The sequence below is a fragment of the Bacillus sp. EB600 genome (genome assembly GCF_024494385.1).
Lineage (GTDB): Bacteria > Bacillota > Bacilli > Bacillales > Cytobacillaceae > JAEVLT01.
Genome location: NZ_JAEVLT010000024.1, coordinates 1 through 55858, shown reverse-complemented (window position 1 = coordinate 55858; position 55858 = coordinate 1). Strand labels below are relative to the sequence as shown.

The following is a 55858-nucleotide window of genomic DNA, read 5'->3' as shown; positions in this document are numbered from 1 at the left end:
GGGAGGTAAGAGGTAATTCCGTTAAAACCACAATCAAGGAGGAAAACTTAAAATGGCTAAAAAAGGTAAGAAGTATCTAGAAGCTGTAAAGCTTATTGATCGTACAAAGGCTTATCCAGTTGCTGAAGCAATTGAGTTAGTGAAAAAAACGAACACTGCTAAATTTGATGCAACGATTGAAGTTGCATTCCGTCTTGGGGTTGACCCTAAGAAAGCTGACCAACAAATCCGTGGTGCTGTCGTTCTTCCAAATGGAACTGGTAAAACTCAACGCGTACTCGTTTTCGCGAAGGGTGAAAAGGTGAAGGAAGCAGAAGCTGCTGGAGCTGATTTTGTAGGCGATACAGAATACATCAACAAAATCCAACAAGGCTGGTTTGACTTCGACGTTATCGTTGCTACTCCTGATATGATGGGTGAAGTTGGTAAACTAGGACGTGTATTAGGACCTAAAGGTTTAATGCCAAACCCTAAAACAGGTACAGTTACATTTGATGTAACTAGAGCTGTTAATGAAATCAAAGCAGGTAAAGTAGAATACCGTGTTGATAAAGCTGGGAATATCAGTGTGCCAATCGGTAAAGCTTCGTTTGAAGATCAGAAGCTTGTTGAAAACTTCAACACTATTTTCGAAACAATGGTTAAAGTAAAACCTTCAGCTGCAAAAGGAACTTACATGAAGAATGTCACAGTTGCTTCAACAATGGGACCTGGCGTGAAGATTGACCCTTCAACCGCTGCAGTAAAATAATGGATTGTTGACAAACAAAGATATATCTTATAGAATATATTTTGTTGTTTAAATAAATACTCATTTGTACCGTAGACAGCAGGTGCTTTAAAGTGCTTAATTCCCTGCCGAGGTAATGCGATAGAATTGCTTTAATGTTTGACACTATTGTATGCCGCCTCCATGTCTGTTCGGATATGGAGGTTTTTAATTGTTAGGTATGAATGTAGAGAATCTACAGGAGGTGTAAGAATGAGCAGTGCAATCGAACAAAAGAAACTAATCGTAGAAGAAATTGCTGATAAATTTAAAGCAAGCAAATCTACAATCGTAGTTGACTATCGTGGACTAACTGTTGCTGAAGTTACTGAACTTCGTAAACAGCTTCGTGAAGCAGGTATTGATTTTAAGGTTTACAAAAATTCAATGACCCGCCGTGCTGCAGAGGCTGCAGAACTTAAGGGTTTAAATGAAGCTTTAACTGGTCCAAACGCCATTGCATTCAGTAATGAGGATGTTGTAGCGCCAGCTAAAATCTTAAATGATTTTGCAAAAAAACACGAGGCACTTGAATTAAAAGCAGGTGTAATCGAAGGTAACATCGCATCCGTTGAAGAGGTTAAAGCTCTTGCTGAACTACCTTCACGCGAAGGCTTACTTTCTATGCTACTCAGCGTACTGCAAGCACCAATTCGCAATCTTGCTCTTGCTGCAAAAGCTGTTGCAGACCAAAAAGAAGAACAAGGCGCGTAAGTTAACGGAAAATCGAAGCACCTGGTTATTGACATATGGCCTGGAGCTGGGCGATTAAATCGCAATTTAGAATAAACCGAACCATAATTAAGGAGGAAATTAACCATGACTAAAGAACAAATCATTGAAGCAGTTAAAAATATGACTGTTTTAGAACTTAACGATCTAGTAAAAGCAATCGAAGAAGAATTCGGCGTAACTGCTGCTGCTCCTGTAGCAATGGGTGGCGTAGCTGTTGCTGCTGTTGAAGAGCAAACTGAGTTTGACGTAGTCCTAGCTAGCGCTGGCGACCAAAAAATTAAAGTTATCAAGGTTGTTCGTGAACTTACAGGCCTTGGACTTAAAGAAGCAAAAGATCTTGTAGACAACGCTCCAAAAGCTATTAAAGAAGGCGTTTCTAAAGAAGATGCTGAAGCAGCTAAAGCTAAACTTGAAGAAGTTGGAGCTAACGTTGAAGTTAAGTAATTTCTATACAAAAAGGCTCGCTGCTTAAGCGGGCTTTTTTTTGGCTATACTAATTTAGCTATGATGATTATTGCAAGATGAAACCTTGCTTACCCAAATATGTTAATCCTCAATTTTCCTTCATATTCTACTCACTTCCGGAGGTGAATCTATGTCAGAACACTATTATTCCCGTACACAAAAGGTGGAAAGTGATCCAAAGTATTGGGACTTCACTCTAAAAAGTTTCCATTTTCGATTTAAAACAGATAATGGTGTTTTTTCCAAAAGAGAAGTTGATTTTGGTTCGCGATTATTGATAGAAGCCTTTCAACTACCTGAGCTGGAGGGACCGCTTTTAGATGTAGGCTGCGGCTACGGGCCGATTGGTCTTTCCGTTGCGAAAATGGATCAACATCGCTCTGTACATTTGATAGATGTGAATGAACGTGCAATTCAGCTGGCGAAGGAAAATGCCGAACAAAATCATGTTTCAAATGTAAAGATTTACGAGAGTGACCGACTTTTAAATATAGCGGACAAAGACTTCGCGGCGATCCTAACAAATCCTCCTATTAGAGCGGGAAAGAAGGTAGTTCACGAGATTTTTGAACAAAGCTATGAACATCTTAAACAAAATGGTGAATTATGGGTTGTAATTCAAAAGAAGCAGGGCGCACCCTCTGCACTTGAAAAACTTAAAGAAATGTTTTCTAAAGTGGAAACGGTTGATAAGGAAAAAGGCTATTTTATCATAAAATCAGTGAAATAATTTGACTCAATGTTTTCGCTGTGTTATTATTATAAAATGCCAAGATATTAATTTCCGAATTATTCCTTTATAGCTATAATAAAGGTATAAAATAGGTATAATAAGGAAAAGATGACAAAATAATAGTCAGAATGTGAAAATGTGGTTTTTGAGTTAAAAAACCCTTTTTCTTTTTGTCCTATGAAGGGGATAAATATTCCTTCCAAAGGACGCAATAGATTTACTTAATACGCTTGATTTGAGGGGTGAATCAGTTGACAGGTCAACTTGTTCAGTATGGACGACACCGCCAACGCAGGAGTTACGCACGAATCAGTGAAGTTTTAGAATTACCAAATCTAATTGAAATTCAAACCTCTTCATATCAATGGTTTCTTGATGAAGGTTTGCGTGAGATGTTCCAGGACATTTCACCAATTGAGGACTTTACTGGTAACCTATCTCTAGAATTTATTGATTACAGCCTTGGCGAACCAAAGTATTCAGTTGAGGAATCAAAAGAACGGGACGTTACATATTCCGCACCGTTAAGAGTAAAAGTGCGTCTTGTGAACAAAGAAACCGGTGAAGTAAAAGACCAGGACGTCTTTATGGGTGATTTCCCACTTATGACGGAAACAGGTACGTTTGTCATTAATGGTGCAGAACGTGTTATTGTTTCTCAGTTAGTACGTTCCCCAAGTGTTTATTTCAGTGGAAAACTAGATAAGAACGGAAAAAGAGGATTTACTGCTACTGTGATTCCGAACCGCGGCGCTTGGCTTGAATATGAAACAGACGCCAAAGACGTCGTATATGTCAGAATCGATCGTACTCGGAAACTGCCCGTTACGGTTCTTTTGCGTTCTCTTGGTTTCGGATCTGATCAAGAAATCATAGAACTGATTGGGGATAACGAGTATCTTCGGAACACGCTGGAAAAGGATAACACCGAAAGTGTAGAAAAAGCGCTACTTGAAATCTATGAGCGTCTGCGCCCGGGTGAACCGCCAACGGTTGATAATGCGAAAAGTTTATTGGTTTCCAGATTTTTTGACCCAAAACGCTATGATTTAGCTAGTGTTGGTCGATACAAGATCAATAAAAAGCTTCATATAAAAAATCGCTTATTTAATCAGCGTCTGGCTGAATCGCTTGTTGATCCTGAAACAGGGGAGATTATTGCTGAAAAAGGAACAATCCTTGATCGTCGTAATTTGGATCGAATTTTACCTGCACTTGAAAAAAATATTAATTTTGCTAGTTACCATCCAGCTGGAGGCGTCGTAGATGAAGATATTGTTTTACAAAATATAAAAATCTACGCTCCAAATGATGAGAATGAAAAAGTCATTAATGTAATCGGGAACGCATATGTTCCTGAGCCAATAAAAAATATAACCCATGCTGATATTATTGCATCAATCAGTTATTTCTTTGACTTACTACATGGTGTTGGTGATACAGATGATATCGACCATTTGGGAAACAGACGTTTGCGTTCTGTAGGTGAATTGCTGCAAAATCAATTCCGGATCGGTTTATCACGGATGGAACGTGTTGTTCGTGAAAGAATGTCGATTCAAGACACAGCAACCATTACACCACAGCAATTAATTAATATCCGTCCTGTTATTGCTTCAATCAAAGAATTCTTTGGTAGCTCGCAGTTATCCCAATTTATGGATCAGACAAATCCGCTTGCCGAGTTAACTCACAAGCGTCGTTTATCTGCATTAGGACCGGGTGGATTAACACGTGAACGCGCTGGAATGGAAGTGCGTGACGTTCACTATTCACACTACGGCCGGATGTGTCCAATTGAAACACCAGAAGGTCCGAACATTGGGTTGATAAATTCATTATCATCTTATGCAAAAGTTAACCGTTTCGGTTTTATTGAGACTCCTTATCGTCGGATCGATCCTGAAACTGGTAAAGTGACAGAACGGATCGATTATTTAACTGCTGATGAGGAAGATAACTATGTTGTTGCACAAGCAAACTCCCGTCTTGATGAGGACGGTTCATTCCTTGACGAAGATGTAGTTGCCCGTTTCCGTGGCGAAAACACTGTTGTAAGACGTGAACGCATTGACTATATGGATGTTTCGCCAAAGCAAGTCGTTTCGGCTGCAACAGCTTGTATTCCGTTCCTTGAAAATGATGACTCAAACCGTGCGTTGATGGGTGCAAACATGCAACGACAAGCAGTTCCATTAATGGAACCAGAAGCACCACGCGTTGGTACGGGTATGGAATATGTATCGGCAAAAGACTCTGGCGCTGCTGTTATTTGTAAACGTCCGGGTATTGTTGAACATGTTGAAGCTCGTGAGGTTTGGGTGCGTCAGATTATTGAAGTCGATGGTCAAGAAGTAAAAGGTGATCTCGACAAATATAAAATGTTAAAATTTGTTCGTTCAAACCAGGGGACCTGTTATAATCAGCGTCCAATCGTAAGTGTTGGCGACAGAGTTGTTAAAGGTGAAGTCCTTGGTGACGGACCTTCAATGGAAAAAGGTGAGCTTGCACTAGGACGTAATGTGTTGGTTGCCTTTATGACATGGAATGGTTACAACTACGAGGATGCTATTATCATGAGTGAACGTCTTGTAAAAGATGATGTATATACATCGATCCATATTGAAGAATATGAATCAGAATCTCGTGATACAAAGCTCGGACCTGAAGAAATTACACGAGATATTCCAAACGTGGGTGAAGATGCTCTTCGTAATCTTGATGAGCGTGGAATTATCCGGATTGGTGCGGAAGTAAAAGACGGGGATCTGCTTGTTGGTAAAGTGACCCCTAAAGGTGTAACAGAGCTCACAGCTGAAGAGCGTCTCCTTCATGCTATCTTTGGTGAAAAGGCCAGAGAAGTACGTAATACATCGCTTCGTGTTCCTCATGGCGGCGGCGGGATTGTCCATGATGTTAAAGTATTTAACCGTGAAGACGGTGATGAACTGCCACCGGGCGTAAATCAATTAGTCCGCGTTTATATTGTTCAAAAACGTAAAATTCATCAAGGCGATAAAATGGCAGGACGGCATGGTAATAAAGGGGTAATTTCCCGGATCTTACCTGAAGAGGATATGCCATTTCTTCCAGACGGCACACCAGTCGATATTATGTTAAACCCACTAGGTGTACCATCACGGATGAACATTGGCCAGGTATTGGAACTCCACCTTGGTATGGCTGCAAGAGCACTTGGTATTCATGTTGCAACACCAGTATTTGATGGAGCGCGTGAAGAAGATGTTTGGGCTACGATTGAAGAAGCTGGCATGGCGCGTGATGCGAAAACGATTCTTTATGACGGCCGCACTGGTGAACCGTTTGATAATCGTATTTCTGTCGGTGTTATGTACATGATTAAACTAGCACACATGGTTGATGATAAGCTTCATGCTCGTTCAACTGGACCTTACTCACTTGTTACACAGCAGCCACTCGGCGGTAAAGCTCAATTTGGTGGTCAACGATTCGGTGAGATGGAGGTTTGGGCACTTGAAGCATATGGAGCTGCCTATACTCTTCAAGAAATCTTGACTGTTAAATCAGATGACGTTGTTGGTCGTGTTAAAACATATGAAGCAATTGTAAAAGGTGAAAATGTTCCGGAACCAGGTGTTCCTGAATCATTCAAGGTTTTAATTAAAGAACTCCAAAGTCTTGGGTTGGATGTGAAGATCTTGTCCGGCGATGAAGAAGAAATCGAAATGCGTGACTTGGATGATGAAGAAGAGTTGCAGCAAGTCGACACATTAAACATTGCTCCAGAATCACATAACCTTGAATCAGAAAAGGTTGGTACAAAAGAGTAAATTTTAGCTGCTGCGCACAGCCCCTCGGGGACTAAGCCAAATCAATCAGAAGGCTAAGAATTCCTCCTGCTGATTTCGACTTACACCAGGGGTTGGCCGTGCGCTTGCGCTTTTTCAACAGATAAGAAAGTATAAACGCTAGACGCGCTTTTCGTATTAAGGGTAAAACCTGAGATCAAAAGGGAGGTAGGCCCCTTGCTGGATGTTAATAATTTTGAGTATATGAAAATCGGCCTTGCATCACCAGATAAAATCCGTTCATGGTCATTCGGTGAAGTGAAAAAACCGGAAACCATTAACTATCGTACATTAAAGCCTGAAAAGGATGGCTTATTCTGTGAAAGAATTTTTGGTCCAACTAAGGATTGGGAATGCCATTGCGGAAAGTATAAACGTGTTCGTTATAAAGGTGTAGTCTGTGACCGATGCGGTGTAGAAGTAACGCGGGCGAAGGTTCGTCGTGAACGCATGGGCCATATTGAATTAGCGGCACCTGTATCACATATTTGGTACTTTAAAGGAATTCCGAGCCGAATGGGACTGGTTTTAGACATGTCTCCTCGTGCATTGGAAGAAATTATTTACTTTGCATCCTATGTTGTAACCGAATCTGGAGACACTGCTTTGGAAAAGAAGCAGCTTTTATCTGAAAAAGAATATCGTGCATATCGTGATAAATACGGTAGTAAATTTCAAGCATCAATGGGTGCTGAAGCAATTAAAAAGCTGCTTTCTGATATCGACTTAGATAAAGAAGCTGATTTCTTAAAAGAAGAACTGAAAACTGCCCAAGGTCAGCGCCGTACACGTGCCATTAAACGACTTGAGGTTATAGAAGCATTCCGTAGTTCAGGAAATGAACCTTCGTGGATGATTCTAGATGTTCTTCCTGTTATTCCACCTGAACTTCGTCCGATGGTTCAATTAGATGGCGGCAGATTCGCAACATCTGATTTGAACGATCTTTATCGTCGTGTTATTAATCGTAATAATCGTTTAAAACGTTTATTAGACCTTGGTGCTCCAAGCATAATCGTCCAAAACGAAAAGCGGATGCTACAGGAAGCAGTCGATGCTTTGATTGATAATGGCCGCCGCGGTCGTCCTGTAACAGGTCCTGGTAACCGACCATTAAAGTCACTTTCCCATATGTTAAAAGGGAAACAAGGCCGTTTCCGTCAAAACTTGCTTGGAAAACGTGTTGACTATTCCGGACGTTCTGTTATCGTTGTTGGACCGAACCTAAAGATGTATCAGTGCGGACTGCCTAAAGAAATGGCAATTGAACTGTTCAAACCATTTGTGATGAAGGAATTAGTCGAAAAGGGCTTAGCACATAACATTAAATCTGCAAAGCGGAAAATTGAACGGCTTTCACCTGAGGTTTGGGATGTCCTTGAAGATGTTATTAAAGAACATCCGGTTCTCTTAAACCGTGCCCCTACACTTCACAGATTGGGAATTCAGGCATTTGAACCTACAATTGTAGAGGGACGTGCAATTCGTCTTCATCCACTTGTATGTACAGCATATAATGCTGACTTTGATGGAGACCAAATGGCTGTTCACGTACCGCTTTCATCAGAAGCACAGGCTGAAGCCCGTTTACTTATGCTTGCAGCACAAAATATTTTGAACCCTAAAGATGGTAAACCGGTTGTTACACCTTCACAGGATATGGTGCTTGGTAACTATTACCTAACCCTAGAAAGAGAAGGCGCAGTCGGTGAAGGTATGATCTTTAAAGATATAAATGAAGCTATGATTGCCTATCATAATGGCTATGTCCACTTCCACAGTAGGGTTGCTGTCCATGCGGGTTCATTAAAAAACGAGACCTTTACTGAAGAACAAAATAGCAAATTGTTGATTACAACAGTTGGTAAGCTTATTTTTAATGAAATTTTGCCAAAGTCATTTCCGTATATCAACGAACCAACTAGAGATAATTTAGAAGTGAAAACACCTGAGAAGTACTTTGTTGAAAAAGGGGAAGACGTTGTAGCTCGAATTAAAGGAATGCCACTCGTCGATCCATTTAAAAAGAAAATTCTTGGGAATATCATTGCAGAAGTTTTCAAACGTTTCAAAATTACGGAAACGTCTAAAATGCTTGACCGTATGAAGGATCTTGGATTTGCCTATTCAACAAAAGCTGGTATTACAGTTGGGGTAGCAGATATCGTCGTTTTGGGTGAAAAACAGGAAATTCTTCATGAGGCTCAACATAAAGTGGACAATGTCATGAAACAATTCAGACGTGGTTTAATTACCGAAGATGAACGCTATGATCGTGTTATATCGATATGGAGTCAGGCGAAAGATACGATTCAAGGTAAGTTGATGAACTCGTTGAATAAATCGAACCCAATCTTTATGATGAGTGATTCAGGTGCCCGTGGTAATGCATCAAACTTTACTCAACTTGCTGGTATGCGCGGATTGATGGCTAACCCGGCAGGACGGATTATTGAGTTGCCGATCAAATCAAGTTTCCGTGAAGGATTAACCGTGTTAGAATACTTTATTTCGACTCACGGTGCTCGTAAAGGTCTTGCTGATACAGCCTTGAAGACAGCGGACTCTGGTTATTTAACACGCCGGCTTGTTGATGTGGCACAGGATGTTATTATTCGGGAAGAAGATTGCGGAACCGATCGTGGCTTGTTAATTAGAGCTTTAAAAGAGGGAAATGAAGTTATCGAGGCCTTAGATGAACGTTTAATTGGCCGATATGCTCGCAGAGCGATTAAACACCCTGAGACAAAAGAAGTAATTGTACCTGAGAATGGGTTAATTACTGAGGATTTAGCTGAGTATATTGTTGGATTAGGAATTGAAGAAGTAAATATTCGCTCAGCGTTTACTTGTAATACACGCCATGGTGTATGTAAGAAATGCTATGGTCGTAACTTGGCAACTGGTCAGGAAGTTGAAGTGGGTGAAGCAGTTGGTATTATTGCTGCTCAATCTATTGGAGAACCTGGTACACAGTTAACCATGCGTACGTTCCATACAGGCGGTGTTGCGGGAGACGATATTACTCAAGGTTTACCGCGTATTCAAGAAATTTTCGAAGCCCGTAATCCAAAAGGGGTCGCAGTTATTTCTGAAATTGATGGGGTCGTTGTTGGGATCAATGAGGGTCGCGATCGTCAGCACGAAATTGTTGTTCAAGGTGAAGTGGAATCACGGACTTATACCGCTCCTTACACCTCAAGATTAAGAGTAGCTGTTAACGATCATGTGGATCGTGGTGAGGAATTAACAGAAGGATCAATTGACCCTAAAGAATTAATTAAAGTAAGAGATGTTGGCGCTGTTCAAGAATACTTGCTGCGTGAAGTTCAAAAGGTTTACCGTATGCAAGGGGTTGAAATTGGCGATAAGCACATTGAAGTTATGGTACGGCAAATGCTTCGTAAAGTCCGTGTCATTGATGCAGGTGATACAGATGTACTTCCTGGTACACTACTGGATATTCACCAATTTACCGATGCAAATGAAAAAGCCTTGTTAGCTGGTAAGATGCCGGCAACTGGACGACCTGTATTGTTAGGTATTACGAAAGCATCGCTTGAAACAGATTCCTTCTTATCTGCTGCTTCCTTCCAGGAAACAACAAGAGTTCTTACTGATGCAGCTATTAAAGGAAAACGTGATGAGCTTCTTGGTTTGAAAGAAAATGTTATTATCGGAAAGCTTGTTCCAGCTGGTACTGGTATGCAGCGCTATCGCAAGGCTGAACCTGTTCTACGGGATACAACTTCTGAAGAAACAGTTACAATGACTGATTAATAAACTCAGCGGTGCTTGCTAGCAAGGCAGGCACCGCATTTTAAAGAAAAGATCTGCATGTGACAAAAAAAGTTTATGATTTATTTGACATGTTGGATTAGAAATGTTAATATATCAAAGGTGCTTCATTCACCTGATACTTTGGAGGATATGAAGGTTGTCTTATGAAAAAGTATTACAGGCAAATAAAGTTATTATAGGAACAAAACAAGCAGCCAAAGCACTCAAGGAAGGTCATGTTAGTGAGTTAGTTGTTGCAAAGGATGCAGATCCGAATGTAACGGGTAAGTTGATCAAACATGCTCACGAAATAAACGTTCCGGTTTTACATGTTGATTCGATGAAAAAGCTTGGAAAGGCATGTAGGATAGAAGTTGGTGCAGCAGCTGTTGCAATTATCCGATAAAAACTGTTTTTGTGGAACCGAATTCTACAAAGGCTTTGTTTTTTGCAAAAAAATGAACCACCTGGATGTGTGGGCTTAGAAAAAAATGAAGGGAGGAATATTCAATGCCTACTATTAATCAATTAGTGCGCAAACCTCGTCAATCGAAAGAGGAAAAGTCAAAATCACCTGCGCTAAATAAAGGTTACAATAGCTTCAAAAAGTCTCAAACAAATGTATCTTCACCACAAAAACGCGGAGTATGTACTCGTGTTGGTACAATGACTCCTAAGAAACCAAACTCAGCGTTGCGTAAATATGCACGTGTACGTTTGACAAATGGTATTGAGGTGACAGCATACATTCCTGGTATCGGCCACAACCTACAAGAGCACAGTGTTGTTCTTATTCGTGGAGGACGTGTAAAAGACTTACCAGGGGTACGTTATCACATCGTACGTGGAGCTCTTGATACTGCTGGTGTAAACAACCGTATGCAAGGCCGCTCAAAATATGGTACTAAGAGACCGAAAGCACCTAAAAAATAATTAATAAATAGAAGCTTTTTTGAAAGGAGGAAATTACATGCCACGTAAAGGTCCTGTAGCAAAAAGAGACGTGTTACCTGATCCGCTTTATAATTCAAAGTTGGTAACTCGCCTAATCAACAAGATGATGATTGATGGTAAAAGAGGAAAATCACAAGACATCCTTTATTCTGCATTCGACACAATTCGCGAACGTTCTGGTAAAGAACCAATGGAAGTTTTTGATGCAGCAATGAAGAATATTATGCCTGTATTAGAGGTAAGAGCTCGCCGCGTAGGTGGAGCAAACTACCAAGTACCAGTTGAGGTGCGTCCTGATCGTCGCACAACGCTTGGTCTTCGCTGGTTAGTTAACTATTCACGTCTTCGTGGAGAAAAAACGATGGAAGAACGTTTAGCTAACGAAATCATGGATGCAGCTAATAACACTGGCGCATCTGTTAAGAAACGTGAAGATACACATAAAATGGCTGAAGCCAACAAAGCATTTGCACACTATCGTTGGTAAGGTAATCTCCATATTTGAAACTCGCCGCTTGTCGGGCCTTAAAGGCTGCGACAGAGGCGTAGTTTTACATATGTACCATAGAAAAGTATAATCTTCTCTGATAGTAATTAAAAACACTTAAACATAGGAAGGAGAAAGACCAAATGGCTAGAGAGTTCTCCTTGGAAAATACTCGTAATATTGGTATCATGGCACACATTGATGCTGGTAAAACGACTACCACTGAACGTGTCCTTTATTACACAGGCCGTATCCATAAGATCGGTGAAACGCATGAAGGTGCGTCACAAATGGACTGGATGGAACAAGAACAAGAACGTGGAATTACAATTACTTCTGCAGCAACAACTGCAGCATGGAAGAACCACCGTGTTAACATTATTGACACCCCAGGACACGTAGACTTCACAGTAGAAGTTGAACGTTCATTACGTGTACTTGATGGAGCAGTAGCTGTACTAGATGCGCAGTCAGGTGTTGAGCCCCAAACGGAAACAGTTTGGCGTCAAGCAACAACTTACGGCGTACCACGTATTGTGTTTGTTAATAAAATGGATAAAATTGGTGCTGACTTCTTGTATTCTGTTGGTACAATTCATGATCGTTTGCAAGCGAATGCACATGCTATTCAATTACCAATTGGTGCTGAAGACCAGTTTGAGGCAATCATTGACTTAGTAGAAATGAAAGCTCACTTCTACACCAATGACCTCGGAACAGATATCGAAGTCAGAGATATTCCTGAAGAGTACAAAGCTCAAGCAGACGAATATCGTGAAAAATTGCTTGAAGCAGTTGCTGACAAAGATGAAGAGCTAATGGAAAAATACCTTGGCGGAGAAGAAATCTCTGTTGAAGAACTTAAAGCTGCTATTCGTAAGGCAACCGTTAGTGTAGAATTTTTCCCAGTAATTTGTGGATCTGCATTTAAAAACAAAGGTGTTCAGTTAATGCTTGATGCTGTTATCGACTACCTTCCATCACCACTTGACGTACCTTCTATTCAAGGTCATGAGCCTGATGATGAAGAAGCTGTAATTGAACGTCATTCCAGCGACGAAGAGCCTTTCTCTGCTTTAGCATTTAAAGTAATGACGGACCCATATGTTGGGAAACTGACATTCTTCCGTGTTTACTCTGGTACTCTAGATTCTGGTTCATATGTTCAAAACTCTACTAAAGGCAAGCGTGAGCGGATCGGCCGTATCCTGCAAATGCACGCAAACCACCGCCGCGAAATCGATAAGGTATATGCAGGTGATATTGCTGCTGCAGTAGGTTTAAAAGATACAACAACTGGCGACACTTTATGTGATGAGAAAAACCTTGTTATCTTAGAATCAATGGTATTCCCTGAGCCGGTTATTCAACTTTCTGTTGAGCCAAAATCAAAAGCAGACCAAGACAAAATGACTACAGCTTTGCAAAAGCTTCAAGAAGAAGATCCTACGTTCCGTGCACATACAGACCAGGAAACTGGACAAACAATCATCGCTGGTATGGGTGAACTTCACCTTGATATTATCGTTGATCGTATGCGCCGTGAATTTAAGGTTGAAGCAAACGTAGGTGCTCCACAGGTTGCTTACCGTGAAACATTCCGTTCATCGGCATCAGTACAAGGTAAGTTTGCTCGTCAATCTGGTGGACGCGGACAATACGGAGATGTTTGGATCGAATTCTCACCTAATGAAGAAGGTAAAGGGTTCGAATTCGAAAATGGTATTGTCGGTGGGGTTGTACCACGTGAATACATTCCTGCAGTTGAAGCTGGGTTAAAAGATGCCCTTCAAAGAGGTGTACTTGCTGGTTATCCGTTGGTTGATATTAAAGCAAGGCTTTTTGATGGATCTTACCATGATGTTGACTCATCTGAAATGGCGTTTAAAATTGCTGCATCATTGGCACTTAAAAACGCAGCTTCAAAGTGTAGTCCAGTAATCCTAGAACCGATCATGAGAGTAGAAGTTGTTATTCCTGAAGAATACCTTGGGGATATCATGGGACAAATTACTTCTCGCCGTGGTCGTGTAGAAGGAATGGAAGCACGCGGTAACGCACAAGTGGTTCGTTCTATGGTTCCACTTTCAGAAATGTTTGGTTATGCAACAGCACTTCGTTCTAGCACTCAAGGACGTGGAGTATTCTCCATGCACTTTGACCACTACGAGGATGTGCCAAAGTCAATTTCTGAAGAAATCATTAAAAAAAATAAAGGTGAATAATTGATTTTCACTTATTCTTAAAGTATAACTACTTATGTAAGCATGGGAACTGTTTAATGACGATCATTTTGCAGTTTCCACATATATATACTTATTTATTTTATAATCCAAAGGAGGATTTTTCTAATGGGAAAAGCTAAATACGATCGTTCAAAACCGCACGTTAACGTTGGTACAATCGGACACGTTGACCATGGTAAAACTACTTTAACTGCTGCTATCACTTCTGTTCTTGCAAAGAAAGGTCATGCTGAAGCGCGTGCCTATGATCAAATTGATGGTGCTCCAGAAGAAAGAGAACGTGGAATCACAATCTCTACTGCACACGTAGAATATGAAACTGATACTCGTCACTATGCACACGTAGACTGCCCAGGACACGCTGACTATGTTAAAAACATGATCACAGGTGCTGCTCAAATGGACGGCGGTATCCTAGTAGTATCTGCTGCTGACGGCCCAATGCCACAAACTCGTGAACATATTCTTCTTTCTCGTCAAGTAGGTGTTCCGTACCTTGTTGTATTCATGAACAAGTGTGACATGGTTGACGATGAAGAACTACTAGAATTAGTAGAAATGGAAATTCGTGACCTTCTTACTGAGTATGAATTCCCTGGTGACGATATTCCTGTTATCAAAGGTTCTGCTCTTAAAGCATTAGAGGGCGACCCAGCATGGGAAGAAAAAATCATTGAACTTATGGATGCTGTTGACAGCTATATCCCAACTCCAGAACGTGACAATGCAAAACCTTTCATGATGCCTGTTGAAGATGTATTCTCAATCACTGGCCGTGGAACTGTTGCAACAGGACGTGTAGAGCGCGGACAAGTTAAAGTTGGTGACGTTATTGAAATCGTCGGTTTAACTGAAGAACCAAAATCAACAACCGTTACTGGTGTTGAAATGTTCCGTAAGCTTCTTGACTATGCAGAAGCTGGAGATAACATTGGTGCTCTTCTTCGTGGTGTTGCTCGTGAAGAAGTTCAACGTGGTCAAGTACTTGCTAAACCAGGTACTATTCACCCACACACAAAATTTAAAGCGCAAGTATATGTTCTTTCTAAAGAAGAAGGTGGACGTCATACTCCATTCTTCTCAAACTATCGCCCACAGTTTTTCTTCCGTACATCTGATGTAACAGGTGTCATTACTCTTCCAGAAGGAACAGAAATGGTAATGCCTGGCGATAATATCGAAATGACTGTTGAACTTATTGCTCCAGTTGCAATCGAAGATGGAACTAAGTTCTCTATTCGTGAAGGTGGCCGTACAGTAGGCGCTGGATCGGTTACAACTATCGAAGCATAATTTAATTAAAAGAATAAAAAGCAGGTGGGTGACGATCCACCTGCTTTTTTGTGTTTTTTTCCACTTAATTCAATTATCAATATTTTCGAAAAGATCTATTTAATGATTGACATTTACCCATAATGCTGATAATTTTATATTAAACCGATAAATTAACTAGGGATTAAGTTTTTTTAACTACTTAACAGGATATAAAAATAGTTTTTTATGTGAATGGAGGAGCATACATGTCAAATCTTCTTACCTATGAATTATTTGATAACAATACATTATTCCCAGAGTTCCCGATTGATAATGATACAAAAGGGGCTTTGAACGTCCTAGAATGGGCATATCAAAATTATTCTGATGAGGAATTAATTTATGCCTGCAGCTTTGGTATTGAGGGTATAGTCCTTATTGATTTAATTTCGAAGGTAAACGACCGGGCGAAATTAGTATTTCTTGATACGGATGTCCACTTTGAAGAGACTTACCAATTAATTGATCAAGTAAAACTAAAGTATCCAAACCTGAGAATTGAAATGAAAAAGCCTGCCCTTACACTTGAAGAACAAGCAAACGAGTATGGTGATGAGCTGTGGAAGAGCCAGCCTAACAAGTGTTGTGAAATTAGAAAAGTGATTCCTCTAAATGAGGTCCTTAGCGGCGCTACTGCATGGCTTTCAGGCTTACGCAGAGAGCAATCAGAAACAAGAAAGAACACAGAGTTTTTAAATAAGGATAACAAATTTAAATCGATTAAAATATGCCCATTAATTCATTGGACGTGGAAGGATATTTGGCGTTATGCCCACAAAAATAAATTGCCTTATAATATTCTTCATGATAAGGGTTATCCAAGTATCGGCTGCAAAACTTGCACACAACCTGTCTGGAATGAAGAAGACCTTCGTTCAGGAAGATGGAGCGGTACAGGCAAGATTGAATGCGGACTACATTTATAAGAGGGAATAAAAAATGATATTAACTTATGCAGCTTGTGCTGTTGCCTTGTTTTTTGCATTAAATATTGGAGCCAGCGGAGCTGCTGCTTCAATTAGCATCCCCTATGGCTCTGGCGCACTCCCAAACAGGAAAATAGCCTTGCTGCTCTGCGGAATTGCTATTTTCGCTGGTGCTGTTTTAGGTGGTGCTGAAGTAGTAAAAACAATTGGGAGCGATATTATCCCACATTCTTTTTTGACTGTAAAGGTTGTCCTTATTATCTTATCATCTGCTGCTGTTGCTTTATTTATTGCGAATTTACTAAGTATTCCACTTTCAACGAGTGAAATTACTGTTGGGGCAGTAGTAGGTGTGGGGGTGGCTAAGCATGCACTCTTTGTTAATAATATTCTTGTGATTGTGGGATTTTGGTTTCTTATCCCTGCTATTGGCTTTACATTTGGTTTTCTGTTTGGGAAACTTATTAAAAAGGCTGAACAGAAATATCCCCAATTAAAAAGCGGAAAAACCAAAAAAATCCTATCTATTTTTGTCATTATCATTGGTTTTTTTGAGTCCTTTTCGGCTGGAATGAATAATGTTGCAAATGCCGCAGGTCCAATCGTTGGGGCTGGCATAGTTTCTACTCAAACTGGAATTCTGATTGGGGGCTTTTTTATTGCCCTGGGGGTTGTTCTTCTTGGTAAAGGTGTCTTGCAAACCAATGCAAAAAGGATCACAAGTTTTTCTCTGCTTGAAGGTGGAGCGATTTCTGGGACGGGTGCAACGCTTGTTATTTTGGCTTCCGTTTTTGGACTTCCCGTACCACTGACACAGGTTACTAGTACGGCAATCATGGGTCTAGGAGTTGCTCAGAAAGGGAAAGAAATTTTTAAAACCAGAGTCATTAGTAAAATCGTGAAAGTTTGGATAGTTTCGCCTTTTCTAGCACTTGTTATATCATATGGATTTATAAAAATGTTTGTTGATAGTGATATTTATTCAGTCATCGTATTATTTAGCGTTTGTGCTGCCACACTAGGAACGATAAGTCTTGTAAAAACGATCAGAGAAGATAACCGGACAACTTTTGAAAATGGGGGTGGAATTTAGGCTGTTTTCCTAGTAAAATAATCAGAATAGTGGATATTGAAGAGTTAAAGGAATTTTTAGGAGGAATGTAAAATGACAGTTAGCAAACCACATGGAGGAACTTTAATTAATCGCTGGGAACCTTCCTATGACTATAAAAAGGTTGAAAAAGAAGTTGAAATTGATTTCATGGCATTAAGTGACCTAGAATTAATCGCTGTAGGGGCATACAGTCCGATTGAAGGCTTTTTAGAAAAGGAAGATTATGAGTCTGTTGTAAAAACAATGCGGCTTGCTGATGGAACAGTTTGGAGCATACCAATCACTCTTCCTGTTACTGAAGAAGCCGCTCAAAACATTCAAATTGGTGATGAAGCAAGGCTTGTATACGATCATGAAACATACGGGGTTATTACTGTTGCTGATATTTATAGGCCAGATAAAACAATTGAAGCTGAGAATGTCTATCGTACTTCAGACGATGCCCATCCTGGTGTGAAAAAGCTATATAACCGCGGAAGTGTTTATATCGGCGGAAAAATTAAATTAGTAAAACGAATTGTACGCGATAACTTCCAAGAATTTTATTTGGACCCTGCTGACACAAGAAAGGTATTTGCTGAAAAGGGATGGGAAACAGTTGTTGGTTTCCAAACAAGAAATCCTGTTCACAGAGCCCATGAATACATTCAAAAAACAGCACTTGAGTCTGTAGACGGCTTGTTCTTGAATCCGCTTGTCGGTGAAACAAAATCGGATGACATTCCTGCCGATGTCAGAATGGAAAGCTATCAGGTTCTATTAAAAAATTATTACCCACAAGATCGGGTCTTTTTAGCAGTATTTCCTGCAGCAATGCGCTATGCTGGTCCTAGAGAAGCAATTTTCCATGCTATGGTGAGAAAAAACTTTGGCTGCACACATTTTATTGTTGGCCGTGATCATGCAGGTGTTGGAAACTATTATGGAACATATGATGCCCAAGAAATCTTCAGTAACTTTACTCCAGAGGAGTTAGGCATCAATTTATTTTTCTTTGAGCACAGCTTCTATTGCACAAAGTGCGGAAACATGGCTTCAACAAAAACCTGCCCGCACGGTAAAGAAGATCATGTCATTCTGTCTGGGACGAAGGTTAGGGAAATGTTGCGCAGTGGCCAGCTTCCGCCAAGCACTTTTAGCCGTAAAGAAGTAGTTGAGGTACTTATTAGAGGTATGCAGGATAAAGAAGAACCAGTAAAAGCGTAAGGAGTCGGGGAGAAATGGTTGAAAAGAGTACAAATGTTGTTTGGCATGAAGCATCTTTATCAAAGGGCTTGCGCAGGAAGCAAAATGGACATCACAGTTTTGTCATTTGGTTTACGGGGTTATCAGGTTCTGGAAAATCAACAGTTGCCAATGCAGTGGCAACACGGTTATATGAGAATGAGATAAGAAACTATGTGCTGGATGGGGATAACATCCGCCATGGCTTAAATAAAGATCTTGGCTTCACGGAAGAAGATCGGAAGGAAAACATCCGCAGAATTGGTGAAGTTTCCAAGTTATTCGTTGATAGTGCACAGGTTGTTTTAACAGCATTTATTTCGCCATTCCAAGCCGATCGCCAGGTAGTCCGCGATCTTCTTGAGGAAGACGAGTTTGTTGAAGTGTTTGTTAAATGTCCAATAGAAGAGTGTGAAAAGAGGGATCCGAAGGGTCTTTATGTAAAGGCTAGACAAGGAATAATCTCCGATTTTACAGGAATTTCCTCTCCTTATGAGGAGCCTGAAAATCCTGAATTAGTTGTTGAAACAAACCTCTATACGATTGAGGAATGTGTAGACCAAGTCATTGCCTATTTAAAATCAAGAAAATTCATTTCTTAAGTTAAAGTAGTTCTTAAGTGGAAATTGCTTAAATAGTTGTCGCAATATGCTTGTAAGTGAGGCCCTATAAATGAATGCTGTTTTGTATGTATGTCATGGGAGCAGGGTACCTGCTTCAAGAGAACAAGCTGTCGCCTTTATCGAAAAGTGTATGAGTCAAAGCATTGCCCCGATTCAGGAATATTGTTTTCTAGAACTTGCTGCTCCAACCATTGAAGCTGCGTTTAAAAGCTGTATTAACAAGGGCGCAAGGAGAATTGTGGTTATTCCTGTGTTATTACTCACCGCTGCTCATGCAAAAAAGGATATTCCAAATGAATTAGCTAGATTAGGCTCGCTCTTCCCCGAAGTTACAATTAAATATGGAGGTCCTATTAGCGTACACCCAAAAATGATTGAACCCTTGGTTGAAAGAATATCAGAGATTGGTGAGACGATAACTGAAAACTCGATGGTACTGCTGGTCGGGAGGGGAAGCAGCGACCCAGACGTAAAACGGGACTTGAACAGAATTGCTGCTATGTTTAAGAAGAGAATAGGGATTGCACACGTTGACACATGCTTCCTAACTGCAGCAACTCCAAGCTTAGAGGACGGGCTGCAGGCAGCAGGTGATAGTAACTATGATAAAATTTTTGTTATTCCGTATCTGCTATTTACGGGGATTTTAATAAAACATCTTAATAAGATGATTGAAACACATCCTTTTAGCAGAAAGTTTTATTTGTGTAATTATTTAGGCTACCATTCCAGTATAGTGAGTATTTTAGTCGAGAAGGCAGCAGAACTATTAAAGGACAGATAATTAGCGGCATTTAGAATAAGTGTTTTATTATAGAAGAAAAGTGGTTTTTAGAAAGGAAGAGGTCATAAAAAACTGACTACTTCCTTTCTTTTTTGTTCAAAGACAAGGTCAATGGAATGAATCTTGACGACTATCTAACTGAAGCGCACAGTGCCTAATGTACTTCGCTAAGATTGTGCTTCCGCTTTTCTACCAATTATATCTTTACCTTGAAAAACAGCTTTATGCTGGTTATAATTATAAAAGTGTTGTGAAACATAAAGAATTTAAAAGAATGACTTGCGTTTGCTTTATGTTTTATGTATAATAGACAATGTTGGTCTTTGACTGCGATGATGTGGAAGGTTGCTGACACACCCGGCCGCTTTGCCATGGCGAGTGTGTAAGGAAATTTTCACGGAGAATGTCTATTTCTAAAAATAGGCGATAAAGGAGGGAAAATAATGGCAAAACAAAAAATTCGTATCCGTTTAAAAGCTTATGATCACAGAATCCTTGATCAGTCAGCAGAGAAAATCGTTGAAACAGCTAAACGTTCAGGTGCCGCCGTTTCCGGTCCGATTCCGCTTCCGACTGAAAAAACGATTTACACGATTCTTCGTGCGGTGCATAAGTATAAAGATTCTCGTGAACAGTTCGAGATGCGTACTCACAAACGTCTAATTGATATCATTAACCCAACTCCGCAAACAGTTGATTCGTTAATGCGTTTAGACTTACCATCCGGCGTTGATATTGAAATTAAACTTTAATAAAAATAAACTTTAGAAATTTAGGAGGTGTGACTTAAATGACCAAAGGAATCTTAGGAAGAAAAATTGGTATGACTCAAGTATTTGCTGAAAACGGCAATTTAATCCCGGTAACAGTAGTTGAAGCTGCTGAGAATGTTGTTCTTCAAAAGAAATCAGTTGAAGGCGATGGCTACGAAGCTATCCAAATTGGTTTTGAAGATAAACGTGAAAAGTTAGCGAACAAACCTGAAAAAGGGCATGTTGCAAAGGCAAACACTAATCCTAAGCGCTTCATTCGCGAATTCCGCGGAGTTGACTTAACAGGATATGAGGTTGGTCAAGAAGTCAAAGTTGATATTTTCGCAGCAGGCGATATCGTAGATGTAACAGGAGTATCAAAGGGTAAAGGTTTCCAAGGCTCAATCAAGCGTCATGGACAATCTCGCGGACCTATGGCTCACGGTTCTCGTTATCATCGTCGTCCTGGTTCAATGGGACCTGTTGCTCCAAACCGTGTATTCAAAGGTAAGGCATTACCTGGACGTATGGGTGGAGAACAAGTAACAGTGCAAAATCTTGAAATCGTAAAGGTTGATGTTGAACGCAACCTATTATTGATTAAAGGTAATGTTCCAGGTGCAAGAAAAGGATTAGTAAAAATTAAAAGTGCAATTAAAGGATAATTAATTCATAAGAAAGGAGGGGCTAAAGAATGCCAAAGGTAGCATTATTAAACCAAAGCGGTTCACAAGTTGGTGAAATCGAACTTAATGAATCTGTATTTGGAATTGAGCCTAACCAACACGTATTATTCGAAGCAATTGTTATGCAACGTGCTTCATTACGTCAAGGAACACATAAAGTAAAAGGACGTTCAGAAGTGAGCGGCGGTGGACGTAAGCCATGGCGCCAAAAAGGAACTGGACGTGCACGTCAAGGATCTATCCGTTCACCACAATGGCGCGGAGGTGGTACTGTATTCGGTCCCGTTCCACGCAGCTACAGCTACAAATTACCTAAAAAGGTTCGTCGTCTTGCAATTAAATCTGCACTTTCATCAAAAGTATTAGAAGAAAACATTTTAGTACTAGAAAGCCTTGCTTTCGAATCTCCAAAAACAAAAGACTTCAAAGCTGTTTTAAATGGTCTTTCTGTTGATAAAAAAGCTCTCATTGTTACAGCAGATTTAGAGGAAAACGTAGCACTTTCTGCTCGGAATATTCCTGGTGTAACAGTTGTAACAGCTGACGGTATCAATGTATTGGACGTTGTAAGCCATGATAAATTAATCATGACAAAAGCAGCGGTTGAAAAAGTAGAGGAGGTGCTTGCATAATGGATGCACGCGATATCATTAAGCGCCCCGTTATCACTGAACGTTCTACCGACTTAATGTCTGAGAAAAAATATACATTTGAAGTTGATGTTAGAGCTAATAAAACTCAAGTAAAAGACGCTGTTGAAGAAATCTTTGGTGTTGATGTTGATAAAGTTAACATCATGAACTATAAAGGTAAATTCAAACGTATGGGTAAATTTGGCGGTTACACAAACAAACGCCGTAAGGCAATTGTTAAATTAACTGCTGACAGTAAAGAAATCGAGCTATTTGAAGCTTAATACTCAAGAAGAGGAGGGAAAATAAATGGCGATTAAAAAGTACAAACCTACCTCTAACGGTCGTCGCGGAATGACTGTATCTGATTTTGCTGAAATCACTTCAACCACTCCAGAAAAGTCTCTATTAGCTCCATTAAAGAGCAAAGGCGGCCGTAACAACCAAGGTAAGTTAACTGTTCGTCATCAAGGTGGCGGTCACAAGCGTCAATATCGGATCATTGATTTTAAACGTGATAAAGATGGCATTCCAGGACGCGTTGCTACTGTTGAATACGATCCAAACCGTTCTGCAAATATAGCATTAATTAATTATGTTGATGGAGAAAAACGTTATATCCTAGCTCCTAAAAACATTCAAGTTGGTGCAGAAGTAATGTCTGGACCAGAAGCTGATATTAAAGTGGGGAATGCACTTCCACTTGTTAATATCCCAGTTGGTACAGTTGTTCATAATATTGAATTAAAACCAGGAAAAGGCGGCCAATTAGTCCGTTCTGCAGGTACATCTGCACAAGTTCTTGGTAAAGAAGGAAAATACGTATTAGTACGTTTGAATTCCGGTGAAGTTCGGATGATTCTATCTGAATGCCGTGCATCGATTGGTCAAGTTGGTAATGAACAACATGAACTTATCAACATTGGTAAAGCTGGACGTTCACGCTGGTTAGGCAAGCGCCCAACAGTTCGTGGTTCTGTTATGAACCCTAATGATCACCCACATGGTGGTGGTGAAGGACGCGCTCCTATCGGACGTAAATCACCAATGTCTCCTTGGGGTAAACCAACTCTTGGATTTAAAACACGTAAGAAGAAAAATAAATCCGACAAATTTATTGTCCGTCGTCGTAAAAAATAACGAGATTGAGCTACGGTTCACATATCGGACCGTAGGACAGTCACGAAGGGAGGTTCACTTATGGGTCGCAGCTTAAAAAAAGGACCTTTTGTTGATGAACATTTGATGATAAAGATCGAAAAGTTAAATGAAACGAATGGTAAGCAAGTGATTAAAACATGGTCACGCCGTTCAACGATCTTCCCGCAATTCATCGGTCACACAGTCGCTGTCTATGATGGTCGCAAACATGTACCTGTATATGTTACTGAAGACATGGTTGGTCACAAGCTTGGAGAATTTGCTCCAACTCGTGCTTACAAAGGCCATGGAAATGATGACAAGAAAACAAGACGTTAAGAGAGGAGGGCATCCACATGCAAGCTAAAGCTGTTGCAAGAACAGTTCGTATTGCTCCTCGTAAAGCACGTTTAGTCGTCGATTTAATTCGAGGTAAGCAAGTTGGTGAAGCGGTAGCTATTTTAAACCTTACTCCTAAGGCAGCTTCTCCAATCGTTGAGAAAGTATTAAAATCAGCTATGGCCAATGCCGAGCATAATTATGAAATGGACGTAAATAATTTAGTTGTTGCACAAGCGTTTGTAGATGAAGGAGCGACTTTGAAACGTTTCCGTCCTCGCGCAATGGGCCGTGCAAGCGCAATTAACAAACGAACTAGTCATATTACAATCGTTTTATCAGAAAAGAAGGAGGGATAATCAGTGGGTCAAAAAGTAAATCCAGTCGGTTTGCGTATTGGTATAATCCGTGATTGGGAATCAAAATGGTACGCTGGCAAAGATTTTGCTGATCTTTTACACGAAGACCTTAGAGTTCGTGAATACATCGCGAAACGTTTGAAAGATGCTTCTGTTTCTAAAGTAGAAATTGAACGTGCTGCAAACCGTGTGAACGTTACTATTCATACAGCGAAGCCTGGAATGGTTATCGGTAAAGGCGGTACAGAAGTTGAGGCTTTACGTAAAGCATTAAACCAACTTACTGGCAAGCGAGTTCACATTAACATCCTTGAAATTAAAAAAGCTGATATGGATGCGAAATTAGTTGCTGAAAATATTGCTCGTCAATTAGAAAACCGTGTATCATTCCGTCGCGCTCAAAAGCAAGTAATTCAACGTGCTATGCGTTCAGGTGCAAAAGGAATTAAAACACAAGTTTCTGGCCGTTTAGGCGGAGCAGATATCGCTCGCTCAGAACATTACAGCGAAGGAACAGTTCCACTTCATACACTTCGCGCTGACATTGACTATGCTGCAGCTGAAGCTGATACTACTTATGGTAAGTTAGGCGTAAAGGTATGGATTTATAAGGGTGAGGTCCTTCCTACTAAGAAGAAAACTGCGGAAGGAGGCAAATAATATGTTATTGCCAAAACGCGTTAAATATCGTCGTCCACACCGTGGAAGTATGAAGGGTAATTCAAAAGGCGGTACTGAAATTTCCTTCGGCGAATATGGTTTACAAGCATTAGAAGCCCATTGGATTACTAACCGCCAAATTGAAGCTGCTCGTATCGCAATGACTCGTTACATGAAACGTGGCGGTAAAGTTTGGATTAAAATTTTCCCGCATAAAGCCTTCACAGCTAAACCTTTAGAAGTTCGGATGGGTTCCGGTAAAGGGGCACCTGAAGGATGGGTAGCCGTTGTAAAACCAGGCAGAATTATGTTTGAAATCGCAGGTGTTCCTGAAGAAGTTGCTCGCGAAGCACTTCGTCTTGCAATGCATAAGCTTCCAATAAAGTGTAAGTTTGTGAAACGTGAAGAAATTGGTGGTGAATCAAATGAAAGCTAATGAAATTCGTGACCTTACCACTGCTGAACTTGAACAAAAAGTTAAATCTTTAAAAGAAGAGCTTTTTAACCTTCGCTTTCAATTGGCGACAGGACAACTTGAAAACACAGCGCGCATTCGTGAAGTACGAAAGGCGATCGCTCGTATGAAAACCGTGGTACGTGAAAGAGAAATCAACGTTAACAAGTGATAATTGAGAGGAGGTTCGCCCAATGAGTGAACGCAACCAACGCAAAGTTTACACTGGACGCGTTGTTTCTGACAAAATGGATAAAACCATTACAGTTCTTATTGAAACATATAAAAAGCATCCTCTTTACGGTAAACGCGTTAAGTACTCTAAAAAGTTTAAGGCTCATGATGAGCAAAATGAAGCTAAAATTGGCGATATCGTACGCGTTATGGAAACTCGTCCGCTTTCAGCTACAAAACGCTTCCGTTTAGTAGAAGTAGTCGAAAAAGCCGTTATTATATAATTGTTCGGATTAAGCCAATTCCGAAAGGAGGTTACACGCATGATTCAACAAGAAACACGTTTAAAAGTTGCTGATAATTCTGGTGCTCGTGAAGTACTGACAATCAAAGTACTAGGCGGTTCTGGTCGTAAGTTTGCCGGTATTGGTGATGTAATAGTTTGTGCAGTAAAACAAGCAACACCAGGTGGCGTTGTTAAAAAAGGCGACGTTGTGAAGGCTGTTGTCGTACGTACGAAAAGTGGAGCACGCCGTCCAGACGGATCATACATTAAATTTGATGAAAATGCATGTGTCATAATCCGTGATGATAAGAGCCCTCGTGGAACTCGTATCTTCGGACCAGTTGCTCGCGAACTTCGTGATAACAACTTTATGAAAATTGTTTCATTAGCTCCAGAAGTACTATAATTTTAAATTAAATGCCTTTTAAGGAGGTGCGACCAGATGCATGTAAAAAAAGGTGACAAAGTCAGAGTCATCTCTGGTAAGGATAAGGGCAAAACAGGAGTAATCCTTGCAGCCTATCCAAAAGACAGCCGTGTGCTTGTAGAGGGTGTTAACATTGTGAAAAAACATTCTAAGCCATCTCAAGTGAATCCACAGGGCGGAATCATTAACCAAGAGGCACCGATTCATGTATCAAACGTGATGCCAATCGATCCTAAGTCTGGAAACCCAACACGTGTAGGGTACCAAACGGTTGATGGAAAAAAAGTACGCGTAGCAAAATCCGGTGAAGTTTTAGATAAATAGTTTATAAAGAAGGGAGGTACACTCAATGAACCGCCTAAAGGAAAGATATGTAAAAGAGATCTCACCTGCTCTAGTGAGCAAGTTCAACTATAAATCAGTTATGCAAGTACCAAAAGTTGATAAAATCGTCATAAACATGGGTGTTGGTGATGCTGTTGCAAATGCGAAAGCACTTGATAATGCAGTAGAAGAGCTAACTACTATTACAGGACAAAAACCTGTTGTAACTCGTGCAAAAAAATCAATCGCTGGCTTCCGTCTTCGTGAAGGTATGCCGATCGGTGCGAAGGTTACACTTCGTGGTGAACGTATGTACGAATTCTTGGATAAATTAATTTCTGTTTCTTTACCACGTGTACGTGACTTCCGTGGTGTATCGAAGAAAGCATTCGATGGCCGGGGTAACTATACTTTGGGTGTTAAAGAACAATTAATCTTCCCTGAAATTGATTACGATAAAGTAAGCAAAGTTCGTGGTATGGATATTGTTATCGTAACTACTGCCAATACTGATGAAGAAGCTCGTGAACTTTTAACTCAAATTGGAATGCCGTTCCAAAAGTAATCACGAAATAAGGGAGGCGAAAACGTGGCTAAAAAGTCAATGATTGTGAAACAAAAGCGCACGCCTAAATATAAAGTACAAGAGTACACACGCTGCGAACGCTGCGGCCGTCCACACTCTGTATACCGCAAATTTAAGCTTTGCCGTATTTGTTTCCGTGAATTAGCGTACAAAGGACAAATTCCTGGTGTTAAAAAAGCTAGTTGGTAAAACTCAAAGCTGTGGAAGGAGGTAAAAATAATGGTCATGACAGATCCAATTGCTGATATGCTTACTCGCATTCGAAATGCGAATATGGTGCGTCACGAAAAGTTAGAAGTGCCTGCTTCTAATATCAAAAAACAAATCGCTGAAATTTTAAAGCGTGAAGGTTTCGTGCGTGACGTTGAATATATTGAAGATAATAAACAAGGTATCATCCGTATCTTCTTAAAATACGGTGCAAACAACCAACGTGTTATTACTGGTCTTAAACGTATAAGCAAACCAGGGCTTCGTGTTTATGCTAAATCAGATGAGGTACCTCGTGTACTTAACGGACTTGGTATTGCATTAGTTTCAACATCTACTGGTGTTGTAACAGATAAAGAAGCTCGTGCAAAACAAATCGGCGGCGAAGTATTAGCTTACGTTTGGTAATTTATTTTTTGAATGAATGGAGGTGCTCTAAATGTCTCGCGTAGGAAAAAAGCCAATCGAAATTCCAGCAGGAGTTACGGTAACTTTAAATGGTAATGTTGTTACAGTAAAAGGACCTAAAGGTGAACTTACTCGTTCATTTAATCCTGATATTGCAATCAATGTTGAAGAAAATATTATTAATGTCTCACGTCCATCTGAAACGAAAGAACATCGCGCATTGCACGGTACAACTCGCGCATTACTTTCTAACATGGTGGAAGGTGTTTCAAAAGGCTTTGAAAAAGGCTTAGAACTAATTGGGGTTGGATATCGTGCTCAAAAACAAGGTACTAAGCTTGTATTGAATGTAGGATATTCTCATCCGGTTGAAATCGAGCCAGAAGCTGGTCTTGAAATCGAAGTTCCTGTCAATACAAAAATTATTATAAAAGGAACTAACAAGGAACGAGTTGGTGCACTAGCTGCTAACATTCGTGACGTTCGTCCTCCTGAGCCTTACAAAGGTAAAGGAATCCGTTATGAAGGCGAATTTGTTCGTCGTAAAGAGGGTAAAACAGGTAAGTAATAGCTAGCCTTTATTGGTAAACGAAAGGAGTGACGTAAATGATTACGAAGACTGATAAAAACGCTACTCGCCGGAAAAGACATGCTCGTGTTCGTGCGAAACTTAGCGGAACTTCAGCTCGTCCGCGTCTAAATGTGTTCCGTTCTAACAAACACATTTATGCTCAAATTATCGATGATATGAACGGAGTTACTTTAGCAAGTGCTTCTACAATGGATAAAGATTTAGGTCTTGAGTCTACAAGTAACCTCGAAGCTGCACAAAAAATCGGTGAACTTGTAGCAAAACGTGCGGTTGAAAAGGGTATTAGTGCGGTTGTCTTTGACCGTGGAGGATACTTATATCATGGACGTATTCAAGCATTGGCTGATGCAGCCCGCGAAAACGGCCTACAATTTTAATAGTCAAAGGAGGGACACAAAAAGATGCGTCGTATTGATCCAAACAAACTTGAACTTGAAGAACGCGTGGTTACGGTTAATCGTGTTGCGAAGGTTGTTAAAGGTGGACGTCGTTTCCGTTTCACTGCTCTAGTAGTAGTTGGAGATAAAAACGGTCATGTCGGTTTCGGTACAGGTAAAGCACAAGAAGTACCTGATGCAATTCGTAAAGCAATTGAGGATGCGAAGAAAAACTTAGTGGAAGTACCAATGGTTGGTACAACAGTTCCGCACCAAGTCATTGGCCGCTTTGGCGCTGGTGAAATTCTTCTTAAGCCTGCTTCAGAAGGTACAGGGGTTATCGCTGGTGGTCCAGTTCGTGCCGTGCTAGAATTAGCAGGTGTTGCCGATATCCTTTCAAAATCTTTAGGAACAAACACACCAATAAACATGGTTCGTGCAACAATCGAAGGAATAAAACAATTAAAACGTGCTGAAGACGTAGCAAAATTACGTGGGAAATCAGTAGAAGAACTGTTAGGATAAGGGGGGAAATAAAATGGCGAATAAATTAGCAGTTACCCTCACTCGCAGTCTGATTGGTCGTCCAGAAGACCAACGTGAAACAGTAAAAGCACTAGGATTACGCAAACTTAATCAAACAGTTGAGCATCAAGATAATGCTGCTATTCGCGGCATGATCACGAAAGTGTCTCATCTTGTTACGGTTAAAGAACAATAATTTAGATCTTCTCTCAATAAGGAGGTGCCAATATGAAACTTCATGAGTTAAAACCTGCGGAAGGTTCTCGTCAAGAACCAAAGCGCAAAGGTCGCGGAATCGGTTCTGGTAACGGAAAAACAGCCGGAAAAGGACATAAAGGTCAAAATGCTCGTTCTGGTGGCGGTGTACGCCTTGGTTTTGAAGGTGGTCAAACACCACTTTTCCGTCGGTTACCAAAACGCGGATTTACAAACATCAATCGTAAAGAATATGCAGTAGTTAATCTTGACGTTTTAAATCATTTTGAAGACGGTACAGAAGTTACTCCAGAACTTCTTATCGAATCAGGGATGGTGAAAAGCGTTAAAGCAGGAATTAAAATTCTTGCTAGCGGAAACATTGAGAAAAAATTGACTGTAAAAGCTCATAAATTCTCCTCTGCTGCCAAGGAAGCTATCGAAGCTGCTGGTGGAAAAACTGAGGTGATCTAATGTTTTCAACGGTCTCCAATTTTATGCGCGTGGGTGATATAAGACGTAAGATCATATTCACCCTTTTAATGTTAATTGTATTTCGTCTTGGAACGTTTATTCCTGTACCAAGTGTAAATGCCGAAGTACTCGGCGCCCAAGATAAACTAAGTGTTTTCGGAATCTTAAATACCTTTGGCGGAGGTGCGTTAAAGCAATTCTCCATTTTTGCCATGGGGATCATGCCATACATCACTGCATCCATTATTATTCAACTCTTACAAATGGATGTTGTGCCAAAGTTTACGGAGTGGTCAAAGCAAGGAGATGCCGGACGGCGTAAGTTAGCACAGTTTACACGCTATTTTACGATCGTGCTTGGTTTTATTGAGGGACTAGGTATGTCTTATGGCTTTAATAACTTGGCAAGCGGCCAGCTAATTCAAAATCCTAGTATTGGTACCTACCTATTAATCGCTACTGTATTAACTGCAGGAACCGCATTTCTATTGTGGCTCGGTGAGCAGATTACTTCACATGGTGTCGGTAATGGAATCTCCATTATCATTTTTGCTGGTATCGTTGCTGGAATTCCAACAGTGGCAAACCAAATATATGTTCAGCAATTTGAAAATGCAGGATCTCAATTATTCCTTAGAATCGTCACTGTTTTATTAATTGTTCTAGCAGTCATTGCTGTGGTGGTTGGAGTTATTTTCTTCGATCAGGCTAAACGTAAAATTCCAATTCAGTATGCAAAACGTGTGGTTGCAGGACGGACTCCTGTTGGAGGTCAATCAACCCACATGCCATTAAAAGTGAATGCTGCAGGTGTTATTCCTGTTATCTTTGCCATTTCTTTTATTGTAACTCCAAGAACGATTGCATCATTTTTTCCAACAAATAATGTAACGGTCTGGATTCAAAACATATTTGATTATTCTCATCCAATCGGAATGGTCATTTATGCAGCATTAATTATTGCTTTTACGTACTTCTATGCCTTTATTCAGGTTAACCCTGAGCAAGCTGCAGAAAATCTACAAAAGCAGAGTGGCTATATTCCGGGAATTCGTCCAGGAAAAAGTACACAGGAATACTTAACGCGAGTATTATATCGACTGACATTTGTCGGTTCGATTTTCTTGGCAGTTGTGGCTGTACTTCCAGTTATCTTTATTCAGGTTGCCAATCTTCCGCAATCAGCTCAAATTGGTGGAACAAGTTTGCTCATCGTCGTTGGTGTAGCTCTTGAAACAATGAGACAGCTAGAAGCACAGTTGGTTAAACGCCATTATAAAGGATTTATAAAATAACTGGTTTTGGGGACATCGTTCCCTAAAACCCATTAATAGCACGAAGGGGGAATACGTGTGAATTTAGTATTAATGGGGCTTCCAGGGGCCGGAAAAGGCACCCAAGCCGAAAAAATTGTCGATCAATACGGCATCCCTCATATCTCGACTGGAGATATGTTCCGTGCAGCTATGAAAGAAGGAACAGAACTAGGCTTACAAGCACAATCATTCATGGATAAAGGCGAACTTGTTCCAGATGAAGTAACAATTGGAATTGTACGTGAACGTCTAAGTAAGGATGATTGCAGAAATGGTTTTCTACTAGATGGTTTTCCTAGAACGGTTCCTCAAGCAGAAGCATTGGAAAATATTCTTGCCAATTTAGAAAGAAAAATTGATTATGTGATCAATATCGATGTTGATAAGAGTATTTTAGTGGAGCGATTAACAGGACGTCGCATTTGTAAGAACTGTGGCGCTACCTATCACCTTATTTTTAACCCACCTGCAGCTGAAGGTGTATGTGATCGTTGTGGCGGTGAGCTTTATCAACGTGCAGATGATAATGCTGAAACAGTTCAGAATCGTTTAGATGTTAATATTAAGCAATCTAAGCCTTTATTAGATTTTTATGAAGCAAAAGGTTATTTGCGTACATTGAATGGCCAGCGTGATATTTCCGTTGTTTTTGCGGATGTTAAGCAATTACTCGGGGGATTAGCTGAATGATCGTTTGCAAGACCCTTAGGGGAATCGAGATGACAGTGAAATCACTCTACCAAGGCTTAATAGAAGTAAAAACGGGTGAACGTCTTTCAAATATCTCCCATGCGATTCAAAATTATGTTGAGGCAAATTGGATTTTCGATTGTACGCGAGTATGTGGGATGTGTTGTAGGGAAAGACTTACATGAAGATTCGGTTATTCCTCATTAGGATTCTCAAACAACGGTCCACTTAAAAAGCCTGGATATTATTGGACCCAACCGTTCATATTCCGCAAAAAAGGACATTTTGCAAAAGTTACTAGCGGACGAGATGCAGGTCAGTATGCTATAATTGTAAGGTTGTTGGATTAAAAGTATTTTTGTTGAAGACGGAGTAACTCGCGAGTTTGATACAGCAAAGTATAAGAATCCTCTACATCTTCAATTATTTTGATCAAGTATCTCCTAAAGTTCAGAATTGTACCTGAGGAAACAGTCGTGTAACGAACGGAAAGACCCGCTTGCACTTACTACGTTTTTGAATGAACGCAATCTGATAAAGAGAAGGGAGACGATTTTGATGGCTAAAGATGATGTTATTGAAATAGAGGGTAAAGTCATTGAAACTTTGCCAAACGCCATGTTTAAGGTAGAATTAGAAAATGGTCATAGTGTATTAGCTCATGTTTCAGGTAAGATCCGCATGCATTTCATTCGTATTCTGCCTGGTGACAAAGTTACTGTTGAGCTTTCACCATATGACTTAACACGCGGACGTATTACGTACCGCTTTAAATAATCTACTTGCACTCCGAACTATTAAGGAGGTTAGGATAATGAAAGTAAGACCATCTGTTAAACCGATCTGCGAAAAGTGCAAAGTTATCCGTAGACGCGGAAAAGTTATGGTTATCTGTGAAAACCCTAAACATAAACAAAAACAAGGTTAATTGAAAAGGAGGTGCACTAAAGAATGGCACGTATTGCTGGTGTAGATATTCCACGTGAAAAACGTGTAGTAATCTCTTTAACTTATATCTATGGTATTGGTAAACCAACTGCACAAAAAGTGTTAGCAGAAGCTGGTGTTTCTGAAGAGACACGTGTGCGTGATTTAACAGAAGAAGAATTGAACAAAATTCGTGATATTATTGACAAATTAAAGGTCGAAGGTGACCTTCGTCGTGAAATTTCCCTTAACATCAAACGTTTAATGGAAATCGGCAGCTACCGCGGTTTACGTCATCGTCGTGGTTTACCGGTTCGCGGACAAAACACAAAAAACAATGCACGTACTCGTAAAGGTCCTCGTAAGACTGTAGCGAACAAGAAAAAATAATCGGTAAAGGAGGTACTCATTTAAATGGCTCGTAAAACAAATACACGTAAACGCCGTGTCAAAAAGAATATTGAAGCTGGTATTGCTCATATCCGTTCAACATTTAACAATACTATTGTAACAATTACTGATATCCATGGTAATGCAATTTCTTGGTCAAGTGCAGGTGCGCTAGGATTTAAAGGTTCACGTAAATCTACTCCTTTCGCAGCGCAAATGGCAGCAGAAACTGCAGCTAAAACTTCGATGGAACATGGCATGAAAACATTAGAAGTTACAGTAAAAGGACCTGGTGCTGGACGTGAAGCAGCAATTCGTGCTTTGCAAGCAGCAGGACTAGAAGTAACGGCAATTAAAGACGTTACGCCTGTACCGCATAATGGTTGCCGCCCACCAAAACGTCGTCGTGTTTAATTTTTCTGTATAGAATTTGTATCCTTGTCAATAATGGGATATGTACTATTTTTCCGTTCTTACAGAGTCATTATTCCAGTTGTTGTGCACAAAACGGGAACGTATACATGGGGGAATTTCGGTTAGAACATTCCTAGCCGGGTTTTCGACGTTTTGAAGGAGGGTTATTTGATGATCGAAATAGAAAAACCAAAAATCGAAACGGTTGAGATCAACGAGGATGCCAAGTACGGTAAGTTCGTCGTTGAACCACTTGAGCGTGGATATGGTACCACTTTGGGTAACTCCTTACGTCGTATCCTATTATCCTCACTCCCAGGTGCAGCTGTTACAGCGATTCAAATCGATGGAGTCCTTCATGAATTCTCAACAATTGAAGGCGTCGTAGAGGATGTAACTTCCATCATCCTAAACATTAAAAAATTAGCTTTGAAAATCTACTCTGATGAAGAAAAGACACTTGAGATTGATGTTCAAAATGAAGGTGCTGTAAAGGCAGCCGATATTACACATGACAGTGATGTAGAGATTCTAAACCCTGATCTTCATATTGCTACATTAGGTGCAAATGGTCATCTTCGCATGCGTTTAACTGCAAGAAGAGGTCGCGGATATACCCAGGCTGATCAAAACAAGCGTGAAGATCAACCAATTGGTGTTATTCCAATCGACTCGATCTACACACCAGTTTCTCGGGTATCCTATCAAGTGGAAAATACACGTGTTGGCCAAATGTCCAACTACGATAAGCTAACTTTAGATGTTTGGACAGACGGAAGCACGGGACCAAAAGAAGCGATTGCACTAGGTTCGAAGATCTTGACTGAGCATTTAAATATCTTCGTTGGTTTAACTGATGAGGCTCAAAATGCTGAAATCATGATTGAAAAAGAAGAAGACCAAAAAGAAAAAGTTCTTGAAATGACTATTGAAGAACTTGATCTATCAGTTCGATCTTACAACTGCTTAAAACGTGCTGGAATTAATACTGTTCAGGAGTTAGCTAACAAGACTGAAGAAGATATGATGAAAGTACGTAACTTAGGACGCAAATCACTTGAAGAAGTGAAGGCAAAACTAGAAGAGCTTGGATTAGGCTTACGTAAGGATGACTGACTAGTTAACAAGTAATTAACTAGCTGTTTTCTTGTAAACTGTTAATCCGTTTTTATAACTTCAAAAAGGAGGGAATCCTTCATGGCATACAGAAAGTTAGGACGCACAAGCGCTCAACGTAAAGCGATGCTCCGTGATTTAACTACAGACTTAATTATCAATGAACGTATTGAAACAACAGAAACTCGTGCGAAAGAACTTCGTTCAACTGTTGAGAAAATGATCACTTTAGGCAAACGCGGTGATTTGCATGCACGTCGTTTAGCTGCTGCTTATGTACGTAACGAAGTAGCTGATGTTGAAAATGGTACAGATGCAGTACAAAAACTATTCTCTGACATTGCAACTCGTTACCAAGAGCGTCAAGGTGGTTACACTCGTATCATGAAACTTGGACCTCGTCGCGGCGACGGTGCACCAATGGTTATTATCGAGTTAGTTTAATAAGGAAAACAGACAACAAGGGCGTTGGACAGTTTTTAGATCAAACTTGTTCTCTGCCCTTTTTCTGCAGAAGAATCGAATAGTTTCGACCCAAGCCAAAAAGAGCGTTACGATGAGCGTAACTCCAATTGATTGGAGAAATTCTAAAAGTTTTAATTGTTATCTTTTAGTCTTTTTTAATTGACATGATTTCATGTAACTTTTGATTTGCTGCATCCATAGGATGCGCTGAATAATTACGTCTCGTCTAGCTCATGCACCTCCTCCCATTTCTTTATAGAAATTTCCTTTAGATAACAGATCTCTTCGATTTCTGTTTAGGGTTGGGGTGCAGGCTTTTTTTGTATTTCTAGGAAAAATGATGTGTCGGAGAATAGCGGAGACAGGGGAGGAATAACAGTTGAAAAAGCCGATTGTATCTCTGGATAATGTTTCCTTTCAGTATGATAATAGTCAAACCTACGCGTTAAAGGATGTTTCCTTCGAAATTTTTGAAGGCGAGTGGTTGGCCATCGTGGGCCATAATGGCTCAGGTAAGTCTACTATGGCGAAGCTTTTAAATGGGCTTCAATTTCCACAGCAGGGGGAGATCACCGTAGCAGGAATCAAGCTTACTGAAGCTTCCGTTTGGGATATCCGCAAGCAAATAGGGATGGTATTTCAAAATCCCGATAATCAGTTTGTCGGTACAACCGTTGAGGATGATGTGGCTTTTGGTTTAGAAAATAACGGGATCGCAAGAGAAGACATGATCCAAAGAGTGTTAGACTCATTAAAAAAAGTTAAGATGGATCAGTTTCTTAATCAAGAGCCCCACCATCTTTCCGGTGGCCAGAAGCAGCGCGTTGCCATTGCCGGGGTGCTAGCCTTAAGACCAGCGATCATTATCTTAGACGAAGCAACCTCCATGCTTGATCCAAGAGGAAGAGAAGAAGTGTTAGAAACTGTCCGTGAGCTAAAGGGAGAGAAGAACTTAACTGTTATTTCAATTACTCATGATTTGGATGAAGCCGCGAAAGCCGATCGAATGATTGTTATGAATAAAGGAATGGTTTATCGAGAAGGAACGCCCGAGGAAATTTTTTCAATGGAAGAGGAGTTAATTGAATTAGGGCTAGATATTCCCTTTGCTGTGAAAATGAGTAATGCGTTCAGGCAAAAGGGGATTGGATTATCGCAGCATTATTTATCGGAAGAAGAGTTGGTGACTGAGCTATGGACATATCGCTTCAACAAGTAGAGTACCGTTATCAGGCAAATACTCCTTTCGAGCACCTTGCCATTCAAGATGTCTCTATTGACATCCCGACGGGGACCTACATGGCTATTATTGGCCACACCGGTTCTGGTAAGTCAACGATTCTCCAGCACTTAAATGCCTTACTGCAGCCGACAGAGGGAACTGTGCTTATTGGAAACCGGGAAATTAAAGCACATCAGAAAAATAAGAATTTAAAGGATGTGCGTCAAAAGGTAGGAATTGTTTTTCAATTTCCTGAGCATCAATTGTTTGAAGAAACCGTTGAAAAGGATATTATTTTTGGCCCTATGAATTTTGGAGTTTCGGAGCAGGAAGCAAAACGAAGGGCAAGGGCCGCACTATTGCAAGTTGGTTTAGCAGAAGATATCCTTGAAAAGTCGCCATTTGATTTATCAGGAGGCCAAATGCGACGCGTTGCGATTGCCGGCGTGCTGGCAATGGATCCCGATGTCATTGTTCTGGACGAGCCTACTGCTGGATTAGATCCACGAGGACGGAAAGAAATTATGGAGATGTTTTATCAGCTTCATCAGGAAAGGAAGCTGTCAACGATATTGGTAACACACAGTATGGAAGACGCTGCGAGATATGCCGACCAAATTGTCATTATGCATCAGGGCAGGGTTGTCAAACAAGGTACTGCTGAAGAGATTTTTTCAGCACCAACTGAATTAATTAAGTTGGGTCTTGACGTTCCGGAAGTTGTTCGATTTCAGCTTAAGCTGGAAGAGAAAACAGGTGTAAAACTGGAGAAGGTCTATTTATCAATTGAAGAGTTATCCACTGCTGCTGCCCAGTCACTTCTAAGGGGTGAACGGGTATGATGGAGAAAATGATTTTTGGCCGTTATGTTCCTGTTGATTCGGTTATCCATCGGATGGATCCCCGTTCAAAATTAACGATTATTTTTTTATTTGTATGTGTTATTTTCCTTGCAAATAATTGGATGACCTACGCACTTATTGGTATTTATACATTTTTAATGCTGGGACTCTCACGTATACCATTTCGCTTTTTATACAGTGGACTAAAGCCAATTCTTTGGATTGTCATTTTTACATTGGTGCTGCAATTATTTTTTACTAAAGAGGGAAATTTGTTGTTCCAATTGGGGCCATTCAAAATATACGATGAAGGAGTCAGACAAGGGATTTTTATTTCCCTGCGTTTTTTCTTCTTAATTTTAATGACATCGTTGCTAACCTTGACGACTACTCCAATTGAAATTACTGACGGGCTGGAAACTTTGTTGAATCCATTAAAGAAGGTTCGTTTTCCTGTCCATGAACTCGCACTAATGATGTCTATTTCTTTACGGTTTATCCCTACCATAATGGAGGAAACGGATAAAATTATGAAAGCGCAAATGGCTAGAGGTGTTGAATTTTCTGGCGGACCAATTAAAGACCGGGTTAAGGCCGTAATTCCTTTACTGATTCCCTTGTTTGTAAGTTCCTTTAAACGAGCTGAAGAATTGGCGATTGCGATGGAAGCAAGAGGATACCGTGGCGGTGAAGGCCGTACAAAATACAGGCTGTTATCATGGAAGAACGCAGATACGCTGCAAATTTTATTGCTGATTGTTTTGACGGCTCTTTTATATGTACTAAGAACATAATGGAGAAAAAAGATGCAACGGTATAAATGTATCATTTCATATGATGGAACAAACTTTTCTGGATATCAGGTCCAGCCAAATAAGCGGACGGTGCAAAGCGAGCTTGAGACAGGATTAGCAAAGCTTCATAAAGGGCAAGAGGTAAAAGTATTTGCCTCCGGCCGTACCGATGCCGGTGTACATGCAAAGGGTCAGGTTATTCACTTTGATTCACCGCTTTCGATCCCTGAGTCCAGGTGGCCGACTGCATTACATTCAGTGTTGCCAAGGGATATTGCTGTCCTTTCTGTTGAGTGCGTTAGTGGCACCTTTCATGCCCGGTATAACGCTATTGGTAAGGAATATCGGTACTTTTTGTATCTATCCGCTAAACGAGATCCATTTAAGCGCAATTATGCGTATCAATGTCCATATTTTCTCGATCTTGAAGCGATGCAGGCAGCGGCTCAGCATTTGCTTGGAACACATGATTTTACAAGCTTTTGCTCAGCAAAGACCGAAGTGGAGGATAAGATCCGAACAATTAAGGAGATTCATTTTTCCATGGAGGGAGAGCTGCTGACACTCCAGTTTGTTGGAAGTGGATTTTTATATAATATGGTTAGGATTTTGGTCGGTACTCTCTTGGAAATTGGCTCAGGAGAGAGAAAGCCGGAGGATATCCCAGAACTTTTAGCAAAAAGGGATCGTTGTATAACAGGAAAAACAGCTCCAGCACATGGACTTTATTTGTGGAAGGTATTTTATTAATTTGATAATACAACCTTGCCTGGTGTAACATTTTCTTGACATTTGACTGTTAAGGCTTTAAAATATCATATGTGTGTGTTTTATACCCACGATAAAGCCCCGGAAAGTCTTAATCGTGATTAAAATATATGAAACCGAAACTTAGGCGTATAAAGGCATTAGTCTTTCATTCCCGGAACAGTTTGAAATTCTGAATGCATAACTAAAACGCGAAAAATATGATCTTTATATGGATTTAATAGGAGGGAAAATCATGCGTACAACGTTTATGGCAAATGCACAAAATATTGAACGTAAATGGTACGTTATTGATGCAGAAGGTAAGACTTTAGGTCGTTTAGCTTCTGAAGTTGCATCAATACTACGTGGTAAACATAAACCAACTTATACACCACATGTTGACACTGGTGATCATGTTATTATTCTTAATGCTTCTAAAATCGAATTGACTGGTAAAAAGTTAACTGACAAGCTTTACATTCGTCACAGCTTACATCCAGGCGGTTTAAAGACAAGAACTGCTCTTGAAATGCGTACGAACTACCCTGTAAAAATGATCGAAGGTGCTGTTCGCGGCATGCTTCCAAAAAATACTCTTGGTCGCCAAATGATTAAAAAGTTACACGTTTATGCTGGCGGCGAACATCAACACCAAGCACAAAAACCAGAAGTTTACGAACTTCGCGGATAATTTTTAAGGAGGTAATTAACTTGGCACAGGTTCAATATATTGGTACTGGCCGTCGGAAAAGCTCTGTCGCACGTGTGCGCTTAGTTCCAGGCAGCGGTAAAATTACTATTAATGATCGTGGTATCGAAGATTATATTCCATTTGAAGCTTTACGTTCAGTCGTTAAACAACCGTTAGTAGCTACAGAAACTCTTGGCAGCTACGATATTCTTGTAAATGTAGGCGGCGGTGGCTACACAGGTCAAGCTGGCGCAATTCGCCATGGTATCGCTCGTGCTTTACTTCAAGCAGATCCAGAATTCCGTCCAACATTAAAACGCGCAGGTTTATTAACTCGTGACCCTCGTATGAAAGAACGTAAGAAATACGGTCTTAAAGGTGCGCGTCGTGCTCCTCAGTTCTCAAAACGTTAATTCTTGGCGTTTCAAAGGCTCTCAACCAATTTGGTTGGGGGTCTTTTTTATTCCCTTGCAGGCTAACTATATTTCCTTTATGTCAGTCGAGGCCCTAACATTCTATCCGTCGATGATCAGGGAGCCACCACTTCAAAATAAAAACCCCAGGATGGACCTAGGGTTCTAAAGAGCTTTCAGTATGGTATTAATAAAACTCTTTTGAGGTACTCTAAATGTTTGGATGAATCTTTTAATCATTGCTTTTTTATTTGAAAGTTAATCGTCCATAGTCCTTTTTGATTAAGAATAGTGTCTGTATTAAATGCTACATTAGATATGGCCGGGGTATATTGTGGAATCTCCACCGTAACTGCACCCTGATATTCCTGGCTGCTTATTTTTTTATGCCAAGTGTCGTTCCCTTGAACGTGCTTATGTCCAATCGAAATATCAGGTTTATTTAAAAGACCTGTTTCATTCGTGTCTACCTGTTGATCCGAGTTTGATTGGACGGTATAATACACCATCATCTCTTGACCGTAGTTCTTAATTGCATAGTTCGTAATCGTAAGTTTTATTCCATTATTTTCAGCAGAACCGATTATTTTTGCCGATTCAGCCATTGCACTTTGGGAAGAAGCAAATGTCATCCCAGTGAGTAAAGAAAGGAATAAGACAAACCCACTAAAGCCACTTGTAAATTTTAACAAAAATTTCATTGGACCACCCTCCTAAATTTTGTGTTCAAAAAGGATGACAAACAGGTTTTTTCATTGCATCCAGATTTGTCCAAGCCTTTAAGAACTAATCATCCTCGTTTCTAGATTGTCTATATTTTTTATAAATATTCTTTACTATAAAAAAGCCCTTCGCAAAATTGCAGATTTAAGAATCTATCTGTACGTTTTTTTACATAATTAAGGAATTTTTAACTCAATATAGAGAATGAGGGAGGCCTAATCATATAAGCATTTTCTAGTGAAAGGAAGATTTAAAGAAAACTTAATAAAAGAGGCAATTTGGTTATATGAAATGGCAGCTCCGGACTTTATAGTATAGGAGGTTTGTTCATGAGGGGTTATGGAAAAGTTGTAAGCACGGCTTTACTGGCCGTAATGCTAATTGTTGGCTGTCAAACGAAATCTGAGAATAAGCAGCAGAACACCGACAATAGACCAACCGCCAAAGCAGAAAAAGGCGATTTTCCACTCTGGGGGTATGACTATCAGCAAACAAGAAATGTCCCTTATAACAAGATTACAAAAGAAAATGTTAAGAATTTAGGTGTTGTCTGGGAGGCGGATTTAGCAAACTGGGATAAGACCGCTCCGAATGCTTCGGAGGATTACCCGGTTGTTAAAGATGGTGTTATGTATGTAACGACTTCAATGAATCGTGTGTTTGCATTAAATGCTGCAAACGGGAAAAAGATTTGGGAATGGAATCCGCCTAAAGATGTCCAAGACCATCTTGACCATGCGGACTTAAGCCTAATGGAGGTTGTTGCCAGCCGGGGAGTAGCTGTCGGTGATGGTAATGTATTTGTACTCATTGCAGATGACCGTTTAGCCAAGCTTGACGCGAAAAATGGAAAATTGCTTAAAATAATTAACCTATGGGATACTGTACCGGGAGCCACGCTTGAAAACAGGTATTACGAAACATCGGCTCCAATGTACTACAAAGGAAATGTCTATGTCGGAAGTAGCGGCGGAGATCAAGGCATTAGAGGCTTTGTTATGGCCTACAAAGCAAGCGATCTGTCACCTGCCTGGAAACAGCCGTTCTGGACTGTCCCAGAAAAAGGGAAGGATTGGGTGCAGGGTAAATATACAGGGGGCGGAGCCGTCTGGAATCCGATGTCCTTTGACCCGGATACCGATATGATGTACTTTGGCGTAGGAAATCCGGCTCCTGACTTTTTCGAATCCATTCGCCCTGGTAATAATCCTTATACTGATTCGGTTGTTGCTCTTGATAGTAAGACAGGCAAATTGGTTTGGGCAAAGTCGGAAGTCGAGCATGATGAATGGGATTATGATGCGGCGGCCACTCCAATGATTATAAAGGACGCCAAGGTTAACAATAAAAAGAGAAAAATTGTTGTTCATGGCGGTAAAAATGGAAAATGGTTTGCCTGGGATGCTAAGACGGGTGAGACCATTTATGATGGTGTTCCTTTCGTCAAAATCCAGCACACGCCATTGACCACTGATAAAAATACAGCTGCACCTCAATGGCCAGGGGTTGAAGGCGGGGAAAATTACGCTCCAGAAACGTATGATCCTAAAACTCATTATGTATTAATTCCTGGTATTAATATGCCCTCTTTAGGAGTCGCGGCGAAAGATGAGAATGAACTTGAGCAAAAAAATGGTTTTTTCCCAGGAACTGAATTATTGACTACACCTAAAGATGCAGAGACATCCGGCACTATTACTGCGATTGATGTGAATACCGGGAAGCAAGTTTATCAGAATAAGACGAATCAACCGATGCGCGGCGGGTTTACGAGTACTGCTACAGGACTGGCATTCTACGGTGAGCTGGATGGAACCGTTAGCGCTCTTGATGTCAAAACCGGGAAAGTATTATGGAACATGAAAAGCGGCGGGGAGCAGATTATGATGGCTCCAGCGATTTATATGCAAAATGGTAAACAATACGTTACTTTTGTTACCGGAACAAAGATTGTTACCTATGGACTGAACGGGAAAAAATCTGTTACTAATGAAAAAACTCCACAAGGTTCAGGGAAAACAGATGATGCCAATCATGGCAGCCATGGAAATAAAGAAGCACCTAGGAAGCAGCCTACACAGTCGATTAACGCTGAAACAATATACAAAAAAAGCTGTATTTCCTGTCATGGTCAAAATCTTGAAGGAGGAGCCGGTCCAAATCTCCAGCATGTTGGTTCATCCATGTCTGAAGCGGATATATTAAAACAAATTGTTAAAGGCGGCGGAAGAATGCCGGGCGGCCTCGCTACGGGTGATGAGGCAGCGGCCTTGGCAAAATGGCTGGCCGATAAGAAGTAATTTTTTAAAGTGGAAAATCTTATAAGCAGATCATCATGACCTAAACAACCTGAGTTCGGTTTCATTCCGACTCAGGTTGTTTTATTTTTCATAACAGAATAATTTAGTGGGTTCCTCCTCATTTTTGTCCAATTTTGTTCTATATTCAAACGTACTCATTATCACTTTTGGACAACTTCTCGTCGAAATTCTAGTTATTTTGGGATTTCCACCGACATAAGATAAGTTTGTAAGGGAAAATCAGACGAAGGATCATTATAAAATTGTCAGTATCATGAAAGGGGGTAAATGACATGTGGGTGAAGCCTGAGTACAAAGTGATCAATACAGCTTCTGAGGTGACAATGTATGCCTACGTTGGCAAGTAGCAGAGATGCTCCTTGCTTCATGTATATGTCTTATAGGTTTAACTAATTAATGGAGGTTGTGCAAAATGAAACGTTACCTAAAATCAGTGATAGGCGCAATTACTGGGTGTGCAATAGCTGGAGGGTGGCTGGTTGTTGATCTCCTGACTCCGGAACCGTACGGAGACTATCTATTATATCTCCTAATGGCTGTGGTCAATATGGCAATTGGGTGGCAAGTTGGAAAATTATTTGGAAAACCATGGGATTTAGGCAAAAACGATGTTCAAATCTCCGGGGAAAGGACTGAAGCCAAATTCGAATTAAAGTCTTAGGAGCGGCGGCGGGAGGAGGCTTTCCGCAGTGGAACTGCGCTTGCCCAAACTGTCGTGGTGTTCGCGAAGGGAACGATGCACTCCGACCGTTATTACAATCTTCTCTTGCGGTAAGTGCCAATGCAAAGGACTGGTATCTTATCAATGCCGGACCAGATGTTCACAGGCAGATTGAATCCTTTTCTGCTCTGCATCCAGGCCCTGGTATAAGAGAGACTCCACTGGCGGGTGTTATTTTAACCGATGCTGAACTTGACCATACGATCGGGTTATTGTCACTGCGGGAGGGATCTTCTTTAACTATCTATGGAACCGAGATTGTTCGAAAGAGTTTGCAATCCGCTTTTCCGGTGATTCCGATGCTACAAAACTATTGTTCATGGGAATGGCAGATTCTTTCTCCTGATGTTCGGCAACGGGTAGGATCTTTAGAGGAAGGAACCAAAGAAACAATAACCGTTGAGACGGTTCCCGTTTCAAAAAAGGCACCGCTCTATGCCCGGTGGAGCCAGCAGGATGATGGCTCGAAAGATTTTTGGGAGGTCGGGTTGGTATTTCACAATGAGAGCTCCGACAGACGTCTCGCTTACTTTCCAACATTAGAAAGCATCACCCCTTCTATAGAATCTTGCTTGCGGAAAGCTGATATTTTGATGGTCGACGGAACCTTTTGGTCGGAGAACGAATTGGTTAGGATGGGCGCAGCCGTGCGCGATTCAAGAAGTATGGGACATTTACCAATCAGCGGTCAATCAGGCATTGCGGAGAGGTTAGCTTCAATCCCTGCCAAGCGAAAAATCATGATCCATATTAACAACAGTAATCCTATTCTGAAGAAGGACTCTATAGAGAGGTATGCATTGGAGCAGCTTGGTTTCGAGGTAGCATATGACGGTATGGAAGTGGAGGTGTGATTATGCTGGATCAAGGTGGGTTAGTTAGCCGGATAAAGGTGCCGGAACAAAAAAGGGTTGAGCTCTGGACACAGGATGATTTTACAGAGCGGTTAAAGGATGTCGGACGTTCTTACTATCATGACAAACATCCTTTTCATGTGGCAATGCATCAGGGGAAATTAAGCCGGGAACAAATCCGCGGCTGGGTGGCCAATCGATACTACTATCAGAAATCTGTTCCGATAAAAGATGCAGCCATCTTATCGAGACTGCCGTCAAGGGAGATGCGCCGTGAATGGATTGGGCGGATTATTGACCATGACGGTAAGCAAGGAGAAGAGGGAGGCATTGAGGCATGGCTGCGGCTGGGAGAAGCTGTGGGCTTGTCCCGGGAAGAAGTGTTGAGGGAGGAGCATGTTGTACCAGGTGTTCGTTTTTCCGTTGATGCCTATGTAAATTTTGCACGGAAAAAACCGTGGATTGAAGCAGTTGCTTCCTCGTTAACTGAATTATTTTCACCGGGTCTCATCTCAAAGCGAATAAAGGTACTTGAACGGTTTTATCCATGGATTGACAGGGCAGGCCTTGATTATTTTCAAAATCGCTTGATGCAGGCACCGCATGATTCGGATGTTGCCCTCAAGCTTGTTTTGACCTATTGCCAAACGCCGGAAGACCAACGACGGGCTGTCGAAGCTTTACGTTTTAAGTGTGATGTGTTGTGGGCGCAGCTTGATGCCATCGAAAAGGCTTTTCCTCCTAATGTGTAGCCGATGGTTCATCACTTGCCCGAGAATATTTGATTGGTGGTGAAGCAAATTTTAGCGAATAGCTTCCCAAAACTCGCAGCAAAAGCGCGAATAAAATTTGATAAGGTGAGAGAGCAGAATCTCCTTCTGTTACCGGAAAGGGTTGTTGTCTTGAACGAAACCGCCGCATCTATCCTTAGTCTATGTGACGGGAACCGAACGGTGCACACCATCTCCGAAAACCTGAGGGCTTCACTGCAGACAGACACGGAAACAGAGGATTCAGATAAATTGCCCGATTTGAATACGATGAAGGCGGATATTTCAGAATTTCTTTGGGAGATGGCAGATCAAGGGTGGGTGGTGATCGATAAACATGTCAAAGTCGATAATAAAGAACAATAATGTCGTTCAACCTCCATACTCGCTGCTCGCAGAGTTAACCCATCGCTGTCCCTTGCATTGTCCATATTGTTCGAACCCAATTGAAATGACTTCAGAAGCAATGGAGCTTACTGCCGAAGACTGGTGCCGTGTTTTGTCGGAGGCAGCCGATCTGGGGGTGGTAGAAGTTCATTTTTCTGGTGGGGAACCACTTTTTTACGAGAAATTGGATGCCCTTATCCATCACGCCACTTCATTAGAGATCTATACTAATCTCATTACAAGTGGGATAGGATTAACAACTGAAAAGGCCGCTCGGCTTAAAGAGGCCGGTTTGGCAAATGCACAGGTGAGCTTCCAGGCAGGAGAAGCGAAGCTTTCGGACATGGTCGGCGGATACAAAGCCTTTGAAAAAAAACGGGAGGCTGTTAATGCGGTAAAAAAATCAGGTATACATTTGACGTTAAATGTCGTGTTACACAAGTTGAATCTTGATGATTTGCATGGGATTATAATGCTCGCCGAGGAATTGGGAGCTGAACGGCTGGAGCTGGCAAACACGCAGTATTATAACTGGGCTTTGCTTAATCGGGAGCAGCTGTTACCAAGCCGTGAACAGATCGAGCGTGCCAGTGAAATCTATGAGGCTGCCAAAGCACGCCTTCAGAAAAAAATGGAAATCATTTGGGTCATTCCTGATTATTACGCGCAGGCACCCAAGCCTTGTATGGGAGGATGGGGAACGATCGGTCTTACGGTTGCACCGAATGGGGTTGTCCTCCCTTGCCCAACTGCCGGAATGATTAAAGGGTTGTCCTTTGAAAATGTCCGTGAGTCGTCCCTCCAACATATTTGGTATGATTCGGACTCCTTTAACCAATTCCGCGGTGAAGCATGGCTGCCTGAACCCTGCTTTTCATGTGATCAGAGACACAAAGACGGAGGGGGGTGCCGTTGCCAGGCTTATGCTTTAACCGGAGATGTTTATGCGACTGATCCCGTCTGCCAATGGGCACCAAAACATCATCTGATTGAAAAGGCTGTACAGAATGCGAATAAAAAACCCATGATACAGTCATCATCAATGATTTATAGGAGACATCATCTAGACGAAACCGCGTTAAAAGCACCATAAAAGGCTGATAATAAAAAAAGCGATTGAAAATTTGGTGCTATAGGTGACCAATGCTATAACCTTTGGCACCTTTTTTAAATAACCCATTTGAAAAGAATCGATGTGGCGAGACTAATCCAAACGAGAAGAATGACAATTGCTGCAGCCCAATTTTTCCCCAGCCTTTTAGGAGTTTGCGAGGCGAGAACCCGGCATTCTTGCAGTACATGATCCGGAATTAGTGTAAACGCCCCCAAAATTCCTAGGGGAAGCAAAATAACTTCGTCTAAATAACCCAATACTGGGATCACATCTGGAATAAGATCTATGGGGCTTAACGCATAGGCAACAATTAACAGTGAAAATGCTTTAGCATACCAAGGTGTTTTCGGATGACGATATGCAATATACAAGATATAGATATTAAGTTTTAAGCCTTTTATGAATTCCTTCCATTTCTTTGGTCTAATAACCATAATCGCTTATTTTCCTCTCAAACAAATTCATCGGGAACCCCTCCCACACTTATCACTTTATTTTGCTTCAAAGACCGTCTTTTTAAACATGTTATGTCGCACTACTCTTTGTTGCGTTTTATAAAGATACCATGCTTCATTCATTGGCAGGATTCCCCTTTAGTAAGCGTATTGGTTGTGTATAAATGACAGTGTAGTTTGGAACCCTTTTAAGCAGAGTATCCTGCAAGGCTCGGCGAGCGGATGGATATCCCGGATACACGTCATTTATTAATTTACATGTAAGAAAAATGGAAAAGAAGTGATAAAAGTGAAGGTTATTTTTGTTCAGAAGGTGGATGCAGCAGCCGGACAAATTTATCCGGCAGCCAGACGACTAATGCTGGTCAATGCCTTACGAAGTATTGGACAAGGTATGATGGTTGTTGATTTGGCCCTATACCTGGATGTATTGGGGTGGAGCACAGCAGCGATCGGAAGTGTGATTGCTGCCGGAGGATTACTCAGTGTTGGACTCACGCCATTTATAGGTGTTTATAGTGATCGATTGGGGAGAAAACCATTTATCCTTTTTTATGAACTGCTAACAGCTGGATGTGCGTTAATTGGGGTACTATCGACAGATTTTATTTTGTTGTTTATCGCGATCGCACTTTCTGGTTTTGGAAAAGCGGATGCTGGCTCACCCAGTCCGTGTGCCCCGGCGGAGCAGGCCTGGCTGGCGGCCTTTATCCCAGCTGCTGATCGTGGAAAGGTATACAGTCTTAATAATGCTCTTAGCTTTTTCGGAATGGCAGCGGGTGCGGTGTTGGCAGGGACCATGACCTTATGGGAAAATAAGCTTTCAGGAGTATCTTCTCATCGCCTCATATTCTGCTTTATTTTCGTTTTAACTCTTGTCACATTTTCGATCATTTTAACCATTCGGGGCGGAGAAACTGAAAGACAACAAGGCTACAGAAAAGAGAAGTCAGGGGACCAAAATATGAAAACCCTACACGAAGAAAATGTGGCTGTCTTGAAACTGGCTGCCATTAACATCCTAAATGGGATTGCCATCGGACTGACGGGGCCGATGATGTCTTATTGGTTTTCGGCTAAATTTGGGGCAAGCAGTACTCAGATTGGAAGCACGTTGGCTATTACTTTTTTCGCGACGGGTGTTACTTCAATTTTACAAGCAAGATTATCCCACAAACACGGGACAATCCAATCCATTGTGCTGATTCGCTTCATGGCAAGCCTGCTTTTAGTTTTGATGCCCTTACTATCTTCCTATGCTCTCGTTTCTGTCGTGTATGTCATCCGAACGGCTTTAAACCGTGGTACCCAGGGGGCGCAGCAAGCGCTGAGTGTGAGTTTGACTCGTGATATGCGCCGCGGTTTCGCATCAAGCATCAATCTCCTTTCAATAAGGCTGCCCACATCAATCGGACCGTATATCACAGGTTATCTTTTTGGATTGGGTTCACTGTCCCTGCCTTTTTACATAGCTTCCGGTTTACAATTCAGTTTTGCTTATTTATATGGAAAAATCTTTCACAATTACGATACTCGCGTGAAATTGCATGCTCCATCCAGATGATGTTGTAATAGAATTTTTTAAAATGATTTTAGATGACACATTTAAGCTAAGCGAATTGTGCTCAAAGTGACCGAACAAGGGTGATAAAAGAGGACAGGGAAATTAAAAGATCCTATAAGTTGGTTGTGGTATCACCCTAAATTTTCACATCAGTAAATTCTTATGAATGCTGGTTATGGTGCAAGTGTCGGCGGGTCCAAATAAAATAACCAACACTAATAATGACAATAAAGCCAAAGGAAGCATAAAATCCCATAAGAAAGTCATGTACACGTAGGCTCATAATAAAAAGCACGAGGATGGCAGCAATCGTAGCATACGCTCCAGGACGGCCCCAGATCAGCTTTGATTCGTACGTTTCATTTTCCCTCCGCCTTTTCCGCCAAATCAGAAAAGTAACAACATTGAGTGTCCAATTTAAAAAGGTGAAATATGACGATGCTGATATCAAATAATTATATAAGGTGGATGGCAGTAAAAATGACATTCCAACAACGATTAATGTACCTGCGGCTACAGCCAGCCAGGCATTGCGGTAAAACCCTCGCCTTGAATGCTGGAGGAATAGACGAGGTCCTTTTTTTGCCACAGATAACGACACAATCAGTTGGATTGAAGCATAATAGCTGGCAGCCATTACAGAAAATGCTGCAAGCAAAACAACTAGGTTCAACCCTGCCGCAGCCCAATTCATTCCAATTACATCAAAAGCATGGACAAACGGTGATTTCTTTGTTGACACCTTATTCCAGGAAGTGATCATCACTAATACCAGCATTGAAAGTACATACAGTCCGATGGAGCCAAATGACATGTATCTTGCTGCCTTGGGAATCTCTACACGCGGCTTAGATACTTCTGTAGCGGCCATGGCAAGTGCGCTAATCCCTGAGAAGGAAAAAATAACAACGAGCATTGATTGCAATAAACCGGACGTACCATTCGGAAAGAAACCATGTACGCTGGAAAAAGGATTCTGCTTTGTGTAGCCGCCATGAGTAATCAATGCATAGCCGCCAAGAATGATGAAGGCTAAAATTGCAAAAGTTTTTACCACTGCCATTCCAGATTCAATCCGACCAAAATTTTTCATATTCATTGCATTCAATAGAACGATAATGATCATGAATGACATGGACCAAACGGGAAGCGGGATATGTGGCAGCCAATAGTGAACAAAAACCCCCATCGCTATGGCCTCAGAGCCGATTCCCAGGATACTTGAAATGAATACCGCCCACCCAACCAAAAAACCGGCGTAGGAGCCTAAAAATTGTTCAACATAGACGCGGAATGAACCGTGTTCAAGCCGATTTACATTAATGCTTGTCATTGCCCCCAGAACCTGCATCATAATAATCCCGCCGATTAAAAAAGCCAATGACACCGATGGCCCCGCTTCGCGGACTGCTAAACCTGAGCCGAGGAAGAAGCCTGCACCAATGACACCGCCAATTCCTAGCCCCGATAAACTATACGCATTAAGCCCGCCATGATGGGATTCAGCCGGCTTTTCCCCACGGGGGAGAATCATTCCTGTTTTTAATGTTTTTAAAATAACGAACACCCTCTTCATTGATTTCTCTGTTGTTTTATCATGCTTCATTGTATTTAAAAAAATGCTGGGAATAAGTCACTGAAAAAACAACGCTGTTTCTTCGAGATTCAAACACAAGCCGATTGGGATTGAAGCGATTTTTCAACCCGATCTGTCCTAGAATCCAGAAACTGATATCAAATAGGGAAAATACTTAACTGGCGCTTTCTTCCCAATTTGAAAAATTGGAAATTGAATTCTGCATATGGACTGCATTTCTTACAAACGAAGGATGAAGAATAGTTCTAAGAGGTGAATAATGAGTGAATGTGATTACAACCTTTAAAGATAAACAACGTGAAAAACAAATAAAATACGAGCGTTCCGTTTTGAAGGAACTTTCCATTAACAAGTTAAAAGAAAGAGTAAAACATTACTTCGGTTCAACAAGGATTGCATCCAGCCTCATTATGAACACTGGAATAGAAGAGGCATGCTATGATGTTGCGCTGGAGGCATTTTTATTAGGAGCCAAATTTAGCAAGTTTGGTTATTATGGAGAAAATATGGAAGATGTAAAAAAACGCTGTCATTTCGAAGAGAAACATTTAATCGACACCTTATATAACTTTTTGCTTTATTGGGGGAATGGTGAAGAAGGTACATTAAGTGAATCGCTTTTTTATATGTGTGAGCAATATATTCATATATGGTGGAGGGAGGGCTTCGAAAAAGGGGAAAGACGCCACAAGTTACGCCTCCACTAATCAGCAACATTTCTTCCTGTTCTAAATTTAGTCCTTGTCCCATATAGATAAATTGAACTTGGACGGCGGGAAGGAATGATTTGAAGTGGCAAAGAGTAGGATAAAATTAATTGGTATTGCGGCTTGCCTCATTTTACTTTTTTTTATATTGCAATACGATTTTGCGAAGAATAAGTCCTGGAAATCATGGAATTCCTGGAATCTCCCTCTAACCGGTAAAATCATTTTAGTTGATCCTGGCCACGGGGGACCCGATGGAGGGGCAGGCGATAAGAATACACAAGAAAAGGATATCGCTTTAGCTGTTTCCTTAAAAATTAGGGATTTATTACAAGAACAGGGTGCGCTTGTTATTATGACGAGAGAAACTGATAAGGATTTAGCTAATCCAGGTACAAGGGGCTATAGCAGGCGTAAAACAGAGGACTTGAAAAAAAGATTAAAAATTATTAATCAAAATGATCTCGATCTCTATGTAAGTGTTCACTTAAATGCAATTCCTTCCCCAAGATGGAGCGGAGCACAGACCTTTTATGCATCACAGTACAAAGAAAATGAAAGAGCCGCTAAATTTATACAGGACGAACTCCGTAAAAACTTAGGTAATACAACAAGAAGGGCTAAGCCGCTAAACCAGGTTTATATTTTAAAAAATGCCAATAAACCTGGTGTGTTAGTGGAAATTGGTTTTCTTTCAAATCCAACTGAAAAAGTGCATTTAAAAAAGGATTCTTACCAGGAAAAGGTGGCAGAATCGATCTATACCGGAATCACTCGTTATTTTACAAAGGAGAAGGAACTGAAAGAGACAGAGTAAAGAAGGTGTTCAGCACCTTCTATTTTTGTAGCCTTTTCTTAATTGTCTAGATTAACGCTCATGACAGGGCGGGTTTTTCCTAAATAAGGAGGCGTGCATTTTTCTTGCAGACCTTTTTACTCTTGATACAAGGAAAACCTGTGATACAAATAACTGTTTCTAGTGGTGGATATGTTATACTAGTGTTTGAAAACGACTTCAAAAGGTGGGTGTCTTAATGTTAACAGAAGCAAAGGTACGTGAATTAGTCGGAGGGTTGAAAGAGCCATTTTTACATAAGCCATTGGCAGAGTTAGATGCCATTCAAGAAGTTAAAATAAAAGAAGAGAAAAATCATGTTAGCGTTAAAGTTGCTATTGCGAAAACAGGTACCGCAGAGCAGCTGCAGCTTCAAACTCAAATAGTGAACCTATTGAAAGAAGCTGGCGCTGAATCAGTCGGTATGCGTTTTGGTCAACTTCCTGAAGAAGTAGTGGAAAAGTACAGAGAAAGTGCTAGTGAAAATGATAATAAAGGATTATTATCTCCGAACAGTAAAACAACGTTTATTGCGATTGCAAGTGGTAAGGGCGGAGTTGGTAAATCAACAGTCTCCGTAAACCTTGCTGTATCTTTAGCTCGTTTGGGCAAAAAGGTCGGTCTCGTTGATGCTGATATTTATGGATTTAGTGTTCCTGACATGATGGGAATTACCGAAAGACCGGTAGTAAGAGGCGAGAGAATTTTTCCGGTTGATCGATTTGGAGTAAAGGTTATCTCCATGGGCTTTTTCGTGGAAGATAACGCTCCGATTATCTGGCGTGGACCAATGCTGGGAAAAATGTTAAATAGTTTCTTCCAGGAGGTTGAATGGGGAGACCTCGATTATTTGCTATTAGATTTACCGCCTGGAACAGGGGATGTCGCCTTGGACGTTCATACAATGCTTCCTGCTTGTAAAGAGATTATTGTCACAACTCCGCATGCAACGGCTGCCTTTGTAGCGGCCCGTGCAGGTGCGATGGCATTAAAAACAGAGCATGAAGTAGTCGGCATTGTTGAGAATATGTCTTACTTTGAAAGTAAAGTAACCGGAGAAAAAGAATACGTATTTGGTAAAGGCGGCGGCGATAAATTAGCTGAAGAACTAAATACGGAAGTCCTTGGAAGGCTACCGCTTGCACAGCCTTATTGGGATGAAAAAGAATTCGCACCATCCATCTATCAGCCGGACCATAAGTTAGGGGAAATTTACTTAGAAATTGCCGAAAAGGTAGTAAATAAACTTAAATAGTAAAAAAGGAAGCCCCTGTCAATTAAGGAGCTTCCTTTTTTATAAGGAAAGTTTTCGTCTTAGAAAGAATCGTTCCAGCGCCAGATAGAGCACGCCGGCTATTCTAAGCACCAGATGTGCTTTGTCCTCCTCCAGCTTGGGAGCCTCCACCTTGGCTGGAAGGTTTTTTATTCATTTCACTTGCAGCCTTAAGTAATATATCTTCTATTTTTGCTTTAAATAATGGACTTTCCATCGTTTCGGAAATGACAGTTTGTAAATGTGCCCGGTAATCCTTACTTTTTAGGGCATCTGCCATTTCCTTTTGAATTTCCGGCTCTTTAAACACTTCAGTCATCATATTTCTATATTCAGGGTCATTCATCAAAGCCTTAAGTAGGCTTTCATTTTCTGTTCGCATATTTTTGGCAACGCCTTGAGCAAATTTTGGGTCACTAAAGGTTTTTTTCCAAAATTCTGTTGCTTTATCAGAGGTTAGTGTTTGTTGAATGGTATCAGAGACCACCTTTTGATCCATTACTAATTTTTCCTTCATCTTATCGTCGGTCATGACATCCTGGATGGCCTTCTTACCATCATCTGTTTTTAGAATATCGACCACCATTTTTTTGGTCTGGTCATAATCTATTTGCCCTCCTCCACCGGTATCACTAGAACAGCTGGTTAGACCTGCTACGATCATTAGGAGGAGCAAAGCTCTTATCGTTTTCATAATAAGCTCCTTTCACATATCAATCCTTAACTTTTAGAATGAAGAAGTGGAGTAAAGATTATTCGTTTTAGGTTATGCAAATTGTAGATTTTTCAAACCTAGATTGATACAATCAAAAGGAATGTAATTTATGCTATGGGGGCAAACAGTGTGACTAGCCGTAACTGGGTAAGATTGTTTTTGACAACTTTAGCAATTGGCGGATTAACCACTGCAATTGTAGGATTTATCGTTCGTTGGCCTGAATTTCAGCCTTATTTTACTGAATTTAGGATTCTTGCTATTTTATCTACAACGATTTGGTTAATTGTAATGGGTTTTCTCTTTAGTGTTGTAAGCCAAATGGGCTTTTTTGCTTATTTAACAGTCCATCGTTTTGGCCTGGGAATTTTTAAATCAGCATCGCTTTGGAATGCGATTCAGGTGGTTCTGATTTTATTTGTATTGTTTGATTTCGTTTATTTAAGGTATGTAACATTTGCAAAAGCAGGAGAAAGCCTTGTTCCATACATAGGTTTAGCTGTTTTTATTTTCATCATCAGTCTTGCTGTAGCTTGGTATAAGATGAAACAGACAAACCAGGGCGCTTTTATTCCGGCACTTTTTTTCATGATTGTTGCGACAATCGTTGAGTGGGTTCCTGTTTTGAAAGTAAATGAAACAAGCTGGCTGTACTTAATGATGTTTGCACTGTTTGCTTGTAATGCTTATCAAATATTAATCCTTCATAAGTTGAATGCCCAATCTGAACAAGAGCGGAAGAAAATGCACGCTAAGCCGGGAAAAAATAAAACAAGCAAAAAGCCGTCCATATAGCTAGTATGGACGGCTTTGCATTTAATTACTTAATTTCTGACGATTGTGCATTTCCATTGGCGATCATTTCTGATACCGTAACCAGCTTCAAACCTTTCCCTCTTAAATCCTCAATAATAAGGGGAAGTGCTTTAGCAGTCTGTTTGGCAGAGTCCGAAGCATGAAGAAGGATAATGTCGCCTTTTTTTGCGTCCTTAATATTTTCAGCAATCCTTTCAATTCCAGGATTCGTCCAATCTTGGGAATCAATACTCCAATGCACCACAGTATATCCATAACGTTCAGCAATTTTTAAAGTTCGTTCATCAAAGTGCCCTGTTGGTGCACGGAGAATTTTAATACCTTTAATATTTAACTTTCCAAATGCCACCTGTGCCTTTAAAATATCTTTTCTGATTTCAAGATCCTCCAAGTCTGAATAATCTACATAATTGTAACCAAGGATTCCAATTTCAAAGCCGCTTTTTTTAATTTCTTCCACAAGATCTGGATGCCTTTCTGCCCAAGAACCTGCCAAAAAGAAAGTAGCTGACTTAACGTTTTCTTTCTTTAATTCAGCTATGATGGGCCCGGCTTTTTCATCGCCCCATCCAATGTTAAATGTTAATGCAATGTCTTTTTCCCCTCTGTATACCGCTTTTGGTCCATTGCTTGTAGAAAATGCCGGTAAATTTACAAGGTTCTCCATATACAACAACCATGCTGTAAAAAATGCTGTAATTAGGACCAAAGATATTTGCTTTAGTAATTTACTGTTTACTACATAAAAGAAGTTCATCTCAACCACCTCGTCCAATTCATCCTTGTCACATTCCTATGTGAAATTTTGAAAAAATATGATTAAAGGATTCTGAACATAAAAATATATAAGTTGGAAAAGAATACAATTATACAAAAAAGGGAGTGATTAAATGCTCGGATTTTTAATTAATGAAAAAGAGGTACAAGAGATTGAGCACTTGATTAAGCGGGAAATGGATGAAATCTTATTTGATTTTCAGGATGAGCGGATTGATCACGTCGTTAAAAGGGCGATGGACGAAAGGTATCGAGTCTTGTTTACTTTGTACAAGCGGGTAGCTCCGCCCAAAGAGTGTATGAGATATTTAAGGAAAAGGGAAAGAGGATATACTTTTTAAGAAAAAAACTTAAAATACTGGATTGACTTTTGTATATAATCCTGGTATATTAATAGACGTCGCTGCTAACGATGATCAAAATAACTTAAAAAGTTGTTGACGTTGATAAGTTGAGATGATATATTTGTAAAGTCGCTTATGAGCGATAATGATCTTGTTCTTTGAAAACTAAACAAACAAAAACGTCAACAATAAACGATATAGTGAAGTTAATCTTCACTAGCCAACGTAACATTTATGAGCTAACTCATACTCTTTATTGGAGAGTTTGATC

At 40.6% G+C, this 55858-nt stretch carries 69 protein-coding genes, 1 pseudogene and 1 other annotated feature; of the genes and pseudogenes, 65 read left to right on the top strand and 5 right to left on the bottom strand.

Translation table 11 applies throughout. The features are described 5' to 3' along the window. The first annotated feature begins 52 nt into the window (after positions 1-52). From rplA to rpsI, 52 genes and pseudogenes are all read left to right on the top strand, one after another. Positions 53-751, top strand: coding sequence for a 50S ribosomal protein L1 (gene rplA, locus JN080_RS20045; protein ID WP_256237753.1), 699 nt, complete (start codon positions 53-55; stop codon positions 749-751). A 51-nt stretch (positions 752-802) separates the two neighbouring features. Beyond that, positions 803-949 (top strand) — a sequence feature (ribosomal protein L10 leader region). Between the two features lie 33 nt (positions 950-982). Continuing rightward, on the top strand, positions 983-1483 hold the full coding sequence (rplJ, locus tag JN080_RS20040) for a 50S ribosomal protein L10 (protein ID WP_256237752.1): 501 nt from the start codon (positions 983-985) through the stop codon (positions 1481-1483). Positions 1484-1588: 105 nt separating this feature from the next. Continuing rightward, positions 1589-1948, top strand: coding sequence for a 50S ribosomal protein L7/L12 (rplL, locus tag JN080_RS20035; RefSeq protein WP_256237751.1), 360 nt, complete (start codon positions 1589-1591; stop codon positions 1946-1948). 151 nt (positions 1949-2099) lie between these two features. After that, positions 2100-2699, top strand: a complete 600-nt coding sequence (locus JN080_RS20030; protein WP_256237750.1) for a class I SAM-dependent methyltransferase — start codon at positions 2100-2102, stop codon at positions 2697-2699. Between the two features lie 254 nt (positions 2700-2953). Further along, positions 2954-6514 carry a DNA-directed RNA polymerase subunit beta gene (rpoB, locus tag JN080_RS20025; RefSeq protein ID WP_256237749.1) on the top strand — a complete coding sequence of 1187 codons (3561 nt, stop codon included), beginning with the start codon at positions 2954-2956 and terminating at the stop codon, positions 6512-6514. A gap of 195 nt (positions 6515-6709) precedes the next feature. Next, positions 6710-10312: a DNA-directed RNA polymerase subunit beta' gene (gene rpoC / locus JN080_RS20020; protein ID WP_256237748.1), complete on the top strand. Its 3603-nt coding sequence runs from the start codon at positions 6710-6712 to the stop codon at positions 10310-10312. 157 nt (positions 10313-10469) lie between these two features. Continuing rightward, the gene (locus tag JN080_RS20015; protein WP_256237747.1) at positions 10470-10718 is read left to right on the top strand and encodes a 50S ribosomal protein L7ae-like protein; all 249 of its coding nucleotides are present in this window, start codon (positions 10470-10472) and stop codon (positions 10716-10718) included. A 104-nt stretch (positions 10719-10822) separates the two neighbouring features. After that, a complete protein-coding gene (gene rpsL, locus JN080_RS20010; RefSeq protein ID WP_088084980.1) occupies positions 10823-11245 on the top strand; it encodes a 30S ribosomal protein S12 in 423 nt (140 codons plus the stop codon). A gap of 37 nt (positions 11246-11282) precedes the next feature. Continuing rightward, positions 11283-11753 (top strand): 30S ribosomal protein S7, encoded by a 471-nt coding sequence (gene rpsG, locus JN080_RS20005; protein WP_256237746.1) that lies wholly within the window; start codon positions 11283-11285, stop codon positions 11751-11753. Positions 11754-11896: 143 nt separating this feature from the next. Further along, positions 11897-13978, top strand: a complete 2082-nt coding sequence (gene fusA, locus JN080_RS20000; RefSeq protein ID WP_256237745.1) for an elongation factor G — start codon at positions 11897-11899, stop codon at positions 13976-13978. Positions 13979-14104: 126 nt separating this feature from the next. Further along, positions 14105-15292 carry an elongation factor Tu gene (gene tuf / locus JN080_RS19995; RefSeq protein WP_256237744.1) on the top strand — a complete coding sequence of 396 codons (1188 nt, stop codon included), beginning with the start codon at positions 14105-14107 and terminating at the stop codon, positions 15290-15292. 227 nt (positions 15293-15519) lie between these two features. After that, positions 15520-16239: a phosphoadenylyl-sulfate reductase gene (locus tag JN080_RS19990; RefSeq protein WP_256237743.1), complete on the top strand. Its 720-nt coding sequence runs from the start codon at positions 15520-15522 to the stop codon at positions 16237-16239. A gap of 13 nt (positions 16240-16252) precedes the next feature. Then, positions 16253-17332 (top strand): sulfate permease, encoded by a 1080-nt coding sequence (locus JN080_RS19985; protein WP_256237742.1) that lies wholly within the window; start codon positions 16253-16255, stop codon positions 17330-17332. A 72-nt stretch (positions 17333-17404) separates the two neighbouring features. Then, positions 17405-18559: a sulfate adenylyltransferase gene (gene sat / locus JN080_RS19980; protein WP_256237741.1), complete on the top strand. Its 1155-nt coding sequence runs from the start codon at positions 17405-17407 to the stop codon at positions 18557-18559. Positions 18560-18573: 14 nt separating this feature from the next. Next, positions 18574-19179 (top strand): adenylyl-sulfate kinase, encoded by a 606-nt coding sequence (gene cysC, locus JN080_RS19975; RefSeq protein ID WP_256237740.1) that lies wholly within the window; start codon positions 18574-18576, stop codon positions 19177-19179. Between the two features lie 70 nt (positions 19180-19249). After that, positions 19250-19984 (top strand): sirohydrochlorin chelatase, encoded by a 735-nt coding sequence (locus JN080_RS19970; protein ID WP_256237738.1) that lies wholly within the window; start codon positions 19250-19252, stop codon positions 19982-19984. Between the two features lie 443 nt (positions 19985-20427). Then, on the top strand, positions 20428-20736 hold the full coding sequence (gene rpsJ / locus JN080_RS19965) for a 30S ribosomal protein S10 (protein ID WP_027322659.1): 309 nt from the start codon (positions 20428-20430) through the stop codon (positions 20734-20736). Positions 20737-20774: 38 nt separating this feature from the next. Continuing rightward, positions 20775-21401: a 50S ribosomal protein L3 gene (gene rplC / locus JN080_RS19960; protein WP_256237735.1), complete on the top strand. Its 627-nt coding sequence runs from the start codon at positions 20775-20777 to the stop codon at positions 21399-21401. A 29-nt stretch (positions 21402-21430) separates the two neighbouring features. Further along, positions 21431-22054: a 50S ribosomal protein L4 gene (rplD, locus tag JN080_RS19955; protein ID WP_256237734.1), complete on the top strand. Its 624-nt coding sequence runs from the start codon at positions 21431-21433 to the stop codon at positions 22052-22054. Next, positions 22051-22338 carry a 50S ribosomal protein L23 gene (gene rplW / locus JN080_RS19950; protein ID WP_256237776.1) on the top strand — a complete coding sequence of 96 codons (288 nt, stop codon included), beginning with the start codon at positions 22051-22053 and terminating at the stop codon, positions 22336-22338. The genes rplD and rplW overlap by 4 nt, the downstream gene beginning before the upstream one ends. A gap of 25 nt (positions 22339-22363) precedes the next feature. Then, positions 22364-23194 (top strand): 50S ribosomal protein L2, encoded by an 831-nt coding sequence (gene rplB, locus JN080_RS19945; protein WP_256237732.1) that lies wholly within the window; start codon positions 22364-22366, stop codon positions 23192-23194. A gap of 60 nt (positions 23195-23254) precedes the next feature. After that, positions 23255-23533, top strand: a complete 279-nt coding sequence (rpsS, locus tag JN080_RS19940) for a 30S ribosomal protein S19 (protein ID WP_256237731.1) — start codon at positions 23255-23257, stop codon at positions 23531-23533. 17 nt (positions 23534-23550) lie between these two features. After that, positions 23551-23892 carry a 50S ribosomal protein L22 gene (gene rplV / locus JN080_RS19935; RefSeq protein WP_256237730.1) on the top strand — a complete coding sequence of 114 codons (342 nt, stop codon included), beginning with the start codon at positions 23551-23553 and terminating at the stop codon, positions 23890-23892. 3 nt (positions 23893-23895) lie between these two features. Then, positions 23896-24552, top strand: coding sequence for a 30S ribosomal protein S3 (gene rpsC, locus JN080_RS19930; protein ID WP_256237729.1), 657 nt, complete (start codon positions 23896-23898; stop codon positions 24550-24552). Between the two features lies 1 nt (position 24553). Beyond that, positions 24554-24988 (top strand): 50S ribosomal protein L16, encoded by a 435-nt coding sequence (rplP, locus tag JN080_RS19925; RefSeq protein WP_256237728.1) that lies wholly within the window; start codon positions 24554-24556, stop codon positions 24986-24988. Beyond that, entirely contained in the window at positions 24978-25178 is a 201-nt protein-coding gene (rpmC, locus tag JN080_RS19920; protein ID WP_256237726.1) for a 50S ribosomal protein L29, read from the top strand. The genes rplP and rpmC overlap by 11 nt, the downstream gene beginning before the upstream one ends. A gap of 22 nt (positions 25179-25200) precedes the next feature. Further along, complete coding sequence (gene rpsQ / locus JN080_RS19915) at positions 25201-25464, top strand: 30S ribosomal protein S17 (protein ID WP_256237724.1); 264 nt, start codon at positions 25201-25203, stop codon at positions 25462-25464. Positions 25465-25503: 39 nt separating this feature from the next. Further along, positions 25504-25872, top strand: coding sequence for a 50S ribosomal protein L14 (gene rplN, locus JN080_RS19910; RefSeq protein ID WP_256237723.1), 369 nt, complete (start codon positions 25504-25506; stop codon positions 25870-25872). 36 nt (positions 25873-25908) lie between these two features. After that, complete coding sequence (rplX, locus tag JN080_RS19905; RefSeq protein ID WP_256237722.1) at positions 25909-26217, top strand: 50S ribosomal protein L24; 309 nt, start codon at positions 25909-25911, stop codon at positions 26215-26217. 25 nt (positions 26218-26242) lie between these two features. After that, positions 26243-26782: a 50S ribosomal protein L5 gene (rplE, locus tag JN080_RS19900; RefSeq protein WP_256237721.1), complete on the top strand. Its 540-nt coding sequence runs from the start codon at positions 26243-26245 to the stop codon at positions 26780-26782. A gap of 24 nt (positions 26783-26806) precedes the next feature. After that, the gene (locus JN080_RS19895) at positions 26807-26992 is read left to right on the top strand and encodes a type Z 30S ribosomal protein S14 (protein WP_256237720.1); all 186 of its coding nucleotides are present in this window, start codon (positions 26807-26809) and stop codon (positions 26990-26992) included. A gap of 30 nt (positions 26993-27022) precedes the next feature. Continuing rightward, entirely contained in the window at positions 27023-27421 is a 399-nt protein-coding gene (rpsH, locus tag JN080_RS19890; RefSeq protein ID WP_256237719.1) for a 30S ribosomal protein S8, read from the top strand. A 31-nt stretch (positions 27422-27452) separates the two neighbouring features. Then, positions 27453-27989 (top strand): 50S ribosomal protein L6, encoded by a 537-nt coding sequence (gene rplF, locus JN080_RS19885; RefSeq protein WP_256237718.1) that lies wholly within the window; start codon positions 27453-27455, stop codon positions 27987-27989. Positions 27990-28027: 38 nt separating this feature from the next. Beyond that, on the top strand, positions 28028-28390 hold the full coding sequence (gene rplR / locus JN080_RS19880) for a 50S ribosomal protein L18 (RefSeq protein WP_256237717.1): 363 nt from the start codon (positions 28028-28030) through the stop codon (positions 28388-28390). 24 nt (positions 28391-28414) lie between these two features. Continuing rightward, a complete protein-coding gene (gene rpsE, locus JN080_RS19875; protein WP_256237716.1) occupies positions 28415-28915 on the top strand; it encodes a 30S ribosomal protein S5 in 501 nt (166 codons plus the stop codon). Positions 28916-28928: 13 nt separating this feature from the next. Continuing rightward, positions 28929-29111: a 50S ribosomal protein L30 gene (rpmD, locus tag JN080_RS19870; RefSeq protein WP_256237715.1), complete on the top strand. Its 183-nt coding sequence runs from the start codon at positions 28929-28931 to the stop codon at positions 29109-29111. A 32-nt stretch (positions 29112-29143) separates the two neighbouring features. Continuing rightward, positions 29144-29584: a 50S ribosomal protein L15 gene (gene rplO / locus JN080_RS19865; RefSeq protein ID WP_256237714.1), complete on the top strand. Its 441-nt coding sequence runs from the start codon at positions 29144-29146 to the stop codon at positions 29582-29584. After that, entirely contained in the window at positions 29584-30879 is a 1296-nt protein-coding gene (secY, locus tag JN080_RS19860) for a preprotein translocase subunit SecY (protein WP_256237713.1), read from the top strand. Before rplO ends, secY begins: the two co-directional genes overlap by 1 nt. 57 nt (positions 30880-30936) lie before the next feature. Further along, complete coding sequence (locus JN080_RS19855) at positions 30937-31590, top strand: adenylate kinase (RefSeq protein ID WP_256237712.1); 654 nt, start codon at positions 30937-30939, stop codon at positions 31588-31590. A gap of 23 nt (positions 31591-31613) precedes the next feature. Then, positions 31614-31832: pseudogene (locus JN080_RS19850) on the top strand (M24 family metallopeptidase); the annotation flags it as partial. A gap of 316 nt (positions 31833-32148) precedes the next feature. Then, a complete protein-coding gene (infA, locus tag JN080_RS19845; RefSeq protein WP_027322634.1) occupies positions 32149-32367 on the top strand; it encodes a translation initiation factor IF-1 in 219 nt (72 codons plus the stop codon). Between the two features lie 37 nt (positions 32368-32404). Next, positions 32405-32518 (top strand): 50S ribosomal protein L36, encoded by a 114-nt coding sequence (gene rpmJ, locus JN080_RS19840; protein WP_000868344.1) that lies wholly within the window; start codon positions 32405-32407, stop codon positions 32516-32518. 23 nt (positions 32519-32541) lie between these two features. Beyond that, a complete protein-coding gene (gene rpsM, locus JN080_RS19835) occupies positions 32542-32907 on the top strand; it encodes a 30S ribosomal protein S13 (RefSeq protein ID WP_256237711.1) in 366 nt (121 codons plus the stop codon). 24 nt (positions 32908-32931) lie between these two features. Next, entirely contained in the window at positions 32932-33321 is a 390-nt protein-coding gene (gene rpsK / locus JN080_RS19830) for a 30S ribosomal protein S11 (protein WP_256237710.1), read from the top strand. A 171-nt stretch (positions 33322-33492) separates the two neighbouring features. Continuing rightward, positions 33493-34437 (top strand): DNA-directed RNA polymerase subunit alpha, encoded by a 945-nt coding sequence (locus JN080_RS19825; protein ID WP_256237709.1) that lies wholly within the window; start codon positions 33493-33495, stop codon positions 34435-34437. Positions 34438-34518: 81 nt separating this feature from the next. Further along, entirely contained in the window at positions 34519-34881 is a 363-nt protein-coding gene (rplQ, locus tag JN080_RS19820; protein ID WP_256237708.1) for a 50S ribosomal protein L17, read from the top strand. 400 nt (positions 34882-35281) lie between these two features. Then, positions 35282-36121: an energy-coupling factor ABC transporter ATP-binding protein gene (locus tag JN080_RS19815; protein WP_256237707.1), complete on the top strand. Its 840-nt coding sequence runs from the start codon at positions 35282-35284 to the stop codon at positions 36119-36121. Further along, on the top strand, positions 36097-36966 hold the full coding sequence (locus tag JN080_RS19810) for an energy-coupling factor ABC transporter ATP-binding protein (protein ID WP_256237706.1): 870 nt from the start codon (positions 36097-36099) through the stop codon (positions 36964-36966). Before JN080_RS19815 ends, JN080_RS19810 begins: the two co-directional genes overlap by 25 nt. Then, entirely contained in the window at positions 36963-37760 is a 798-nt protein-coding gene (locus tag JN080_RS19805) for an energy-coupling factor transporter transmembrane component T family protein (protein ID WP_256237705.1), read from the top strand. The genes JN080_RS19810 and JN080_RS19805 overlap by 4 nt, the downstream gene beginning before the upstream one ends. Before the next feature lie 12 nt (positions 37761-37772). Next, the gene (truA, locus tag JN080_RS19800) at positions 37773-38510 is read left to right on the top strand and encodes a tRNA pseudouridine(38-40) synthase TruA (protein ID WP_256237704.1); all 738 of its coding nucleotides are present in this window, start codon (positions 37773-37775) and stop codon (positions 38508-38510) included. 253 nt (positions 38511-38763) lie between these two features. Beyond that, the gene (gene rplM / locus JN080_RS19795) at positions 38764-39201 is read left to right on the top strand and encodes a 50S ribosomal protein L13 (protein WP_256237703.1); all 438 of its coding nucleotides are present in this window, start codon (positions 38764-38766) and stop codon (positions 39199-39201) included. A gap of 20 nt (positions 39202-39221) precedes the next feature. Beyond that, positions 39222-39614, top strand: a complete 393-nt coding sequence (gene rpsI / locus JN080_RS19790; RefSeq protein ID WP_256237702.1) for a 30S ribosomal protein S9 — start codon at positions 39222-39224, stop codon at positions 39612-39614. Between the two features lie 236 nt (positions 39615-39850). Here rpsI and JN080_RS19785 read toward each other — a convergent pair whose 3' ends face one another. After that, entirely contained in the window at positions 39851-40315 is a 465-nt protein-coding gene (locus tag JN080_RS19785; RefSeq protein ID WP_256237701.1) for a hypothetical protein, read from the bottom strand. Between the two features lie 351 nt (positions 40316-40666). Here JN080_RS19785 and JN080_RS19780 point away from each other — a divergent pair, with 351 nt between their 5' ends. The 7 genes from JN080_RS19780 to pqqE all read left to right on the top strand — a co-directional run bounded on the left by JN080_RS19780 (position 40667) and on the right by pqqE (position 46483). Continuing rightward, on the top strand, positions 40667-42637 hold the full coding sequence (locus JN080_RS19780) for an outer membrane protein assembly factor BamB family protein (RefSeq protein ID WP_256237700.1): 1971 nt from the start codon (positions 40667-40669) through the stop codon (positions 42635-42637). 293 nt (positions 42638-42930) lie between these two features. Next, positions 42931-43005, top strand: a complete 75-nt coding sequence (gene pqqA, locus JN080_RS29950; protein WP_375141714.1) for a pyrroloquinoline quinone precursor peptide PqqA — start codon at positions 42931-42933, stop codon at positions 43003-43005. Positions 43006-43070: 65 nt separating this feature from the next. Beyond that, on the top strand, positions 43071-43319 hold the full coding sequence (locus JN080_RS19775) for a hypothetical protein (protein ID WP_256237699.1): 249 nt from the start codon (positions 43071-43073) through the stop codon (positions 43317-43319). Then, positions 43301-44233, top strand: coding sequence for a pyrroloquinoline quinone biosynthesis protein PqqB (pqqB, locus tag JN080_RS19770; RefSeq protein WP_309144702.1), 933 nt, complete (start codon positions 43301-43303; stop codon positions 44231-44233). Before JN080_RS19775 ends, pqqB begins: the two co-directional genes overlap by 19 nt. A 2-nt stretch (positions 44234-44235) precedes the next feature. Continuing rightward, on the top strand, positions 44236-44985 hold the full coding sequence (pqqC, locus tag JN080_RS19765; protein WP_256237698.1) for a pyrroloquinoline-quinone synthase PqqC: 750 nt from the start codon (positions 44236-44238) through the stop codon (positions 44983-44985). A gap of 36 nt (positions 44986-45021) precedes the next feature. Further along, positions 45022-45369 (top strand): pyrroloquinoline quinone biosynthesis peptide chaperone PqqD, encoded by a 348-nt coding sequence (gene pqqD, locus JN080_RS19760; protein WP_309144701.1) that lies wholly within the window; start codon positions 45022-45024, stop codon positions 45367-45369. Next, on the top strand, positions 45341-46483 hold the full coding sequence (gene pqqE / locus JN080_RS19755; protein ID WP_256237697.1) for a pyrroloquinoline quinone biosynthesis protein PqqE: 1143 nt from the start codon (positions 45341-45343) through the stop codon (positions 46481-46483). Before pqqD ends, pqqE begins: the two co-directional genes overlap by 29 nt. Before the next feature lie 74 nt (positions 46484-46557). Here the strand turns inward: pqqE and JN080_RS19750 are convergent, their stop codons facing one another. Next, complete coding sequence (locus JN080_RS19750) at positions 46558-46938, bottom strand: YkvA family protein (RefSeq protein WP_256237696.1); 381 nt, start codon at positions 46936-46938, stop codon at positions 46558-46560. Positions 46939-47248: 310 nt separating this feature from the next. Between JN080_RS19750 and JN080_RS19745 the strand changes: the two genes are divergently transcribed. Continuing rightward, positions 47249-48523, top strand: coding sequence for an MFS transporter (locus JN080_RS19745; protein ID WP_256237695.1), 1275 nt, complete (start codon positions 47249-47251; stop codon positions 48521-48523). A 160-nt stretch (positions 48524-48683) separates the two neighbouring features. Here JN080_RS19745 and JN080_RS19740 read toward each other — a convergent pair whose 3' ends face one another. Beyond that, on the bottom strand, positions 48684-50099 hold the full coding sequence (locus JN080_RS19740) for an amino acid permease (protein ID WP_256237694.1): 1416 nt from the start codon (positions 50097-50099) through the stop codon (positions 48684-48686). A gap of 284 nt (positions 50100-50383) precedes the next feature. Here JN080_RS19740 and JN080_RS19735 point away from each other — a divergent pair, with 284 nt between their 5' ends. From JN080_RS19735 to JN080_RS19725, 3 genes are all read left to right on the top strand, one after another. Further along, positions 50384-50827, top strand: coding sequence for a YbaK family protein (locus JN080_RS19735; protein ID WP_256237693.1), 444 nt, complete (start codon positions 50384-50386; stop codon positions 50825-50827). An 85-nt stretch (positions 50828-50912) separates the two neighbouring features. Continuing rightward, entirely contained in the window at positions 50913-51644 is a 732-nt protein-coding gene (gene cwlD, locus JN080_RS19730; protein ID WP_256237692.1) for an N-acetylmuramoyl-L-alanine amidase CwlD, read from the top strand. A gap of 217 nt (positions 51645-51861) precedes the next feature. Beyond that, positions 51862-52917 carry an Mrp/NBP35 family ATP-binding protein gene (locus JN080_RS19725; RefSeq protein WP_256237691.1) on the top strand — a complete coding sequence of 352 codons (1056 nt, stop codon included), beginning with the start codon at positions 51862-51864 and terminating at the stop codon, positions 52915-52917. A gap of 103 nt (positions 52918-53020) precedes the next feature. Here JN080_RS19725 and gerD read toward each other — a convergent pair whose 3' ends face one another. Next, positions 53021-53629, bottom strand: a complete 609-nt coding sequence (gene gerD / locus JN080_RS19720) for a spore germination lipoprotein GerD (protein ID WP_256237690.1) — start codon at positions 53627-53629, stop codon at positions 53021-53023. A gap of 150 nt (positions 53630-53779) precedes the next feature. Here gerD and JN080_RS19715 point away from each other — a divergent pair, with 150 nt between their 5' ends. Beyond that, a complete protein-coding gene (locus JN080_RS19715) occupies positions 53780-54445 on the top strand; it encodes a KinB-signaling pathway activation protein (RefSeq protein ID WP_256237689.1) in 666 nt (221 codons plus the stop codon). Positions 54446-54470: 25 nt separating this feature from the next. Here JN080_RS19715 and pdaB read toward each other — a convergent pair whose 3' ends face one another. Continuing rightward, entirely contained in the window at positions 54471-55223 is a 753-nt protein-coding gene (gene pdaB, locus JN080_RS19710; protein ID WP_256237688.1) for a polysaccharide deacetylase family sporulation protein PdaB, read from the bottom strand. 133 nt (positions 55224-55356) lie between these two features. Here pdaB and JN080_RS19705 point away from each other — a divergent pair, with 133 nt between their 5' ends. After that, a complete protein-coding gene (locus tag JN080_RS19705; RefSeq protein WP_256237687.1) occupies positions 55357-55584 on the top strand; it encodes a hypothetical protein in 228 nt (75 codons plus the stop codon). Positions 55585-55858 lie beyond the last annotated feature (274 nt).

Coding starts and splice junctions, on each gene's coding strand:
- rplA (WP_256237753.1), top strand. CDS start 53: ATGGCTAAAAAAGGTAAGAAGTATCTAGAAGCTGTAAAGCTTATTGAT.
- rplJ (WP_256237752.1), top strand. CDS start 983: ATGAGCAGTGCAATCGAACAAAAGAAACTAATCGTAGAAGAAATTGCT.
- rplL (WP_256237751.1), top strand. CDS start 1,589: ATGACTAAAGAACAAATCATTGAAGCAGTTAAAAATATGACTGTTTTA.
- JN080_RS20030 (WP_256237750.1), top strand. CDS start 2,100: ATGTCAGAACACTATTATTCCCGTACACAAAAGGTGGAAAGTGATCCA.
- rpsL (WP_088084980.1), top strand. CDS start 10,823: ATGCCTACTATTAATCAATTAGTGCGCAAACCTCGTCAATCGAAAGAG.
- rpsG (WP_256237746.1), top strand. CDS start 11,283: ATGCCACGTAAAGGTCCTGTAGCAAAAAGAGACGTGTTACCTGATCCG.
- fusA (WP_256237745.1), top strand. CDS start 11,897: ATGGCTAGAGAGTTCTCCTTGGAAAATACTCGTAATATTGGTATCATG.
- tuf (WP_256237744.1), top strand. CDS start 14,105: ATGGGAAAAGCTAAATACGATCGTTCAAAACCGCACGTTAACGTTGGT.
- JN080_RS19990 (WP_256237743.1), top strand. CDS start 15,520: ATGTCAAATCTTCTTACCTATGAATTATTTGATAACAATACATTATTC.
- JN080_RS19985 (WP_256237742.1), top strand. CDS start 16,253: ATGATATTAACTTATGCAGCTTGTGCTGTTGCCTTGTTTTTTGCATTA.
- sat (WP_256237741.1), top strand. CDS start 17,405: ATGACAGTTAGCAAACCACATGGAGGAACTTTAATTAATCGCTGGGAA.
- cysC (WP_256237740.1), top strand. CDS start 18,574: ATGGTTGAAAAGAGTACAAATGTTGTTTGGCATGAAGCATCTTTATCA.
- JN080_RS19970 (WP_256237738.1), top strand. CDS start 19,250: ATGAATGCTGTTTTGTATGTATGTCATGGGAGCAGGGTACCTGCTTCA.
- rpsJ (WP_027322659.1), top strand. CDS start 20,428: ATGGCAAAACAAAAAATTCGTATCCGTTTAAAAGCTTATGATCACAGA.
- rplC (WP_256237735.1), top strand. CDS start 20,775: ATGACCAAAGGAATCTTAGGAAGAAAAATTGGTATGACTCAAGTATTT.
- rplD (WP_256237734.1), top strand. CDS start 21,431: ATGCCAAAGGTAGCATTATTAAACCAAAGCGGTTCACAAGTTGGTGAA.
- rplB (WP_256237732.1), top strand. CDS start 22,364: ATGGCGATTAAAAAGTACAAACCTACCTCTAACGGTCGTCGCGGAATG.
- rpsS (WP_256237731.1), top strand. CDS start 23,255: ATGGGTCGCAGCTTAAAAAAAGGACCTTTTGTTGATGAACATTTGATG.
- rplV (WP_256237730.1), top strand. CDS start 23,551: ATGCAAGCTAAAGCTGTTGCAAGAACAGTTCGTATTGCTCCTCGTAAA.
- rplP (WP_256237728.1), top strand. CDS start 24,554: ATGTTATTGCCAAAACGCGTTAAATATCGTCGTCCACACCGTGGAAGT.
- rpmC (WP_256237726.1), top strand. CDS start 24,978: ATGAAAGCTAATGAAATTCGTGACCTTACCACTGCTGAACTTGAACAA.
- rpsQ (WP_256237724.1), top strand. CDS start 25,201: ATGAGTGAACGCAACCAACGCAAAGTTTACACTGGACGCGTTGTTTCT.
- rplN (WP_256237723.1), top strand. CDS start 25,504: ATGATTCAACAAGAAACACGTTTAAAAGTTGCTGATAATTCTGGTGCT.
- rplX (WP_256237722.1), top strand. CDS start 25,909: ATGCATGTAAAAAAAGGTGACAAAGTCAGAGTCATCTCTGGTAAGGAT.
- rplE (WP_256237721.1), top strand. CDS start 26,243: ATGAACCGCCTAAAGGAAAGATATGTAAAAGAGATCTCACCTGCTCTA.
- rpsH (WP_256237719.1), top strand. CDS start 27,023: ATGGTCATGACAGATCCAATTGCTGATATGCTTACTCGCATTCGAAAT.
- rplF (WP_256237718.1), top strand. CDS start 27,453: ATGTCTCGCGTAGGAAAAAAGCCAATCGAAATTCCAGCAGGAGTTACG.
- rplR (WP_256237717.1), top strand. CDS start 28,028: ATGATTACGAAGACTGATAAAAACGCTACTCGCCGGAAAAGACATGCT.
- rpsE (WP_256237716.1), top strand. CDS start 28,415: ATGCGTCGTATTGATCCAAACAAACTTGAACTTGAAGAACGCGTGGTT.
- rpmD (WP_256237715.1), top strand. CDS start 28,929: ATGGCGAATAAATTAGCAGTTACCCTCACTCGCAGTCTGATTGGTCGT.
- rplO (WP_256237714.1), top strand. CDS start 29,144: ATGAAACTTCATGAGTTAAAACCTGCGGAAGGTTCTCGTCAAGAACCA.
- secY (WP_256237713.1), top strand. CDS start 29,584: ATGTTTTCAACGGTCTCCAATTTTATGCGCGTGGGTGATATAAGACGT.
- infA (WP_027322634.1), top strand. CDS start 32,149: ATGGCTAAAGATGATGTTATTGAAATAGAGGGTAAAGTCATTGAAACT.
- rpmJ (WP_000868344.1), top strand. CDS start 32,405: ATGAAAGTAAGACCATCTGTTAAACCGATCTGCGAAAAGTGCAAAGTT.
- rpsM (WP_256237711.1), top strand. CDS start 32,542: ATGGCACGTATTGCTGGTGTAGATATTCCACGTGAAAAACGTGTAGTA.
- rpsK (WP_256237710.1), top strand. CDS start 32,932: ATGGCTCGTAAAACAAATACACGTAAACGCCGTGTCAAAAAGAATATT.
- JN080_RS19825 (WP_256237709.1), top strand. CDS start 33,493: ATGATCGAAATAGAAAAACCAAAAATCGAAACGGTTGAGATCAACGAG.
- rplQ (WP_256237708.1), top strand. CDS start 34,519: ATGGCATACAGAAAGTTAGGACGCACAAGCGCTCAACGTAAAGCGATG.
- JN080_RS19810 (WP_256237706.1), top strand. CDS start 36,097: ATGGACATATCGCTTCAACAAGTAGAGTACCGTTATCAGGCAAATACT.
- JN080_RS19805 (WP_256237705.1), top strand. CDS start 36,963: ATGATGGAGAAAATGATTTTTGGCCGTTATGTTCCTGTTGATTCGGTT.
- truA (WP_256237704.1), top strand. CDS start 37,773: ATGCAACGGTATAAATGTATCATTTCATATGATGGAACAAACTTTTCT.
- rplM (WP_256237703.1), top strand. CDS start 38,764: ATGCGTACAACGTTTATGGCAAATGCACAAAATATTGAACGTAAATGG.
- JN080_RS19785 (WP_256237701.1), bottom strand. CDS start 40,315: ATGAAATTTTTGTTAAAATTTACAAGTGGCTTTAGTGGGTTTGTCTTA.
- JN080_RS19780 (WP_256237700.1), top strand. CDS start 40,667: ATGAGGGGTTATGGAAAAGTTGTAAGCACGGCTTTACTGGCCGTAATG.
- JN080_RS19775 (WP_256237699.1), top strand. CDS start 43,071: ATGAAACGTTACCTAAAATCAGTGATAGGCGCAATTACTGGGTGTGCA.
- pqqC (WP_256237698.1), top strand. CDS start 44,236: ATGCTGGATCAAGGTGGGTTAGTTAGCCGGATAAAGGTGCCGGAACAA.
- pqqE (WP_256237697.1), top strand. CDS start 45,341: ATGTCAAAGTCGATAATAAAGAACAATAATGTCGTTCAACCTCCATAC.
- JN080_RS19750 (WP_256237696.1), bottom strand. CDS start 46,938: ATGGTTATTAGACCAAAGAAATGGAAGGAATTCATAAAAGGCTTAAAA.
- JN080_RS19740 (WP_256237694.1), bottom strand. CDS start 50,099: ATGAAGAGGGTGTTCGTTATTTTAAAAACATTAAAAACAGGAATGATT.
- JN080_RS19725 (WP_256237691.1), top strand. CDS start 51,862: ATGTTAACAGAAGCAAAGGTACGTGAATTAGTCGGAGGGTTGAAAGAG.
- gerD (WP_256237690.1), bottom strand. CDS start 53,629: ATGAAAACGATAAGAGCTTTGCTCCTCCTAATGATCGTAGCAGGTCTA.
- pdaB (WP_256237688.1), bottom strand. CDS start 55,223: ATGAACTTCTTTTATGTAGTAAACAGTAAATTACTAAAGCAAATATCT.
- JN080_RS19705 (WP_256237687.1), top strand. CDS start 55,357: ATGCTCGGATTTTTAATTAATGAAAAAGAGGTACAAGAGATTGAGCAC.